Consider the following 56,048-nt stretch of genomic DNA (forward strand, 5'->3'; position numbering starts at 1 on the left):
CCTCCCGCGCGCACGAGCTCGAGGGTATTCAGGCGGGCCTCGCCGACTCGGTCCGACTGATCGCCGACGAGGTGCGCGGGAGCGTCCGCGAGGCGATGCGGAGCCTGCGCGCCGACCTCGCCGCCGCCGGTCGGGATCAGCAGACGCAGAAAGCGCCGAGCGCCCGCGACGACGACCCGCGCTCCCGCAGCCGGGAACAGGTGAGCCGGGCGGATGCCGCGGTGAACGAGTTCCGGGCGCGGGTGCGCAGCGACCTCCGGGCGCACGTGGCGCGCGGCGGAGACCTCGCCGCCGACGTCGTCGACGATCTCGCGGCTCAGCTCGACCGCATCGCGCGCGACATCTCGCGAACGCTGCGGGGCTGAGCGTCCTCAGGCAGGCCAGAGATCCTCGTCGTCCCGCAGCGGCTCACCGAGCGGGACGACGAGGATCGGTCGCTGCTGCCGGTGCGCGAGCCGGGCGGCGACCGAGCCGGTGAAGAACTCGCGGATCGATTCGCCGAGACCGCGGCGCCGCGTGCCGACGACGAGCATCCGCGCCTGGATCCGGTCCGCGAACTGGCGCATCGCCATCGCCGGGTCTCCGACGAGCTCGTGCGCCGACCAGCGGATGCCGGCTCCGGCGAGGATGTCGGCCGCGGCGGCCTCGATCCGCATCAGGTCGTCGCCGTCGCCGGTGATGTTCAGGTCGATGGGGGCGGAATGGACGTAGCCGTCGGGGTCTTCGTAGGTCACGAAGCGGGTCACGTCGACGTGCACCACGGCAAGCGGCGCCCCGTGCAGACGGGCGTATCTCGCCGCTTCCTTGAGCACCCGCGAAGGCTGATCGGGGATCACCCCGACGACCACCGCTCCGCGCAGCGCCTCGACATCCCGGGCCTCGTCCCGATCGACGGATGCCTCATCACTCATGCGTCATCGCCCCATTCCGGTATGGTGTGCCCAGCCGCGGGTGACCCCGGGGCTCCGTGATATCCTGAACGCTACTCTTACCGGTCCAATCCGGATTCGTGAATACCCGGGTCAGCGGCTCTTCAGCCCGCGCCCGCGACTCAGATCGTGAGGGGGTCTCGCATGGGGCGTGGCCGTCAGAAGGCGAAGCACACAAAGATCGCCCGTGAACTGAAGTACGACACCTACAGCGTGAACTACGCTGCGTTGGAGCGTGAACTCGGTCACCCGTCGGACGACGACGCGTACGTCGACAAGTGGGCCGATCAGTACGAAGACGAAGACGAAGACGAGCTCGAGAAAGCCTGATCTTCGCCAGAAGCCGCCGTCACCACCGGTGAGGGCGGCTTTTCTCGTGCCCACGTGACGTCCGGACGGCGGGTGCCGGTGTCAAGTGGTTGCCGACACCCCGCTCGAACCTGTTCGATGGAGTCTCGGGCGAGGGGAGAGCTGTGCAGGATCCTGACTTCACCATCGGCATCGAGGAGGAGTACCTCCTCGTGGACCGCGAGACGCGCGCTCTGGCGGAGGCCCCCGAGGGGTTCCTCGACGGGCTGGTCGCCGAGCTCGGCGACCAGGTGAGCCCCGAGTACAAGCAGTGTCAGGTCGAGATCGGCACGCGGGTGTCGGCGACCATCGGGGAAGCCCGAGACGATCTGCGACGCCTCCGCTCCGCGGTCTCGACCCACGCTGAGAAGCACGGGCTCTCGCCGATCGCGGCGGCCTGCCATCCGTTCGCGGATTGGAAGCACGCGCACCACACCGACAAGGAACGCTATCGAGGCCTGGAGCGCGACCTCGCCGGGGTCGCACGGCGACTGCTGATCTGCGGCAACCACGTGCACGTCGGGATCGGCGACAACGCGCTGCGCGCCGACCTGATGAATCAGATGGCGTACTTCCTGCCGCATCTGCTTGCGCTGTCGGCATCCTCGCCTTTCTGGCAGGGGCAGGACACCGGCCTCGCGTCGTATCGGCTCTCGGTCTTCGACAACCTGCCGCGCACCGGCTTGCCGCCCGAGTACGTCAGCTGGGTCGAGTACCAGCGATCGGTGGCGGTGCTCACCGATCTCGGTGTGATCGAGGACCCGACGAAGATCTGGTGGGACATCCGCCCCTCGCACCGGTACCCGACGCTCGAGACGCGGATCATGGACGTCTCTCCGCGGATGGAGGACGCGCTCGCGCTGGCGGCGGTGAATCAGTCCCTGTTGCGGATGCTGTGGCGGCTGCGCACGAGGAATCAGCGTTGGCGGGTCTACGACCGCTTCCTCGTCGGTGAGAATCGCTGGCGTGCGCAGCGCTACGGCGTGACCGAGGGGCTCATCGACTTCGGCGCGGGGGAGATCGTCCCGTTCTCGGAGCTCGCGACGCAGCTGATCGAGCTCGTCGAGGAGGATGCCGAGGCCCTCGGCTGCACCGAGGAGGTGCGTCGCATTCAGCAGATCGCCGACACCGGCACGTCGTCCACTCGGCAGCGCGCGGTCGCGGCGGGAGTGGAAACGGCGGGCTCCGACCCGGGCGGAGCGATGGCCGCGGTCGTCGACAGCCTCATCACCGAATTCCACGAAGACCTGTAGTGGCCGACTCGTCGCCCAGCGCCACGCACACGCTCAGCTTCCGACTCGGTGACGAGGAGGTCGTGATTCGGCGGATCTACGAAGTGGTCAGCATCGTCAACGACATCCTGGTGGCCGGCTGGTTCATCGCCGGCAGCATCCTCTTCTTTCGCGAGGCCACGACCACCGTCGGCACCTGGTTCTTCCTGATCGGCAGCATCCAGCTCATGATCCGCCCCGCCATCCGGCTCACGCGGCACGTCCATCTGAAGCGTCTCGGCAGCTCCGCCCCGGGCGGTTCGCCAGGAGAATTCTGAGCTCTGGCGGGACCGGTCCCGCGCGTTCCCCCTCGCGCCGACACGTCCGAAGTGGTGGACTGAGCCCACCACTTCACCGAGGAGGGCTCATGTCCGCGCGCTTCGTGTACTGGATGAATGTCTCGCTCGACTTGTTCATCGAGCACACGCACGATGAACAGGGCGGCGGGGATTGGATGAGCATCAGCGACGAGCTGCACGAGGACTTCAACGCGCGTGCCGAGGCCCTCACGATGATGGTGCAGGGCCGGCGAGTCTTCGAGACGATGGAGAGCTTCTGGCCCGCCGCACGCGATAACGCCGAGTTCCCTCAGGTGTACCGCGACTACGGGCGCATCTGGACCGAGAAGCCGAAGATCCTCGTCTCCCGCGGACGCATCGAAGCGCCGCACAACACGACGGTGTTCGGCAGGGACGACGCCGTCGCACGCCTCGGCGAATTGCGCGAGAGCGGGAGCGGCGACATCGGCGTCGGCGGCGCGGCGATCGCCACCCAGCTCCTCACCGCCGGCCTGCTCGACGAGGTGCTGATCTTCACGCATCCCGTCATCCTCGGCTCCGGGCGACCGCTCTTCGACGCCGTCACGGTGCCGGTTCGCCTGGACCTGTTGGAGCAGGCGGCCTGCTCCGGCGGCGTGACCATGCACCGCTACGCGGTCGTCGACTGAGCGGGTCCCGCCGTCCGAGCACCGTCAGGGGCAATACATCAAAGGTTTCGGACCCGAGCGGTCGAAGGTGTGCCCGCTGACGGGATGACCGCACAGGGGGCAGGCGCGCTCCGCCCGAACTTCCGCGGAGGGCGGCGGCGTGGTCTCGTACGGACCGACGGATGCCGGACCGGCGACCTGGATGAGCCGGGCGTTCACGTAGGCGTACCAGCCGCCGGCGGCCTTCACCCGCTCACGAAGGGGAGGCTGCTCGCCCTCCTGCTTCTCGTCTTTCCGCATATCGTTAGCGTACTAAACATCTACGGGCTATAGGATCGATCCATGAATCCCGCCCCCGCCGGCGCCGGTACCGACGACCTGCTGCGGTTGGAGAACCAGCTGTGCTTCGCCATCGTCACCGCCGCGCGCAACGTCGTCGCGATCTACCGGCCGATCCTCGAGCCGCTCGGCCTCACGCACCCGCAGTACCTGGTGATGCTGGCCCTCTGGGAGCAGTCGCCACGGTCGCTGGGAGACCTCGCCCTGGAACTGGCGATGGAACCGGCGACACTGTCACCGCTGGTGAAGCGGCTCGAAGCCCAGGGACTCGTCACCCGCACGCGCCGACCCGCCGACGAACGCGTGCTGGACATCTCGCTCACCTCCGAGGGGCGCGAGCTCCGCCGCCAGGCCGTGCGGGTTCCCGCCCAGGTACTCGAAGCCGTCGGGATGGATGCCGCAGACCTCGCCCCGCTGCGGGACGGACTGAGTGCGTTCGCCGGTCGCCGGCGGACCGGCGGCTGACCTGCCGATCCGCGACCTCCGCGGCTACCGCTCGGCGGAGGCGATTCCGAGCCATGTGTGTCGGTTCCCCCACCAGCACCAGCCGAGCTTCGGCGCACCGCGGCGGTCATTCCCGTCCCGACCGGTTCCCGACGCGTTCCACAGGGCGGGGGTTCGTGCGTCGTATGCGACACCGTCGCCGGCGCGCGCGAGCGGCTTCGCTTTCCTCGAACCGATCGTCATGAAGCAGTGGTTGGCTTCCACGATCTCCGGGTGGGTGATGGCCCAGCTCAGGCCCTCGTGAAGCGTGAGGCCGCGTCGCCCCGCCGCCGTGATCCGAGGAAGCGCCTCTTCCGGTGAAACGTTCCGCAGGTCATCTCCTCGCTCGACGTCGCGCACGAGGTACAGCGGGTTGTCGGGGAGGTCGAACCCCGAGGGCAGGAAGTCGTCGACATCCGTCATGTCCTCCACGACGAAGCCGGGCTTTCCCTCCCGGGTCATCAGTGGGGCGAGTCCGGATGCCGGGAACCACGCCGGATGGAGCCCGACGAGCGCCGTCTCGCCCCGCGCCGGCGCCGTTCGCAGGGCCGCGGCCGTCGCCGTGACCGCCGCGCGGTCGCTGTACGCCACGTCGAACAGTCCGAGGGACTCCAGAATGTCGAGCTGTTCGATCACCGTCTTCGTCACGTGCGCCATGATCCCCCTCGATCGCCGGAATGCGACCCGTCTCGCAACGCGCGCGTCGCACGCGCTATTTCCTTGCTAGGATGTTGTCACCACATCCCCCACGCCTCTCAACGATGCGCACTTGGGGGATTTTTTCTGCCCGGCGAGGAGGATGACTCAATGGCTCGCCCGCCCCGACCACGTGGATCGCTGCGGTACGAGAAACCGCCGCTGGGCGTCGAACAATTGGTCGATCGCCTTTCCGACCGTGGCCTCGAGATACCCGACCGCGACCGAGCCGCCAGATACCTGCGACACATCGGCTACTACCGGCTCTCGCCCTACACGATCCCGTTCCAGCACGGTGGAGCGGAGCACCAGATGCGGCAAGGGACCAGCTTCGACGACGTCCTCGACCTCTACGTGTTCGACCGATCGCTGAGGTTGCTGGTGATGGACGCACTCGAGCGCGTCGAAGTCGCGGTTCGTGCGGCCCTCACCGATCACATGTCCACGATCTACAACGATTCTCACTGGTACACGGACCCGGCTCACTTCCGAAATCACGGCGCCCACGCTGACTTCGAGAGAATGGTGCGGAAGACGGGCGAGGATCGCCTCCGCGGGACGCCAGACGCAGGCGATGACTCGCTCGTGCACCGGTCGGCGCTTGAGCACTACCTCACGACGTACGGCTCACCGGAACTGCCGCCCTCGTGGCTCATGGTCGAGACCCTGACCATCGGCCAGCTCACAAGCGTCTATCGCAATCTCCGACAGCGGTCGGACCGCACTGCCATCGCTGCGAGCATCGGCATGACCGCACCCGTCCTCGAGTCATGGATGCAGACCTACGTTCGCGTGCGAAACATCTGCGCCCATCATGGGCGGCTGTGGAACGTGGGGCTGGGCGTGTATCCGGCGATCCCGACGTCAGCAGCGATCTCGTGGCTGAATCCCGGCGCGCTCACCGAGCGGTCGCGGAAACGTCTGTACCCGGTCCTTGCGTCACTTCAGTCCGTACTCGACTCCATCTCGCCCCACAGCAGTTGGGCGCGTCGTCTGCACGAGCTCCTCATCACCCGCCCTCGCATGAATCTCGCCGGGATGGGGGTTCCCCCTGACTGGGAGTCAGATCCGTTCTGGAGTCGCCACCTCCAGTGAGGAATTGCGGGTTCACGATTAGCGTGGGCTGATGGCCATTCCGCTGCGGATCGTCGCCCTCCTGTTCCCTAACGTCACTCAGCTGGACCTGATGGGTCCGGTGCAGGTGTTCTCACGCCTGCCCGACGCGACCGTCGACCTGGTCTGGCATCGTCTCGAGCCGATCTCGACCGACGCAGGATTCTGCGTCCTGCCGACGACGACGTTCACCGATGCTCCCCAAGCAGACGTCTTGATGGTTCCCGGCGGCCAGGGTGCCTTCGATCTGCTGGACGACGCGCCCGCTATCGACTTCATCCGCCGACAGGCCCTCGGCGCACGGTACGTCACGAGCGTGTGCACGGGATCCTTCCCGCTGGGAGCCGCCGGCCTCATCGCAGGGAAGCGAGCGACGACGCACTGGGCATCTCACTCGATGCTGAGCGAGTTCGGCGCCATTCCCGAACAGCGTCGCGTCGTGCAGGACGGAAACGTCATCACTGCGGGCGGCGTGACGAGTGGCATCGACTTCGCACTATCCGTCGCCGCAGAACTCTGCGGGGCGGATACGGCACGGGCGGTGCAGCTCGCGCTGGAGTACGACCCTCACCCGCCATTCGACGCCGGCACGCCGACGAGACCCGAAGCGGATCCGGACCAGGTCGCGCGAACCATCGAAAGATCTCGCGCTGAGCGCGGACCGGTCGTCGCGCGCGCGGCCGCAAGACTCCGGACGATGGCGCCCCATTTCCGCGTCGTCGTCGACGGGCAGGTGTTCGACGTCACGCACGACGGTGGATCGAACCACCTCGCTTGGGTCAACACCCCGAACCCGGGGTACGGGTTCTCGGTCGGCCTCAACGGCGCCACACACACGAGAGACGAGGCCCGGATTCAGATCCAGGGGTTCCTGGCTTCGATCGACCCGGCCACCGGATACGTCGAGGAGTGACCCAGGTCCGGACTCCTGCGATCCCTCGACCCAGGCGAGGTACTCCTGGTAGACCACGTAGTCCTCCCCGAGATCCTCCGCGACCTCGGGGATCATCCGCCCGTGGGCGACGAGCTCGTGACGGGAGGGCATGTTGATTCCGTAGACGTGCGGGTACCGTACGAGAGGCGCCGCCGAGGCGACGTGACGGTGGAAGAGGGTCGGGATTCGCTCTGACGGCGTACGCATTCCGCAAGGATCGATACCCGGCGGGGTGCCTCGGGATGACACTTTCTGCGTGCCGAAGAGTCCACGCCTCGACAGTCCATTTCGCCGCGACGCATCAGGACAGATCGCACCCCATCGTGACTTCCGCTCGCAGCGGCGGGGGCACCGTGATCTTCGCCGTGGTCGTCCTCTTCTCGATCGGACTCCCACTCGAACTCGCGCTTCTCGCGCTGGCCGGCGTGTTCGTGATCGGCTGGGTGCTGATCTCCTCCCGGACGATCGCTCTTCGACGCCGGTCCGCCTCGGCGTGGGCTTGCGCGTCCGGACAGTGACCAGCGCCCCCGGATCCACGCGAGAACGGCAAGGTCGCGATGACCCCGGGATCCGATCCGAGGCCGCGGTAGCGACCCGGGTCAGGACTCCTGCGAGCCCTCGACCCAGGCGAGGTACTCGTCGCTGACGGTGCCGGTGATGTAGCGGCCGTCGAAGCAGCTCATGTCGAGGTCCTCGACGTCGGGCGAGCCCTCGAGGATGGCCGCCTTCAGGTCTTCGACCTCCTGGTAGACCATGTAGTCCGCGCCGAGCTCCTCGGCGATCTCGGGGATCGTGCGGCCGTGGGCGACGAGCTCGTGCCGGGAGGGCATGTTGATGCCGTACACGTGCGGGTAGCGCACGGGCGGCGCCGCCGAGGCGAACGTGACGGTGGCGGCACCGGCATCCCTCGCCATCTGGATGATCTCCTTCGACGTCGTGCCGCGCACGATCGAGTCGTCGATGAGGAGCACGTTCTTGCCCTTGAACTCGCTCGACATCGCGTTGAGCTTCTGACGCACGCTCTTCTTGCGCACGGCCTGCCCGGGCATGATGAACGTCCGGCCGACGTAGCGGTTCTTGTAGAAGCCCTCGCGGTACTCGATGCCGAGCTTCCGGGCGACCTGCATCGCGGCCGGACGCGCCGAGTCGGGGATCGGCATGACCACGTCGATCACTCCGGGAGGCGTGTACTTCGCGATCGTGTCGGCCAGGCGCTCCCCCATCCGCAGGCGCGCCTCGTAGACCGAGATGCCGTTCATGATCGAGTCGGGACGGGCGAGGTAGACGTACTCGAACGAGCACGGAACGAGCTTCGGGTCGGTCGCGCACTGCCGGGTGTGCAGGTTGCCCTCGAGGTCGATGAAGACGGCTTCGCCCGGCTCGACGTCGCGGACGACCTCGAACTCCCCGTTCTCCAGCACCAGCGACTCGCTGGTGACGACCCACTCGTACGAGCCGTCGGCGTTGCGCCGCGTGCCGAGGATCAGCGGACGGATGCCGAACGGATCACGGAACGCCAGCAGACCGTATCCCGCGATGAGCGCGATCGCCGCGTACGACCCCTCGGCGCGCTCGTGGACCCGCGTGACGGCCTGGAAGACCTGCTCCGGATCGAGGTCCGGACCCGAGATCACGGTCTGCAGCTCGTTCGCGAGGACGTTCACGAGCAGCTCGGTGTCGGAGCTGGTGTTGAGGTGCCGCCGGTCCTTGCGGAACAGCTCCTCGGTCAGCTCACGCGTGTTGGTGAGGTTGCCGTTGTGCACCAGAACGATGCCGTACGGGGCGTTGACGTAGAAGGGCTGCGCCTCTTCTTCGCTGGATGCCGTGCCCTTGGTCGCGTAGCGGACGTGGCCGAGGCCGAGGTTGCCGAGGAGGGCCCGCATGTCGCGGGTGCGGAAGCCCTCACGCACCTGACCCTTCGCCTTGTGGACGTGGAACACGCCGCTCGGCTCGGCCGTGGCGATCCCGGTGGAATCCTGGCCGCGATGCTGAAGGAGGAGCAGGGAGTCGTAGATCTCCTGGTTGACGGACCCGCGGCCCACCATCCCGACAATTCCGCACATGGGTGTTGCTTCGCTCCGATGGTTGGGTCAGCGGGTGGCGCCGGCGGCGCCGTCCGAATACGTTCCGACGAGGCGCACCGCTCCGCCGTCGACGCCCTTGGCGCCCTGCTCGAAGTCGCCGTCGGGGAGGGCCCCGTCGCGGACGACACCGACCTGCCAGGCATCGAGTCCGGAGGTGGCCAGCTGCGCGATCGCGGCATCCGCCCGATCCGCGTCGACGACGGCGAGGAAGCCGATGCCGAGGTTCCAGGTGCCTTCCGTCGCGGCGAGGTCGAGCCCGCCGAGGTCGGCGAGCACGCGGAAGACCGGCGACGGCGACCAGGTCGACCGATCGACGTCGACCCACGAGCCGCGGGGCAGCACGCGGGCGAGGTTGGCGGCGATGCCGCCTCCGGTGACGTGGCTGAGGGAGTGCACCGCGTCGCCGGTCTCCTCGAGGAGGCGCAGGAGCGGTGAGGTGTACAGACGGGTGGGCTCGAGGAGCGCCTCGCCCCACGTCATGCCGAAGTCGGCGGCGTTGTCGCCGTACTGGACGCCGGCGCCGGCGACGATGTGCCGCACGAGCGAGTAGCCGTTGGCGTGCAGACCGCTGGAGGAGATGGCGAGGACCGCATCGCCGGTGCGCACGCGCTCGGCGCCGAGGACCTTGTCGGCCTCGACGACGCCGGTCGCCGCGCCCGCGACGTCGTAGTCGTTCACCCCGAGGAGGCCCGGGTGCTCGGCCGTCTCGCCGCCGACGAGCGCGGTGCCGGTCTCGGCGCAGCCCTCGGCGATACCGCGGACGATGTCGGCGATGCGCTCCGGGAAGACCTTGCCGCACGCGATGTAGTCGGTCATGAAGAGGGGAGCGGCCCCCACCACGACGATGTCGTCGACGACCATGCCCACGAGGTCGCGCCCGATCGTGTCGTGCTTGTCGATCGCCTGGGCGATCGCGACCTTCGTGCCGACACCGTCCGTGCTGGTGGCCAGCAACGGCTTGGTGTAGCCGCGGAGCGCCGTCGCGTCGAACAGGCCGGCGAAGCCGCCGACGCCGCCGAGGACCTCGGGTCCGTGCGTCTGACGCACCGCGGACTTCATCAGTTCCACGGCGAGATCGCCCGCTGCCGTATCGACTCCGGCTCGGGCGTAAGGGTTTTCGGGGGTGTCTCGAGAGGGTGAGGCCACGGGCTACAGCCTAGCGGCGGCGCGGGACCCCTGCCGTCCCGCTACCGTCCGGGAGAGGGAGGCGGGCAATACACTGGTGCGCATGGGCGCGGCCGGGGCTCCGGAGTGGCTGATCCGCGAAGATGCCGGTCAGCCGGTGCTCCTCGCCCTCTACCTGCGTCAGGTGCTCGGCATCCGCTCTCCGGACGAGCTCCCGCATCTGCGCGGCATCCCTCCGCGGCCGGTGGAACGCGACGATGCGGCGCAGTCGATCCTCGAGCGTCAGTGGCGTGAGTACTGGGCCATGACGGTCGAGCCGCAGGCGCACCCCTCCCCCGTACCCCTGGATCTCGTCGACGAGTTCGACACCCTCCTCGCGCTGCCCGTCGAGGGCTTCGACGAGCTGCGCGCGGAGCTCAGCGGGCACGGATCCGAAGCCCTCGCGTTCGCGCAGTCGGCGCACGCGCGCTACCGGCGCGACGGCCACGTCGGCAGCGGAAGCGCGTACCGCGCCTACGCGAGCGCGATCGCCGAGTACGAGCGGCAGATCGGTCGCCGGGCGCACTCGTTCGAGCTGAACGTGCAGGTCCTGCCGCTCGCGCAGCGCGGGGTGTGGTGGATCGGGTCGCTCACGGTCGCGGTGACCGACTCGCTGCGCGGGGATGTCGTCGCGTTCGACGCGGCGATCCACCCGATCATCGCCGAGCTGGCCTGATCGGAGCGATCCGTCAGGCGCGATGGTCGTCAGGCGCGGTCGTCGTCGGGGGCGATCTGGATCGCGTCGTGCTCGACGGCGACCTGCCGTGCGCGGCGGCTGGAGGCGCGGTCGAAGAGCAGCGCGACGACGCCGGCGAGGGCGACGCCGATCGGGATGCAGATGAGGGCGATGAAGCCGAAGACCTGGCCCTGCGAGTACTCGAAGCCGGTGTTGCGGCTCACGGCCTCCGTGCCGTCGAACGCGAAGGTGAGGATGAGGGCGACGAGGATGCCGAGACCGGCGCCGGCGATGAGGAAGACCGAGATCTTCGGCGCGCGGCGGAGCTGAAGCGTCTCGGACCGCGCACGGTAGGGCTCGGGCACGGAATCGCGCGGGTGCGTCGGGTCGTCGGCCATGCCTCCATTATCCCTTCGGGGCGTCGGGGGCCGGGCCGCCGGCGGGAGGAGTGCCCGGGCGCGCGGGCCGAGGCGCACGTGGGGGACGCGGCGGGGGCGGCGCGAGGTCGGCGGCGTCGCGCGCCCAGCGCGGCGGGTCGTCGCCGACGGGCGAGGTGAGGTCGTCGTGCAGGGTGGTGGCGTGCTCGGCGATCACGGGAGAGGTGCGAAGGCCGACGAAACGGTCCAGCACGATCGCCAGGACGCTCATGACCAGCAGGCCGACGCCGATGCAGAGGGCCGCCAGGACGCCGAAGACGCGCAGGTACCCCGACGGGCCGTTCGACAGCGGTCCCCCGGGCGGGGCGGTGAACCCCGCGACGACCGTGAGGATGATCGCCATCGCGAGGCCCCCGAAGAGACCGATGAACAGGAACCGTCCGACCCGCGGCGCGCGCCTCACACCGAGCGAGACCCACTCCTCGTCGACGACGTGCTCGTGCCGGGAGCGGTCGTCATCGTCTGCTGCGCCTGTGCGCGCGCGTGCCATGAGTTCATTGTGGCACCGGGCGGGCCGGCGCGGGCCGGGCGCGCGGCATCCGTTCCGGCGGTGTTCACGGATGCCGCGCAGTCGGTCTCAGGCCGAGCGGCGGCGGGCGACGATGACCCACACCCCTGCCCCGGCGAGCGCGGCGAGCACCACGAACCCGCCGACCGCCCACGGCCAGACCGCGGGAGCCGCGTCGGAGGCCGCCGTCGTCGCGCTCTGCGCTTCCGGGCCCGCGGGGGTCGGCTCCGTCTCGTCCTCGACGACCGCCGCCGCGTCGCCCGCGGCGAGGTCGCAGTCGGCCGAGATGGGGAGGACGGCCGACACCGGGTCGAGCTGCTCACCGGCGGGGTACGTGCCGAAGGCGGTGGCCCCGGCATCCGTCAGCGTCGCGGGCAGCGCATCGAGGAGGAGCCCGTCGTCGGTGACCTCGAGGTCGGGGAGCGCGAACTCCGCCAGGCGCACGCCGGCCTGCGCGACGGGCGCCCCGTCCTGCGTGGTGCCGGAGACGTCGAACACGACGTATCCGCGATCGCCGGCCAGCTCGATGCGGGCATCGGTCAGGGTGGTGTCGAGAGCGCCGTCGTGACCGGTGAAGCGGATGCTGCCACCGAAGCCCACCAGGCCCGCGCGAGTCTCGGCGTCGACGGACCCGGTGCCGCCGGTCCAGGTGAAGTCCGGGTAGTCGTAGGCCACTCCGTCGAGCTCCCAGCCGCCCGCGGCGATGCCTTCGATGTAGGTGCGGAAGCTCTCCTTGAAGCCCCACGCGAGGGTCGCGGCGTCGACGACGCACGCGCCGAGCGCCGCGGTGCGGGCGAGGGTGGAGGCGATCCCGCGCTCGGTCGGGAGGACGCGGGCCTGCGGCTCGGGAGCCGCGGCGACCACGGTTCCCGTCGAGCCCGCGGGCGCGGGGGCGGGGACGCCCACGGTGAAGGTGACCGGGTCGAGCGTCGTGGAGAAGCCCTGCAGCACGCGCGCGACACCGTCGGCGGTGATCGTCGCGGGGACGCCGGAGTAGGTGACGGTGCCGCTCCCGGTCGAGCGGGTTCCGGCCGTGAGGTTCAGTGTCGCGAAGCGCACCTGAGACCCGCCGGAGGTCACGTAGAGGTCGGCCGAGGTCGACGATGTGATCCGCACCTGCGGAGCGGCGATCGTGACGTCCAGCACGCCGGAATGCCCGAGGACGCGCACCGCTCCGCTGTAGGACACCGTTCCGGTGCCGCTCGCGGTCGAGTAGGTGCTGCCCGCTGCCTGACCGAACTGGAAGGCGCCGTTCGCGCGGGTGGCTCCCCCGGTCGCCGCGACGCTGCCGCCCGCGATGGGTCCGGTCACGTAGCTGACGAAGCTCGAGGAGATCCCCCAGCGCAGCGACCCGGCGCCGACCGGCGACTCGGGACCCGTGGGGGTGAGGACGGGAGGCGTCGTGGGGGTGGGCTTCGGGGTTGGGGTGGGGGTCGGCTCGGGTGTCGGCTCGGGCTCGGGCTCGGGGTCGACACCGACCGAGATCGGAACGAAGAGCTCCTGCGCGGAGTTCGCCACGCCACCGGCACCGTAGGTGTAGACGCCGGTGCGTCCACCGGCGGGCCCGTCGACGATCTCCGACACGGTCAGGCGCGCCTCGAAGGTGCCGTCGTCGGCGAGGGGCACCCACTGGGCGCGCACGGCGCCCTGGTACATCGGCGGAACCTGGTTCAGCACGTCGTCGGCGAGGATCCAGCCCTGCGCGCCGACCTTGCGATTCGTCGAGGGAGCACCGGCCGAGGGCTGCCACGCCGGCGCGAAGGATCCGAACACGATGTACGACCCCTGCGGGAGGGTCGCGGGGATCGGGACGCCGCGCCCGCCGACGTTCGCGGCCGGGTCGAAGCCGGATCCGCGCACGACGACCTCCTCACCGGGGGCGACGAGGGACGCGCCGACCGGGGTCGTCCCGTCGGCGCGGAACACCTCGATCTCGGGTTCGAACACCGGGGCCGGCTCGACGAAGGTCAGGGGCGTGGAGGTCTCGAACGCCGCATAGGTCGCGCCGCTGCCGGGGTAGGTGTAGATCCCGTAGTTGCCGGCGCGGAGGTCATTCGCCTCGGATGCCGAGACCGTCAGCTCGATCTCGAACGACCCGTCGGCGGCGATGACGAAGCCGCCGTTCGCGGCGTTGACCGATCCGCCGAACTGGGCCTCGTTCACGCCCCACTTTTGGCCGATGACCGTGCGCGCCGACGACGGTGCGCCGGCGGAGGGACGCCAGTCATCGAGGAACTTCCCGAAGACCACGTACGCACCCGCGAACACACCGGCCAGCGGCGGCCGTGCGCCGTTCGTCGCGGGCGGGTCGGCGACGAAGCCCGACCCGGTGACGGTGACGGTCTGACCGTCGCGATCGAGTCCCTCGGTGACGGAGACGGTCACCATCGGGGCAGGCGCGGGAGTCGGGGTCGGCTCTTCGGTCGGCTCCGGCGCGGGGGTCGGGGTCGGCTCGGGCGTGGGCTCGTCGGTGGGTTCGGAGGTCGGTGCCGGGGTCGGGTCCGGCTCCGGCTCCGGCTCGGGTGCGGGCGGGAAGACCGCATCCCAGTCGGCGGTCGAGATGGCGACATCCGCGCGGGCGTAGATGGTGGTGGCGTTCGCGGGCGAATGGATCTGCCAGATCAGCACCTCGTACGTCTTCGTCCGGTCGAGACCGGCGGCCGCGGCGGTGAGCGCGAAGGTCGTGGCGCCGTCGGCGACGACCGGGAACGGCATCGCGAACGCGGCGTAGCCGCCGGCCCCGGTGAGATTCGCCTCGGTGCCCTTCTCGATGAGGGCGGCGTACGCGGAGGTGGCCGCGCCCAGCCCGCTCGCCTGCACCTGCACGGTGATCCCGTCGGCGGAGGCGGCGGTCACGGACGGGGCCACGACTGCGCCGTCGACGAGCGCGCGAGCCGTCGGCGCGGTGCGCGCACCGGCGAGGACGAGGAGCGCGGAGAGCAGGACGGCGAGCGCGATCTTGGCGCGCGCGGCGAGCGGGGGAACGGTTTCGGGTAGCACGAGGGTCTCCGGAGACGTCGGGCGCGAGGCGCCGCATTCGGTCGAACGGGTTTGATTACTTAGGGTTGCCTTACCTAAGCTGAGTGCACCGTACGGCAGATTCTCCGCCGCCGTCAACTCCGAGTGAAGGCCCACCCTCATGCCCCGCGTCCGCTCTCTCGCCCTGCTCCTGGCGCTCGCGCTCACCGTCTCCGGGTGTGCCGCGGCGGGGGCGTCCGCCGAACCGGGAGCCGCCTCCGGCGCGGGTTCGGCCGCCGGATCATCGGTCGATCCGTCGTGCCCGGCATCCGAGATCGCCCTGGCTGATCTCGCGCCGGAGAGCGACCCGCGCGCGGCGACCGGGCCCTCCACCGCCTGCCTCCCCTCACGTGGGGTCGAGCCCGTCGACGGCGGCGATCCCGTGCTTCCCGTCACGGTGACGGATGCCGAGGACCGCCGGGTCACGGTCACCGACGTCGATCGCATCCTGGCCGTCGACATCTCCGGCACGATCGCCGCCACCGTGTTCGGGCTCGGGCTTGGGGACCGGGTCGTCGGGCGCGACGCGTCGACGGAGTTCCCCGGCACCGAGAAGCTGCCCGTCGTCACCGACAGTGGGCACACCCTCAACGCCGAGGCGATCCTCGAGCTCGCCCCGACCGTCCTGCTCACCGACACCTCGATCGGGCCCAAGGAGGTGCGCCAGCAGCTGCGCGACGCGGGCATCGCCGTCGTGGTCATCAGCGGCGAGCACCGCCTCGACACCGCCGACGACCTCGTGCACGAGATCGCGGCCGCCCTCGGCGTCCCGGACCGCGGCGACGCCCTCGCCGCGCGGGTCCTCGCCGACCTCGCTGCCGCCGTCGCCGAGATCTCCGCGGTCGCGCCGGACGCGGCATCCGATCGCCCGCGGATGCTGTTCCTCTACGTCCGCGGCAACGCGAACATCTACTACATCTTCGGCCGCGACTCGGGCGCCGACTCGCTCATCGAAGCCGTCGGCGGCATCGACGTCGCCGGCGAGATCGGGTGGGAGGGCATGAAGCCGATGAACGCCGAGGCGCTCGTGGCCGCCCAGCCCGACGTCCTGGTCATGATGACGGACGGACTCGCGTCGGTCGGCGGCGTCGACGGGCTGCTCGAGCGCATCCCCGCCCTCCTCCAGACCCCGGCGGGTGAGCAGCGGCGCGTGATCGACATGGCGGATGCCGACATCCTGAGCTTCGGTCCGCGCTCCGCCGAGATCGTGCGCGCCCTCGCCCGGGCCCTGTACGCCCCGGCCGCATGACCGCCGAGGTCGTCACCCGCGTTCCGACGCGCGCACGGGGTACCCGGATCACCCTGACCGCCGCCGCGCTCGGCGCTACCCTCGTCGCGGTCTCGATCGTCTCCCTCGGACTCGGGCAGTACGCGCTCTCCCCGACCGAGGTCCTCGGCATCCTGCTCCGAGCCGTCGGGATCGACACCGGGTGGGCGCCGGACGCGCCGACGGCCGCGGGCGTCGTGCTCGACATCCGCCTTCCGCGCATCGTGCTCGGCATCCTCGTCGGCGCGGCGCTTGCGGTGTCGGGGGTGCTCATGCAGGCGATCTTCGGCAACCCCCTCGCGGATGCCGCGGTGGTGGGCGTCTCGTCCGGCGCCGCCCTCGGGGCCGCGGCGAGCCTGACGTACGGACTCACGGTCTTCGGGCTGTGGACGACCCCCGGCTTCGCCTTCGTCGGCGGGCTCGTCGCCGTGTTCTCGGTCTACCTCGTCAGCCGCTCCGGCGGGCGCACGGAGGTGGTGACGCTGCTGCTCACGGGCATCGCCGTCAACGCGATCGCCGGGGCCGGGCTCGCCTTCCTCACGTTCGCCGGGACCACGTCCACGCGCGAGCAGATCGTGTTCTGGCAACTCGGCAGCCTCAACGGGGCGCTGTGGCAGAACATCGCCCTCGTCGCTCCGCTCGTGGCGGTCGGGATCGCGGCATCCGTTCTTGTGGCGAAGCGCCTCGACCTCTTCGCTCTCGGGGAGCGCACCGCGCGGCACCTGGGACTGCACGTCGAGGCACTCCGGATCTCGGTGATCGTGCTCGTCGCGCTCCTCGTGTGCGCGGCGGTCGCGTTCGCGGGCATCATCGCCTTCGTGGGGTTGGTGATCCCGCACCTGATGCGGATGGCGATCGGTCCCGCGCACCTGCCGCTCATGATCACCAGCGCCCTCGGCGGCGCGACCCTGATCGCCGTCGCCGACCTCGTCGCCCGGACCGCGGTGCCCCTCGCCGACCTCCCGATCGGGATGATCACCTCCCTCGTCGGCGGCCCCTTCTTCCTCTGGCTGCTCGTACGCACGCGCCGCCGGGCGGGCGGCTGGGGATGAGCGGGCTGCGGGACGCCGTCCTCGAGGCGCGGGACGTCACGGTCGTCCCCGACGGCGGACGGCGGGAGATCCTCTCGGGCGCTTCGCTCGGCATCCGAGCCGGCGAGGTCCACGCGCTCGTCGGGCCGAACGGGGCCGGGAAGTCGACGCTGTTCGGCGTGATCGCCGGCGACGTCGTGCCATCGGCCGGATCGGTGCACCTGGACGGGGTCTTGCTCGCGGAGTTCCGTCCGCGCGATCTCGCCCGCCGCCGCGCGGTGCTGCTGCAGCAGAACGCGGTGAGCTTCCCGTTCACGGTCGCGCAGGTCGTCGCGATGGGCCGGGCCCCGTGGGCGCGCACCCCGCTCGCGGACGACGACGAGGCGGCGATCGCCGCGGCCCTGGAGGACACCGACATCGTCGACCTCGCCGACCGCACGGTGCCGTCGCTGTCGGGGGGCGAGCGGGCCCGCGCGGCGCTCGCGCGCGTGCTCGCCCAGCGGACCGACATCCTGCTGCTCGACGAGCCGACCGCGGCGCTCGACCTCAGGCATCAGGAGGACGTCCTGGCCCTCGCGGTGCGTCGCGCGCGGGAGGGTGCGGCGGTCGCCGTGGTGCTGCACGACCTCAACTCCGCGATGGCGCACGCCGATCGCGTCACGCTGCTCTCGCGCGGGCGGGTCGTCGCGGCCGGCATCCCTGCGGAGGTCCTCACCGCGGAGCGCATCGAAGAGGTCTACGGGCAGGCGGTGGACGTCTTCCCGCACCCCGCCACCGGGGTCCCGGTGGTGACCCCGCGGCGACGCGCCTCTGACCGACCCGCACCGTGGTGACTCGGTCAGGGCCGGAGCGGCAGGAGGGCGGAGAGGTCGGCGCGGACGCCGGACGCCGCGATGCGTCCGGACGCCGCGGCGTCCGCCCAGGATTCCGCGCCCGTGGCGAGGGCGACCCAGGTGTCGGCATCCGTCTCCACGACGTTCGGCGGCGTGCCGCGGGTGTGCCGCGGTCCCTCGAGCACCTGCACCGCGCCGAACGGCGGCACGCGCACCTCGACGCTGTTGCCGGGCGCCTTCTCGGCGAGCAGCTGCAGGAGATAGCGCACCGCGGTCGCGCGCGTGGGCCGGTCGGTCGACCCCGAGGCGAGGGCGGCGAGCGCGGCACGTCCGTCGTCGGTGGTGATCTTCCGTGGAGCCATCCCCTCACCGTACTCGCGCCCGACGACCCCCTCGCTAGGCTGGCGGGGTGAGAATCCTGGTCCTCGGTTCGGGCGCGCGCGAGCACGCCATCGTCCTCGCGCTGCGGGGGGAGGACGTCGCGCACGAGATCTTCGCCGCTCCGGGCAACGCGGGCATCGCCCGGGATGCCGAGATCGTCGCGCTCGACGCGAACGATCCGGTCGCGGTGACGGCCTTCGCGAACGAGCGTCACGTCGACATCGTCGTCATCGGCCCCGAGGCCCCCCTCGTCGCGGGCGTCGCCGACGCGCTGCGGGAGCGCGGGATCCCCGTGTTCGGTCCCGGGCGCGCCGCGGCGCAGCTCGAGGGGTCGAAGACCTTCGCCAAGCGCATCATGGATGCCGCGGGCGTGCCCACCGGCCGTGCCGTGCGCGCCGCCACCCTCGCCGAGGTCGAGAATGCCCTCGACGAGCTGGGGGCGCCGCACGTGGTGAAGGCCGACGGACTCGCCGCCGGCAAGGGCGTCATCGTCACCTCCGACCGTGAGGCCGCCCTCGCCCACGCCGCCGAGTACCTCCCGTCCGGCGCCGTGCTCGTGGAGGAGTTCCTCTCCGGCCCCGAGGTCTCGCTCTTCTTCCTCAGCGACGGCGACCGGGTCCTCCCCCTCAGCCCCGCGCAGGACTTCAAGCGTCTCGGCGACGGTGACACGGGCCCGAACACCGGGGGCATGGGCGCCTACTCGCCGCTCCCCTGGCTCGCCGAGCGCTTCGGCAGCGAAGAGGCGTTCGTCGACCTCGTCACGCGCGATGTCGCCGAGCCTGTCATCCGTCAGCTGGATGCCGAGGGCACGCCCTTCATCGGGCTGCTCTACGCGGGCCTCATCCTCACCGACGCGGGCGTGAAGGTCATCGAGTTCAACGCCCGTTTCGGAGACCCCGAGACCCAGGTCGTCCTCCCCCGCCTCGTCGATCCGCTGTCGCAGCTGCTCCTCTCCGCGGCATCCGGCCACCTCGAGGACGAGCGCCGTCCCGTCTTCTCCGACCGCGCCGCCGTCACGGTCGTCCTGGCGAGCGAGGGCTACCCTGCCACGCCGCAGACGGGTCGCGAGATCACCGGAGCGGATGCCGCGGCATCCGTCGACGGTGTGCACCTCGCCCACGCGGCCACGGCTGACGACGACGGCGCGCTCGTCGCGACCGGGGGCCGCGTGCTCAACGTCGTCGCCGTCGGCGACACCTTCCGCGAGGCGCGCCGGCGCGCGTATCAGGCGATCGACGCGATCGGTCTCGACGGCGGACAGCACCGCACCGACATCGCGGCGGCGGTCGACGAGGGCTGACGCCTCACGGCTGCACGACCCGAAGCCACGCCTGCTCGACATCGTCCGTGTCGGTGAACGAGAGCTGGACGGGTCCGGCATACGGGAGCGAGTAGTCGAACGAGCTCCTCATCGGCGCGCCGCAGTCGAGCGTTCCCTCGATGAGCGTGCGGCCCGCGTCGGCGGGATCCGCCGACCTCACCTCGTACGTGCTCCGCCCGCCGACGCAGTGCCCCTCCACGAAGAACGGACGGTCGACGACCAGCACTCCCGGCCCCGCGACGGACGAGTTCGACGGCGGTGACGATGTCCGATCCGACACGGCCGACGCCACCTCCCCCTCCACCGGCTCGGATGGAATCGCGAAGGTCGAGGAGGGGCTCGCAGTCGCCGTCGCCGTCGCCGTCGCTGAAGACGGTGTGGCGGAGGGCGGCTGGGTACCTCCGGTGTCGGCCGACGTGCAGCCGACGAGACCGAGCGCGCTCAGCGTAACGGCGACGGCTACGTGGGTGGGGGTCCGGCATCCTCTGCGGGCATCCATACCTCGACGCTAGGGCGGGGTCCGCGACGCACGACAGGGGGTCGAGATCGCGTGCGTCCCCCCGTACCCTCCGCCTCCGGACCGGATCCGGGTCGAGCCGGCAGGTCGGCTCACGCTCCGGTCAGCGCCCGATCGCGACGGCGATCACGACGCCGAGGGCGAGGAGGCCCGCGGCGACGACGAAGCCTGCGAGCGCGGCAGGCAGCGCCCCGCCGGGAAGAGCCGCACGGTCGCCCTGAGCGACCAGCACCCGAGCCGTGGCGCGGTAGCGCCGATCGGCGCGCCACCACAGCCACCCGGCGAACATCAGCCCCAGCACGGCGGGGATGAGCCACGCGAGGGACCCGAGAGCCTCCGGCAGGACGCGGAGGGCGATGAGCGATCCGACGCCGATCGCCAGCGCCGTCCGACGCCAGGCCAGCGCGGTGCGCTCGGGTTGCAGGCCCGGGTCGAACAGGGGCGCGCTCATCGCCACAGGATGCCGAGGAGCACGAGGAGCCCGACCACGACGACCACGACGGCAAGCGCGGCGCTGGTGTGCGCGCCGGGCAACGGCCGCCCGGTGCGGAGGGCTCGCTCGGTGCGCATCCACTCGACCCACGCCCAGATCGGGAGCGCGAGACCGGCGACGACGAGCACGAGGGAGGCGGCGAGCCGGAAGACGACCTGGAGGTCCAGCCCCAGCGCCTCGAGGGCGACGCCGCCGGCGATGAGGGCGAGGGCGGTGCGGGTCCAGGCGAGGAAGGTCCGCTCGTTGGCCAGGGTGAATCGCGCGTCGGGCTCGGAGCCGACCCGGAAGACCGAGCGGGGGAATCGGGTGCGGGTCACGGAAGACACGCTAGCGCGGGCGGCATGCCCGCAATGGGAGGATGGGCGGGTGAGTGAAACCCTCGACCTCCCCGGCTGGCGTCACGTGTACTCGGGGAAGGTCCGCGACCTCTACGTCCCCGAAGACGCCGCCCCCGACGCGACCACCGCCGAGCGGATGCTGGTCGTCGCGAGCGACCGGGTGAGCGCCTTCGACCACGTCCTCTCCCCCGGGATCCCCGAGAAGGGTGTTCTGCTGACGACGCTGAGCCTGTGGTGGTTCGATCGCCTCGCCGGCGGTGACGGCGGCCGCGACATCCCGAACCACCTCGCGGCGAGCCGGGTGCTCACCACCCCGTCGACGACGGAGGCCGACGCCGTGCGCGACCTCATCCCGCCCGCCGTCGCCGGCCGGTCGATGATCGTGAAGGGCCTCGACATGCAACCGGTCGAGTGCGTCGTCCGCGGCTACCTGACCGGGTCTGGCTGGGCGGAGTACCGCGCGAACGGCACCGTGTGCGGGATCCCCCTCCCCGAAGGCCTCTCCAACGGCGACCGCCTCCCGGAGCCGATCTACACCCCTGCGTACAAGGCCCCGCTCGGCGAGCACGACGAGAACATCTCGTACGAGCAGACCGTCGAGCTCGTCGGCGCCGATCTCGCCGCCCAGCTGCGCGACCTGTCGCTGGAGATCTACGACCGCGCCGCCCGCACCGCCGAGGAGCGCGGGCTGATCCTCGCCGACACGAAGTTCGAGTTCGGCCTGGACGACGCAGGCGTCCTGACGCTCGCCGACGAGGTGCTCACGAGCGACTCGTCGCGGTACTGGGACGCCGAAGCGTGGAAGACCGGCCACAGCGCCGCCGAACGGATGGCGAGCTTCGACAAGCAGATCGTCCGCGATTGGCTCGCCGCCACCTGGGACCGCACCGGCGAGCCGCCGGCGCTCCCCCTCGAGATCGTCGAGCGCACCGCCGACCGCTACCGGGAGCTCCTCCAACGCCTAACCGGCTGGTGAGGACGCGCTCGGCGACGACGGGCCCGGCGACGGTCGTCAGACCGAGTCGCGGGAGATGAGCTCGGTCTCGAGGATCGTCACGTGCGGCGCCTCGCGCCCGGCGAGGAGGTCGAGGAGGATCGAGGCCATCCGCTCCCCCTGCGCGAACGACGGCTGGCGCATCGTCGTCAGCGCCGGCGACACGGAGGTGGCGACCGGCGAGTCGTCGAATCCGACGATCGAGATGTCCTCCGGAACACGGATGCCGGCGGCGGTGAGCACGTTCATCGCGCCCCGCGCCATCAGGTCACTGGCGATGAAGATCGCGTCGGGGAGCTCGCCGCCGCGCTCGAGCATGCGACGCATCGCCGCGGTGCCCCCGTCGGAGGTGAAACGGCCGTCCTCGATCGGTCCTTCCAGGAGCCCTGCTTCCTGGAGCGCCTGGCGGTACCCGCGGAGACGGTCGACACCGGCGGGCATGTTGAGCGGCCCGGTGATGGTCGCGATGCGACGCCGCCCGTGGGCGATCAGGTGCGCCACAGCATCCCGTCCCCCGCGGACGTTGTCGACGTCGACGTAGTAGTCGCGCTCGCGCTCGCGCACGGGGCGGCCACCGTAGACGACGGGGACGACGGCCGCGATGCGGTCGATGAACGTGTCACTGGTGTGGTGCGAGACGACGATCGCGCCGTCGACGGCACCGCTGCGGACGTAGCTGGTGGTCTTGTCGCCCGGGTCGTCGTTGGCGATGAAGAGGTTCAGCACGTAGTCCGAGCGGCTGAGTCGGGCATTGATGCCCGATACGATCGCGGCGAAGAACGGGTCGCCGAAGAACCGCGTCGTGTCTTCGGGGACGATCAGCGCGATCGCGTGCGTCTGACGGCTCGCGAGCGAACGCGCCGCACGGTTCGGCACGTAGTTCAGATCGGCGATCGCACGGTTGACGGCATCGAGCGCTTCCGGGCTCACCGCCGTGGAGCCGTTCACCACGCGCGAGACCGTCGATCGGGAGACTCCGGCCGCCGCCGCGACCTCTTCGATCGTGACAGAGCCTCGAACGGTGTCTGCGCTCATGTGGAACCTCCCTCGTGCGATCGCCAGTCTGTCAGGATGCCGGGACCGCGTGCGGCGCGAGTGCCCGCGCCGCGATGATACGGCTGTACTCCCGCCCACTGTCCTTCACGGTGCGCACCTGCGTGTCGTAGTCGACCCGGACGATGCCGAAGCGCTTCTCGTAGCCCCACGCCCACTCGAAGTTGTCGAGCAGCGACCAGTAGAAGTAGCCGCGGACGTCGACGCCGGCATCCTGCGCATCCAGGATCGCCGCGAGATGGTCGCGGACGAACTCGACACGCTCGGCGTCGTGGACGCGCGGCTCCCCCGCCTCGACGACGAGCTCGTCGTCATACGCGGCGCCGTTCTCGGTGACGTAGAGCGTCACGTCGGCGGGCTGGGCGTACTCGCGCCACACGCGCGTGAGCAGGCGGGTCAGGCCCTCGGGCTGGACTTCCCAGTTCATGGGCGTGCGCGGCAGGCCCCGCTCGTGCCAGAAGATGCCGTCGGATGCCGGGAAGGGCGACCGGCCGGGACGATCGGTCGGCGCCTCGCCGACGGGCGGCGGGACGACCGGCGCGTGACCGCTGACGAGCTCGCCGTGATAGTAGTTCACCCCGAGCGTGTCGATGGGCGTGGAGATGGCCTCCAGGTCTCCGGGGAGGATCGCGGCCTGCAGCACGTCGGCGGCCGCGGCATCCACCCGGCGGAAGTCCGCCACGATGTCGGACGGGTACGCCCCGCGGAAGATCGGGTCGAGGAACCACCGGTTGAACTGTCCGTCGATGCGGCGCGCGGCGTCGATGTCGGCGGGGTCGTTCGCGTCGGCCGGGTCGGCGACGGTGAGGTTCAGCGTGATGCCGAGGTTCAGCGAGGCGTCGCGGGCACGGAGCTCGCGCACCGTCTGCCCGTGCCCGAGCAGCAGATGGTGGGCGGCCAGCATGCCCTCGGCGTCGCTGTAGTGCCCGGGCGCGTGGATGCCGGCGGCGTAGCTGAGGAACGACGAGCACCACGGCTCGTTCAGCGTCGTCCACACGTTCACGCGGTCGCCGAGGGCGTCGTGCATGTCGAGCGCGTATTCGGTGAAGCGGTCCGCTGTCTCGCGCACGGTCCAGCCCCCGCGCTCCTGGAGCGCCTGCGGGAGGTCCCAGTGGTAGAGCGTCAGCCACGGGAGGATGTCGGCCTCGAGCAGTTCGTCGACGAGACGGCTGTAGAAGTCGACGCCCTTCGGGTTCAGGTCCCCCCCGTCAGGACGCACGCGCGACCACGAGGTCGAGAAGCGGTACGTCTGCAGCCCCATGCGCTTCATCAGCGCCACGTCATCGCGGTACAGGTGGTAGTGATCGCACGCGACGTCGCCGTTGTCGGCGTGGATGACCGCGCCGGGCTCACGGCTGAACGCGTCCCAGATCGACGCTCGACGCCCGTCCTCGAAGGCGGCGCCCTCGATCTGGAAGGCGGCGGTGGCGGCACCGAAAAGGAAGTTCGCGGGGAAGGCGCGCTCGGAGTTCTCGCTCATGCGGGCGGCATCCTCTCTGGGTATGGGGGGGACGGACGAGGGGGGGTGCGGAGGACGGATGCCGGGGCTCAGCCCTTGACGGCGCCCGCCATGATGCCGCTCACCAGCTGCTTGCCGGCGAAGATGAACAGCAGCAGCAGCGGGATCGTGGCGAGGATGACGCCCGCGAGGACGATGGAGTAGTCGACGAAGTAGTTCGACTGCAGCAGCGACAGCGCGACCGGCAGGGTCGGGTTCTGGCGGTCCAGCACGATGAAGGGCCAGAAGAAGTTGTTCCAGGAGCCCACGAACGTGAACAGGAACAGCATGGCCGCGGCGGGGCGGGCGGCGGTGACGCCGACGGTCCAGAAGGTGCGGATCATGGATGCCCCGTCCATGCGGGCCGCCTCGATGAGTTCGTCGGGCACCGCCTGTCGGAGGTACTGCGTCATCCAGAACACCCCGAACGCGCTGGTGAGCGCGGGGATGATGATCGCCCCGATCTGCCCGGTCCAGCCGAGCTCGGAGAACAGGATGTACAGCGGCACGACGCCGAGCTGCTGCGGCACCGCCATCGTCGCCACGACGAAGACCAGCAGAGCAGGGCCTCCGAGGAACTTCAGCTTCGCGAACGCCCAGCCCGCGAGGGTGGAGGTGATGACGACCGCGGCGGCGATCAGGAACGAGCTGTAGATGGAGTTCCACAGCGCCGTCCAGAAGTTCACGGCGGGGTTGTTGACGACGGAGGCTGCGTTGTCGAAGAAGTTGCCGGCCGGGATCCACGGGAACGGTCCGCGCAGGGTCGAGGAGTCACCGGAGCCGATGATGAACGACCAGTACAGCGGGAAGATCGCGGAGAGGAAGATCACGATCAGCGTCGCGTAGGCCCAGAATCCGGGGCGCGATCCGCGGATGCGGGTCGTGCGGGCGCCGCGCTTGCGCGCCTTGCGGTTGGGGATGTTCTCCTCGACGACGGCGAGGGGAGTGGGGTATCCGATGCTCATCGCTTCGCCTCCACGTCCTTCTTGGCGGCACGGGCGAGTTCTTTCGCCTGCCGTTTGCTGATCTCGGATCTGAGGCCTTCGTCACGGACGAGACTTCGCGTGATGATCAGGTTGATCAACCCGATCCCGAGGATGATGATGAACAGGATCCAGGCCATCGCCGCAGCGCGACCGAAGTTCCACTGGCCCCAGCCGATCTCGTAGAGGTAGAGGGTGATCGTCAGCCACTGCTGGGCGGCACCGCCTCGGCCGAACTGGTCGAACACGCGCGGCTCGTCGAAGATCTGCAGTCCGCCGATCGTCGACGTGATGATGACGAAGATCAGCGTGGGCTTCAGCGACGGCAGGGTGATGCTGAAGAACTGGCGGACGGGGCCGGCGCCGTCGACGGTGGCGGCCTCGTAGTAGTCGCGATTCACGGCCTGCATGGCGGCCAGCAGGATGAGGGCGTTGTAGCCGGTCCAGCGGTAGTTGACCATCGTGGCGATGGCGACGTGGCTCCAGAAGGGCTCGACGTGCCAGGGGATCGCGGGGAGACCGAACGCCTGGATCCAGGCGTTGGCGAGACCCGACTGGTCCGCGAAGATCGCGTTGAAGATGAGGCCGACGGCGACCGGCGCGACCACGAAGGGCACCAGCACGCTCATGCGCCAGAAGGTCTTGGCGCGGAGGTTGCGGTCGAGGACCGAGGCGATGAAGACCGCGAGGATGATCTGCGGGATCGTCGACAGCAGGAAGATCGAGAAGGTGTTGCGCAGCGCGGTCCAGAACTGGGGCTGCGTGAGGATCCAGATGTACTGGTCGAAGCCGACGAAGGTGCCGGAGCCTCGGATGAGGTCCCAGTCCATGAACGAGATGATCGCCGTGTACACGATGGGGAAGAGTCCGACCACCGCGAAGGTGATGAAGAACGGCGAGATGTAGAGGTAGGGCGAGACCTTGAGGTCCCACTTGCTCAGCCGCTGCGAGAAAGACAGCACGCGGGGCTGGCGTGGGGATGGCGTCGGAGCGCCGGCGCGCGTCTTCGGGCGCGGTTCGGTGACAGTCACGATCGTCCTTCGAGAGTGGATGGCCCGATGCGGGCGGGCAGGGGCGCTGCCCGCCCGCATCGGAGAGGGTTCAGATCAGAAGCCCGAGACCTGGGTGACCCAGGTCTCCCAGCTGGTCTCCTGGTCCTCGAGACCGTCGAAGACACGGGTCACCGCATCCTGAAGGGCGTTGTGGTACTGGAAGTACTGCGGTCCCTTGAACGGCGTCACGGTGATCGCGTCCGCCCGGTCGGTGAGGATCTGACCGGTCGGGGCGTCGTTGAAGTACGCGTTGGTCGAGTCGAGCAGGACCGGGCTCTCGAGCGCCTCGCTCTGGCTCGGGAACGTGCCGGCGGCCTCGAAGGCCTTCAGCTGCTGCTCGGGAGCGGTCAGCCAGTCGGCGAGCTGCTGCGCGGCCTCGACGTTGGCACCGTTGGCGGGGACGACGAGGTACGAGCCGCCCCAGTTGCCGCCGCCGCCCGGGAAGGCGTTGGCGATGTTCCAGCCCTCGGTCTCGGGAGCGTTGCCCTCGATGATGCCGAGCATCCAGCCGGGGCAGAGCATCGTGGCGAACTCGCCACCGGCGAGGGAGGCGAACCAGTCGTCGCTCCACTGTCCGGCGTAGGCCGAGACCGGCACCGCGCGCTCGACGACCGTGTCGTACGACTCGCGGACGTCGGGGTTCTCGGTGGCGATGATCGCGCCGTCAGGCTCTTCGTAGGTGTACTCGATCTGGTTCATGATGCCCTGGAGCACCGCGTTGGCCGAGTCGACGAAGGGCTGGCCGGTGGCCTCGGTGTAGTCGTCCGCCACGTCGAAGAAGGCGTCCCAGGTCGGGAAGAGCGCCTCGACCGACTCGCGGTCGGTGGGCAGGCCCGCCGCCTCGTACAGGTCTTCGCGGTAGCAGATGCCCTGGGGGCCGATGTCGGTGCCGTAGGCGACGAGGTTGCCCTCGGCATCCGTCGCGGCGGCTTCCTTGAAGTCGATCCAACGGCCCTTGAGGTCGTCGGGCACCGGGGTGAGCAGGTCGGAGTACTGCATCATCTCGGCGAACCAGTCGATCTCGACAGCTTCGACATCGGCGAGGCCGGTGTTGCCGAGCTTCTGGAAGAAGTTCGCGCGGGCATCGTCGGAGGTGGCCGCCTTGTTGTGGACGACCTCGATGCCGGTCTCTGCGGTGAACTCCGCGAGCAGCTCGTCGGTGTACCCGAAGTCGTTGAAGGTGGCGAGGGTCAGGGTGTCGCTGCCCGCGTCGCCGCCCGCGTCGCCGCCTCCGGTGTCGCCGCCGCTCGTGCAGCCGGCGAGGACGATGGCGGTCGCCGAGAACGCGGCGATCGCGGCAGCGCTTCTGCGCATGGCTCGTGAGTTCACTGTCACTCCTTTGTGTGTTCAGGTCAATTGGTGTTGCAGGGTCTTCGGCCTCAGAATGGTGCGAGAGACCTCGGGTGCCGTGGGAGCGTTCCCACCGAACGTGATCACACGCTATGAGATCGCTCCCACGATGTCAAGAGAGCGCTCCCACGTTTTTGGTCACGGTGCGATCACAGCGTGGTCACGATCATGATCCGACTAGGCTCGTCGCACGATCGCGGTCGGGAGGGCCGCGGCCGTAGACTGGGCGCACCCCTGCCCGCGACATCCGGAGCCTTAATCATGCCCACCATCGTCGTCGACGTCATGCCCAAGGCCGAACTTCTGGACCCGCAGGGGAAGGCCGTCTCGGGCGCACTGTCGCGGCTCGGCAAGGACGCCTTCACCGACGTCCGCATCGGCAAGCGCTTCGAACTGACCGTCGAGGGCGAGGTCACCGACGAGATCCTCGCCGAGGCGCGGCGCATCGCCGACGACATCCTCTCCAACTCCGTCATCGAGGACGTGGTCGGCATCGAGGTCGTCGAATGACCGCGCGCATCGGCGTCATCACCTTCCCCGGCTCCCTCGACGACCGCGACGCGCAGCGCGCGATCCGCATCGCCGGCGCCGAGCCCGTCGCCCTGTGGCACGGATCGCACGACCTCGAGGGCGTCGACGCCCTCGTCCTCCCCGGGGGTTTCAGCTACGGCGACTACCTCCGCGCCGGGGCCATCGCCGCCCTCGCACCGATCATGGCCGAGGTGAAGGATGCCGCCGCGAAGGGGATGCCGATCCTCGGCATCTGCAACGGCTTCCAGATGCTCGTCGAGGCGCACCTCCTCCCCGGCGGCCTCATCCGCAACGCGCACCAGCAGTTCATCCGCCGCGACCAGCGTCTGCTGGTGGAGAACGCCGACACCGCGTGGACCTCGGACTTCACCGACGGTCAGGAGATCGTCATCCCGCTGAAGAACGCCGACGGCGGCTACATCGCGTCCGAGGACGAACTGGACCGCCTGGAGGGCGAAGGACGCGTCGCGTTCCGCTACCTCGGCGTGAACCCGAACGGGTCGCTCCGCGACATCGCAGGGATCGCCAACGACCGCGGCAACGTCGTCGGCCTCATGCCGCACCCCGAACACGCCGTCGAGGCGGGCTTCGGCCCGAACACCCCGGCGGCCATGCGCTCGGGCGTGGACGGCCTGCCGTTCTTCACCTCCGCGATCTCCGCCCTCGCCGCCGCGGCGGTCTGAGCCGGGCGGTCGCGACCTGCATCGCGGGGGACGGCCGCGGGTAGCGTGGGGCAGGTGACTTCCCGCCGCATCGTCGTGACCGTGCCCTCCGACCGCCTCGCCGCCGACCTGGGCGAGCTGCCCGACGACGTCGAGCTGCTGGTGTGGCCGATGGACGGGCCCGCCCCGCGCGAGGCGCTCGACATGGTCGTGCCCCCGTACATGTCGATGAAGACCGTACTGTCACGTCTCGAGGGCGTGGAGACGGGGCTCATCCAGAGCCAGTCGATCGGCTACGAGGGGGTCGAAGACCTCCTGCCCGCAGGCCACGTCTTCGCCAATGCCGCGAGCGTCCATGAGACCTCCACCGCCGAGCTCGCGGTCGGGCTCGCCATCGCCGCGCAGCGTCGTATCGACCGCTTCGCCGTCGACACCGCCGCGGGGCGCTGGGAGTCGGTCTTCACCGACAGCCTCGCCGACCGACGCGTGCTGCTTCTCGGCTGGGGCGGCGTCGGAAAGGCCGTCGCCGCGCGGCTCGCCGGGTTCGAGGTCGACCTCACCGTCGTCGCGTCGCGCGCCCGCGTCGAGGACGGGATGCCGGTGCACGGTGTGGACGAGCTGCCGGCGCTCCTCGGCGACGCCGAGATCGTCATCCTCACCCTCCCCGGTGGGGACAGCACCTACCGGCTCGTCGACGACGCCTTCCTCTCCGCTCTCCCCGACGGTGCGCTCATCGTCAACGTCGGGCGCGGATCGCTCGTCGACACCGATGCCCTCGTCGCTCACGTGGAGCGCGGTCGCGTGCGCGCGGCCCTCGACGTCACCGATCCCGAGCCGCTGCCGGAGGGGCATCCGCTCTGGTCGCTCGCGGGTGTGCTCGTCACCCCGCACGTCGGAGGCGCCTCGTCGGCGATGACTCCGCGGATCGCGCGCCTGGTGCGGAAGCAGATCGACCGGCTCCGCGCCGGCGAGGAGCCGCTCAACGTGGTGCTGCGCGGCTGAGCCGCCTTTGCCGGGGTCGCGTTGCGTCAGGAGCGGTGGTCGATGTCGGCGCCGTCCCATAGGTCGCCGCATTCGATCTCGATCGCCGCGTGCGCGCGGAGGTACGGGCCTGCGCCGCGGTCGCCGTGCGCGGTGCGGGCGAGCTCCTGCCAGTGCGCGCGGCCGAGCACGACCGGATGCCCGGGGCGGCCGGCGCAGACGGCGCGGGCGAGCGTCTGCGGGCCGGTGGCGACGGATGCCGTGACGACGCGTCGGACGGCGGCGATCGGGAGGTCGGGGGTGTCGACCGGGACGATGACGGCGCGGTCCGCCGGGCGATCCGTCGGTCGTTCGCCGAGCGCGCGCAGGGCCGCGCGGAGGGAGGCGGAGAGCCCTTCCGCCCAGTCCGCGGCGACGACGACGGTCGCCGTTTCGGGAACAAGAGGCCGCGCCTCGTCGGCGCGTGCGCCGAGGACGACGACGACCTCCCGGCATCCGCTCTCCGTGAGAGTCGCGACGGCGCGTGCGACCCACGGCTCGCCGTCGGGCGTCCGGGCGAGGGCTTTGGGCCCGCCGAAGCGCGTCCCCGCGCCCGCCGCGAGCACCACCCCCACCTGATCCACCCCTCGACGCTACCCCTCGCCCGCCGCCCTTCCCATTGGCCGCGAGACTGCATCCTCCGGTCGAGACTGCGTGCGCGGCGTGCAGTCTCGACCGGAGGATGCAGTCTCGGCGTCTGGGGAAGGGGGGCGGGACGTCAGGCGAGGTAGGTGGCGGCCCAGATGCGGATCGCGTCGCGGATCGTCGCGGCGTTCGCCTCTCCGCCGTAGACCGCGGCGAAGCGCTCGTCGGCGACGTACATCTCCGCCAAGCCGGTGTACGCCGCGCGGTTCGGAACCTTCCCACCCCACTGCTCGGTCACCCAGCCGTGGTGGGCGGCGATCAGCTCCGGGAATCGGGGGCTGTCAGGCGCCTCCCCGTCATCGGCGGCCGCGCGCAGAGCGGCGTTGATGTCGAGGCTCCGTTTGTCGTCCTCGGCGCGCTCCTCCTCGCTCATCTCGGCGCGGCGCTTCGCGGAGCGTTCCCACGCCGCGTCACCCCAACGGGTGCGCACCTCCTCCTCGTAGCGGCTGTCGTCGACTCCGGAGAACACGTCTTCGATGGGCATGATTCGTCCTTTCCTCACCGCGTCCCGCACGCGGCGGACATCGGCGATCTGTTCCATGATTCGTTCTCGCCGCGCCTCGAGGAGAGCGAGGTGGCCCTCGATCGCGTCGGGGAGGGTCGTCTGGTCATCGAGCGCACGCCGGATCGTCGGCAATGGGAGGTCCAGCGCACGAAGCGACAGGATCCGGTACAGCCGCGCGACCTCGGCATCGCCGTAGAAGCGATACCCGTTGCTCGCGACGCGCGACGGATGCAGCAGCCCGACGTGCTCGTAGTGCCGCAGCGCTCGGCTGGTGAGGCCGGTCGCCTTAGCGAGGTCCTTGATCGCCCACTCCGTCACGGTCTCCTCCTCAGCGCGCGTTCGATGCCTTCACTCTGCCGGTTGACGCTGCGGCAGAGTCAAGTCGTCGTGTACGCGTGCGCCGGGGGAATGGCTGGAACACGTCCGTAACACGACGGCGGTAGCGTCGGCATCCGCGCGTCCTATCAACCATGGCCGCCGGTCGGGACTCCCCCGGCGGGCAGGGCGGGGACTGCGACGATTCCGTCGTCTCAGACCCACAGGAGAAGCCATGGCCACCGTCGACAAATCCACCGCCGGCGTCAACACCCGCCAGTACCACGTCGCCCTCGCACCCGGAGAGGTCTCGTCCGTCGCACTGCTGCCGGGCGACCCGTTCCGAGTTCCGCTCGTCGCGGAGTTCCTCACCGACGTGAAGGAGGTCGCCCACAACCGCGAGCACCGCACGATGACCGGCTGGTACAAGGGCCGTCACATCACCGCGACCTCCACGGGAATGGGATGCCCCTCCACGGCGATCGCGGTCGAAGAGCTCGCGCGCGTGGGCGTGACCTCGTTCATCCGGGTCGGCAGCTCGGCCGCGGTGCAGCCAGGCATCGTCCCCGGCGATCTGCTGGTCAGCGAGGGCAGCTTCCGCAACGACGGCACCACCGACGCCTACCTCCCGAAGGGCTTCCCCGCCGTCCCCGACCTCGAGCTGACGACGGCACTCGCGCGTCACTCGGAACGGATCGCGACGGATGCCGGAACCACCTCGCACCGCGGCATCGGCGTGAGCGACGACGCGTTCTACGCAGAGACCCCGGAGTGGATCGAGCAGCTCAACCGCATGGGCATCCTGAACGTCGAGATGGAGGCCTCGGCCCTGTTCATCGTGGCGCGCCTGCGGGGCCTGCGCGCCGCGATGGTATGCGCATGCTCGAGCAACCTCATCGACGGCGCTTCGCTCTATTCGGGCGTCAAGTCGGCGCTGTCCGACGGCTGGATGCGGTCGATCGAGGCGGCGCTGGAGACCGCGGTCGAACTGGAGCTCTGAGCGCGAGCTGCCCCGTTGCGGTGACCTGAACAGGGACGATCAGGCCGCAGGCTCGACCTTGGCGAGCAACGTGGTTTCGGCGAGCTCCGCCAACCGGCGCGTGGCCGGCGACAGATACTCCCCCGCCCGCCATACGAGCGCGACGGTGTCGTACATGGGCTCCGCGAACGGCGTGACGTGGACGCCCTCGGGGAACGACGAGCCCTCGGCGATCGTGCGGCAGACCATCGTGTCGGCCGCACCGGTGGCGACGAGATTGAGCGCGGTCTCGACGTGCTCGACCTCGATGGCGGGGTCGAGCACGAGTCCGCGCAAGCGCGCACGCTCGAGCAGCTGGCGACGCGTCGGGTCGTCCCATCCGGCGTACGCGTCGTAGAGCACGAGTTTCGCACGCGCCACTTCCTCGATCGTCACCGGTCCGTCATCCGGATGCCGGTGCATGGAGGCGTAGACGACTTCGTCACGGAACAGCGGCTTGACCTCGAGACCCTCGTCGATCACGGGGAGGACGACGAGACCCGCCTCGATCTCGCCGGCAGCCACCGACTCGGCCACGAGTGACGAGTTGAGGCCGACCAGGCGCACCCTGACTCGGGGGTGGCGCTCGTGGAATCGCTGCACGAGGTCGGAGAGGTCGTAGTAGGCAGCGTTGCGCAGCACGCCGAATGTGCAGGTGCCCCCCTCCAGCGACGCGAGGGCGCGGATCGCATCGACACCGTTGGTGATGGCGGTGACCGCTTGAACGGCATGCTCGCGGAGCTCCAACGCAGCCGCCGTCGGGACCAGACGCCGACCGCCCCTCGTGAAAAGCTTCAGTCCAAGTTCTCGTTCCAGCCTCGCCACCAGCTCGGAGATCGAGGCCTGCGTCGAGTCCAGCTCCTTCGCCGCAGCGGTGAAGCTGCCTCGTTCGAGCGCTGCGAGAAACGCTTTCAGCTGCGTGAGGGTCATGGCATGCCCGCTTTCATCTGGATTTCTGCGTAGTATAGGGAAACCTTGTGATTTGCACCGTACTCAACGGGCTTGTGGGGGAGCATGACGCGTCCCTACTGTTTCTCGCATGCGCTTTTCCCCTCGACTGCTCGCTCAGCTGAACGGCTCTTTCCTCCACCTCAAGACCCCGGGTATCGATGCGCCCGCGGCCCAGCGAGAGCCGGAAGTCATCCGGACCGTCACGGAGATGCTTCGCACCATCGAGAAGGGTGGGATGGATGCCGTACGCGACTACGCCCGGTCGCTCGACGGTTACGACGGGGGCGACATCGAACTCTCGAGCGCCGAGATCGCGCGCAGCGGCGACCGGCTTGACCCCGACCTGCGGTCCGCGATCGAACTGGGATCCACCCGCACCCGGGCATTCGCCGACACGCAGCGGGCGAAGCTGATCGACTTCTCCACCGAACTCGAACCCGGGCTCACCACCGGTGTTCGCTACGTGCCGGTCTCCCGAGTCGGGGCGTACCTACCCGCGGGTCGCTTTCCGCTGACGGCATCCGCGTTCATGACGGTCGGTGTCGCGAAGGCCGCCGGGGTTCCCTCCGTGATCGCGTGCACGCCGCCGCAGCCCGGCGGGCGCGCCAACGACGCCGTCGTCTACGCGGCGCACGTCTCGGGGGTGGACCACGTCTTCGTGCTCGGCGGCGTGCAGGCTCTCGCCGCGATGGCGTTCGGTCTCCTCGAGGACTTCCCCGTCGACATGCTCGTCGGCGCGGGCAACGCCTACGTGGCCGAGGCCAAGCGTCAGCTGTTCGGAACCGCGGCGATCGACCTCCTCGCGGGGCCCTCCGAGGTTGCCGTCATCTCCGACGACACAGCAGACCCTGAGATCGTCGCGGCCGATTTGCTCGGCCAGGCGGAGCACGGCCCCAACTCGCCGGCGGCGCTCGTGACGACATCCGAACACCACGGCGCAGCGGTGCAGGCGGCCGTCGAGCGCCAGCTGCAGGTGCTGGCGACGGGGTCGATCGCCGGTCCGGCGTGGCGCGACTACGGCTCGATCACAGTCGCCGAGAACCGCGAGACCGCCGTCGCGCTCATGGACGACCTCGCGCCCGAGCACCTGGAGGTGATCACGGCCGATGATGAGTGGTACCACGAAAACCTGCGCAACTACGGTTCGATCTTCCTGGGCGAGTGGAGCACTGTCGCGTACTCCGACAAGGGCATGGCCGGAACCAACCATGTGCTCCCGACAGCCGGCGGCGCCAAGCACAGCGCCGGCCTCTCCGTATCGAGGTTCCTCAAACCGCTCACATGGCAGCGCATCTCGCGCGAAGCGACGCCGAGTCTTGCACACGCTGTGCAGGTGATCTCGGACTCGGAGGGCATGGCCGCACACAGCGCAACGGCGACGATGCGCCTGGCGACATATCGGGAGCCGGCACGCACGACGTGACGGAAGTACGCGGCCGCCGCCGCGTCAGGACGGAGGACAGACCATGGAGCACCCCGACGGCAGCAAGACCACGTCGCATCAGGTCCGCGCGGTCGCACTCAGCCCGACCATCCACTTCGGCGATACCGAGGGCAACCTGGCCCGCGTCGCAGACGCGATCGGCTCCGGTGCCGACGACGCTCCCCGACTTGTCGTCGCGCCTGAGCTCACCACGAGCGGCTACGTCTTCGCCGATCGCGCAGAGGCCTGGGGACTCGCGATGACACGAAGCGATGCACGGTTGGCCGCCTTGTCCCGCGCGATCGGTCCCAGAACCGTCGCCGTCGTGGGGTTCTGTGAACGTGACGGTGATGACCTCTTCAACAGCGCAGCAGTGATCACCCAGGCGGGAATCCAGGCGGTGTACGCGAAGTCGCACCTGTGGGGCGCCGAATCGGCCATCTTCCGCCCGGGGCCCTCGGCGGGCATCGTCGTCGAGACCGAGATCGGACGAATCGGCATGGCGATCTGCTACGACAACGAGTTCCCCGAAGTACCACGAAGACTCGCGCTCCGGGGTGCAGAAATGCTCGCGCTGCCGGTGAACTGGCCGCTCGTTCCTCGCCCGCGCGGAGAACGCCCACCTGAGACAGTGCAAGCGATGGCGGCCGCACGATCGTCGCGGCTGCCCACCGTCGTCGCCGACCGTCACGGAACGGAGCGCGGCGTCAGCTGGACCGGCGGTACCGCCGTGATCGACGGCGACGGCTGGGTCGTCGCCGAGGCCACCGACGGCCACGCTGAGGCCGTCCTCGACATCACGCCCGGCCACAAAGGGCTCGGCCCGTGGAACGACCTGTTCCGGGATCGCAGACCCGACATCTACTGAGCCATTCGCCCCACACCCGAGAAGGATCATGATGAACGACCCGCAACCCGAAATCAGACAGACGCAAGTGGCTCTGCCCACGACCTCGGGCATCGAGGTGAAGTCGATCGACTGGGTGCCGCTGTCCGAAAGGACCGGCAAGCCCACGAGCCTGTTCTCCCTATGGTTCATGTCGAACGCGAACCTCACGACGCTCGCGACCGGCATGGTCGGCGTGGCGATGGGCGCGAACCTTCTGGTCTCCCTCGTCGCGATCATCGCAGGCGTGTGCGTCGGAACGGTGTTCACCGCGTTCCACTCGGCGCAGGGCCCTCAGCTAGGCCTCCCTCAGATGATCCAGTCGCGGGCGCAGTTCGGCTATCGCGGCGTCGCTCTGGTGTGCCTGATCGTCATCGCCAGCATCGTGGGATTCAACATCTTCAATCAGCTGCTCGCCGGCGACGTGCTGACGATGACGACCGGAATCGACGCCGGCGCCGGGTGGTACATCCTCATCACGGCTCTCGCCTTGACCCTGGCGATCGTCGGCTATCACTGGATCCACCGCGTTCAGAAGTGGCTGACGTGGCTCTTCCTCGCCACCTTCGGAGTGTTCACGGTCGTCGCCGTCGTCGCCCTTCCGCTGCCCGCAGGGACGCTTGCGGTCGGGGACGTCAACTGGCCGGCCTTCCTCGTCCAGTTCGCCGCCGCCGCTGCGTACGCCCTCGGCTGGGCGCCCTACGTCTCCGACTACTCCCGCTACCTCCCGCCCCAGACGAGCCCGCGCAAGGCGCTTTTCTACACGTCCTCAGGAGTCATCGTCGGTGCCGGCTGGCTCATGGCGCTCGGGGCGTTCGTCGCTTCCCTCTTCAGCGACGCGGATCCTGTAGGGGCCATCGCTGCGACTGCCGACGCCCTGCTTCCCGGCCTCGGACTCGTCTTGCTGTGGAGCGCCCTTCCCGCGCTGATCACCGTCATCACGATCAACATCTACGCGGCCAGCATCGAATTGATCACCGTCGCTGACTCGTTCGCGAAGGTGCGGCCCACGCGCACGACGCGCGTCGTCGCGTGCACGATCGTCGGACTCGCGGGGCTCCTGGGAGCGGTGTTCTCGACCGGCGAATTCCTCGACTCGTTCGGCAGCTTCCTCGTCGTCCTGCTGTATGTGCTCGTCCCGTGGACGGCAGTGAATCTCGTCGACTACTACCTCGTACGTCGTGGCACGTATGCGATCGCCGAGATGTTCCGTCCGAACGGGATCTACGGTGCGTGGGGATGGAGGGGCATCGCGTCCTACCTCATCGGGATCCTCGCGATGGTGCCGTTCGTCGTCACAACCTGGTTCGTCGGACCGATTGCACAAGCGATCGGTGGCATCGACATCGCACTCTTCGTCGGGCTCGGGGCGTCGGCGCTCGCCTACGTCCTCCTCGCACGGGGTCTCGACCTGTCACGGGAACGCGATCTCGCCGCAGAGGAGGGGGCCGAGTTCGGCGTCCGTTCCGTGAGCTTCGGTCAGGCGGGACGTTGAGCCGTCGGGCCCTCGCCTCCGAGGCGAGGGCCCGTCAAACTGCTCTCTAGTGGCACTTTTCCACATAGATGAGATCTTCGTCTTTAATGTCGGAGGCTATCGCTAGTCTTCGAACATGGATACGAGCCGGTTGATCGAGTTCAGCGACGAAGACCTCGCCGAACTCGACGAGGTCGCGCACTACGCGGAGGCCATGACCCTGGCCCTCGGCGCCATGGAAGTCGGCAACGTCCGTAACCAGGCCCGTGCCGGGGCGATCGCGGAGCGGGTGTCGCGGCGTCAGTCGGCGTCGGTGCGGTCGCAGGAGATGGTCTACCGTTCCGTCGCCGCGGAACTTGCCGGGGTGACGTTCACCACGGACCGGTCGATGCAGGCGCAGATCAGCCAGGCGGTGGAATGGGTGGAGTGCTACCCCGTGACGTTGGCGGCGTGGGAGGCGGGGCGGATCACCCGCGGGCACGCCACCGCCGTGCTCCGGTGCGGGACCGTGCTGCCCCGGGATGCGCGGGCGGAGTTCGACGCCCAGGCCGCGGAGATGTGTGTGGGCCAGAGCGTCGGTCGGGTGAAGGATCGCCTCGATCACTTGGCGCAGGAGCTGCACCCCCGCACCCTGGCCGAACGGCACGTCGAGGCCCGGAAGGAACGACGGGTCGGGCGACAGTCGGTCGGGGATGCGATGTCTGCTCTCATCGCCGTCGTCCCCGAGATCCTTGCCGCAGCGATCGATGACCGGCTCAACGAACAAGCCTCCACGATCATCGACGCCGACCCCGACGGACGCACCCGCGACCAGATCCGGGCGGACATCCTCTGCGACATGCTCCTCACCGGCTCACCCCTGGCAGACCCCACCATCGACGGGGACGGCAACGGGACTTTGGGGATGATCCGCGCGAAAGTGCAGGTCGTCGTTCCCGCGTTGACTCTCCTCGGTCGGGATGACGACCCGGCGAACGACACCACCACTGCTGACCTCGTCGGCTCCGCTCCGATCGACCCGGCCACCGCCCGGGCTCTGGCTGGCGCCGTCCCCACGTGGGAACGCCTCGTCGTGCACCCCGTGACGGGGCAGGTGCTGTGCACCGACTCATACCGGCGCACCGCCTCCATGGCGCGATTCTTGAAGGCACGCGACCGGCACTGCCGGTTCCCGGGGTGCCGACGGCCCGCGATCCGCTGCGAGGTGGATCACACCTTCGACTACGCCCTCGGCGGCCCCACCGACGTCCGGAACCTCTGTCATCTCTGCCAGAGACACCATTCGATGAAGCAATTCACCTCCTGGGGCGTCCGACAACTCGGGGGCGGGGTTCTGGAATGGACCTCACCGACCGGGAGGGTCTACATCGACCATCCGCCGGCGCCACTGGTGAGATTCATGCCGTCCGGAGGTGGGGCACCACCGCCGGATGAGGGTGGCGGCGCACCGCCGCCCGACCCCGCACCCTTCTAAGTGGAGCGATCGCACCTGATCGACCAATCAACATCCGACCGGATGGCGCGAGCGTCTGCCCTGTTCACAGGAGCGTGGCCGTGACCGCCCAGGCGACGAGAGCGAGCGTCAGGGCGGACCCCGGAAGGTTCCACGTCTGCACCCACCCGGGAGGGCGGTCGCCGGCGCGCTCCATCATCGTGCGCAGCACTCCTCCGCCGCGCTTCTCATCGACATCGTGACCGGGCGCGAGCGTTTCCATCCGAACGGTGTTGACACCTCGGGTGACGCCCTTCCCCGCGCGAAGTGTGTCCATCGCGCCGCCCGGCGACACCAGCATCACCACCGGACGGATCGACCGTGAGCCGTGGCGAAATCGCGGAACACCGCTGCCCGATACCGTCACGGCACTCGAGGCGGTGAACCGCACGATCCGCAGCGGGTTACGAACGACGAACTCGCCATCGCGGTACGTCACCTCGGGGTAGGCCCACAGCACCCACACGACCCACAGCAGCAGCGCTGCGGGCGCAAGCACCACGTCCGCCCCCATTCGAGCGGGCAACAGAGGCGTCAGAACCGCGAAAACCCCGAACGCCACGGGCGCAAGAACCCAGACCGCTCGCGCCCCCGGCAGGTGCATCTCCCAGCGCATCCGCTCCATCCCTCCTCGCCGATAGCCGGAAAGCCCCGCCACTATTCCGGAGCGCTCCGGCGCGGCCGACCAGACCACCAGACGTACACGGCCGCGAGCACGAACGACCCAGCAAGGATCACGATCCACCACGGGAAGGTCGGGATATCCGGAAACTCACCGGCGCCGTCGAGGTCGCCCTGCGGTGTCGGAATGATGCGCTCCCCCGTGACGAGGATGCGATGACTGTTTACCCCGAGGGGCGTGCAGGTGACGAGCGTGACCAGATCCTCGCCGAGGACAGGAACGAGGGACTCGGTGTCCTCGGGCTCGACCACCTGCGTGTCGATCACGCGATACGAGATGACCTCGCCGAACACCTCGATGGTGAAGGTGTCCTCCACCTCTACCTGGTCGAGGTTCGTGAACAGCTCCGCCGTCGCAAGACCGCGGTGAGCGGTGAGAACCGAGTGCGTCGTCGCCCCGCCCACCGGCAGCGCCGTGCCCTCCAGGTGCCCGACGCCCTCGTAGAGGACCTGTTCGCTGGTCCCGTGATAGACCGGCAGATCGACGCGGATGGACGGGATCTTCAGACGCGCCATGATGCCGGTCGCGTCCGACCGAAGCTGTTCCGCGTACTCGCTCGACTGATCCGGAACGTTCGCGAGCGGCAGCCGCTCGTTCGACGCGATCTCGGCGCCCCCGTCGACGAGACCGGCGTTGTACTCGCGAGCCGCGTCGAGCTGCGCTTCGAGGCTGTCCGCCCCGAGATCGCGTACCTGATCGGAGTAGGTGCCGATCTCCTGGGACTGCACGTACTGCGCGAACCAGGCCGCGACCGTCGGATACATCAGCAGCCCCACGCCAAGGAGCGCTCCGAGCGCGAAGAAGAGAGCAAGACGGGGCAGCCGCCACCTCGCCCGTCGACGATCTCGTCGCAGCGGAAGCACGGAAGGGGTCGACGACACGGGAGAATCCCGCATCGTCGACCCCTTCTTCACTGTGCGACGGTAACTCAGACGGCAGCGGTCTCGGCACGCGCCGCCCGCGCGTTGCGACGCGCGACGAACAGCGCCGAACCGAGCATCACCGAGAGGAGCGCTGCGCCACCCGCGGCGAACCAGACACCCCCGTCACCACCGGTGATCGGCAGCACGAACGCCGGCACCTGGTTGTGCGCGAACTCGACGTAGTTGCGCACGGGCGCCACGGTCGAGGTCGGGCCCGGAACGACCGCGGTCAGCACGCGATCCGGCGACGGCAGCTGGAACCCTGCCGGCGGGGTGATCTCACGGACCCAGTAGTTGCCGGGAGTGACGATCGGGATGACGACGTTGCCGTCGGGCCCGGTGGTCCAGGTCGTCTCACCGTCGACCGAGATCGGGTTCGCGCCGTTGATCGCGTCCTGCTCGGTCAGGAAGACCTGGTACACGGCACCCGCCAGCGGCGTCCGCGCGCCATCGCTGGTGGCGTAGGCGTTGATGGTCAGCTGACCGATCGGCGTGCTGCCCGCGACCGTCTCGGTCGCGCCGTTGACGTTGGCCGTCGCGTTGTTGACGATGACACCCGAACCGGGGATCTCCGTCGCCCGCGTGAGCACCTCGAAGGTGACGGTTCCGCCCTGCAGGGACGTGAGCCGGACGAGACCGGCGGGGGTGAAGGAGACCGTGACCGTGCCGTCCAGCTCGGTGATCGTGTAATCGGTGCCCTCGGCGAAGGCCTGGCGGACGCCGGCGGCGTTCGTCACGTACACATCGGACGGCGTCACGCCCTGGGGCGTGGTCGTCGGGGTCAGGTACGTCAGCTCACTCGGCAGCTGGTCCGAGATGCTGAACGTCTCGATCGAGTCACCCGCGGCCAGCGTCGGGATCGACGAGGCGAGAGCCCACCGGATGAGGTCGGGGTTGCGGCGCTCGACCGAACCGGCCGGCGCGGGGATGCGGGTCTTCGTCAGCTGCGTCACCGCGTTCTTGGGGTAGACGTGCACGTCGTAGATCCACTGGTTCGCGGGTGAACCGGCAGCTCCGGTCGGGAGCGGAAGGGTGACGAGGAACGGCGCGGCCGGGTTGGTCGCTCCCGGAGGCAGCTGCGTCTCGGAGACGAGGTAGAGGCCGATGGGCAGGCCGTCGGGATACGTCCCGGGGTCGGCGGAGAAGGTCGCGATCCCGGAGCTGTCACTCACGGACGACGTGAAGCTCACCGTGTTGGGGCGCTGAGCCGCCTGCGCCGGCGTCAGCTGGGCGGCCGTCGTCCAGCCCTCGGGGGTCGACAGGTCGACACCCGCCACGAGCGTGGCCGTGAACTGCGCTCCCGGCAGCGGGTCCGCGGGCGGGGTGGCCAGCTCCTGGCCCGTGGAGAACGGGTTGAGCGGGGTCGAGGGCCCGAGTGCGTGCTTGTGGATCGTCAGCGAGCGGTCGACGGTGGTGTCGATGTTTCCGGGGAGCGTCTCAGCGGACGCCGGAGCGACAGCTCCGACGGCCGCGATGACCCCGAGCGCGAGCACGCTGACAGCAGCGGCTGCTTTTCTGCGGATGGACATGGATTTCCTTTCAGGGAGTGACACTGCGATGAGGAGGAGTGGAGCTAGGAGGAATGGTCGAAGGGGCGGAGGACGAACGCCGAACCGGAGCGGCCGCGTCGGGTGCTCCGCCTGGCGTTGAGCAGAACACCGGCGAGCATCACGGCCAGGAGGAGGCCTCCCGCGATCACGAATGCATCCGCGCCGAGACCGCCGGTCAATGGCAGCGTGGGGCCCATGACGGACGCATTGACGAAGCGATAGACGACGCTTCCGCCGGCGGGCGGCGCCGTGATCGTCCGGTCGGCAACGGGAACCCACTCCGCACCCTCGAGCCGCTCGAGCCGCAGCGTCTGGTATGCCAGTCGCGTACCGGGCACCGTGGGCGCCTCGGAGAGGGTGTACTCGTGGCCGGGACGCACCTCGAACGTGCTCGCCGGGTTGCCGGCGGCGTCGTACGTCGCCCCGACGCGATTCTGCACCGGAAGAGTCGCGCCGGGCAGGATCGCCGGCGTCGCCGTGATCGTCCACGTCGATGCCTGGAATCCCGGGCTCGGCGTGATGACGTCCTTCAGCAGCGTCATTCTCGCCGTGGCGTTCGTCACCGTGCAGGTCACTGCAGCTCCGGTACGCACGGTCACATCCCCCTCGGGGGTGACCGCGACCTCGGCGCCCGTGGATTCGGCGCACCGCCACGTGCCGACCTGGACGTACGTCGCCGACCCGCCCGATTCGCTGAGACGGTAAGGACGCCCCGGAGTGACCGGCACATTCGTCGTCGCCGCGACGCCGGTTGCTCCGGCGGGCCCCGCCAGCGCGCCCTGGGGCGCCTGCGCCGAGAGCCGCCAGCCCGTCGGTGCCGCGGTTCCGAACGAGACGGACTTCACCAGAGTGAGGGTCGTGATGGGCTGGTTCACCAGGGTGCAGGCCACCGTGGCGGAGGGGGCGATCCCCGGGAGGGACGCCGACACGAGACCGCCGGCCGCGGTGAAGGATGCCGGGACCGTCGCCCCGTTGACGGTGCACGCTCCGCTCACGAACGTGAACCCCGTCTGCTGCACCTCGGAGACGACCAGCGTCGCGCGGGAGGACGCGGAACCGAAGAGCACGGTCCAGACGGCGTTGCCCGACGCGTCGCTGTTCTGACGCGGAGCTTCGCTCGGCAGCACGGAGAAGGTACCGGTCGTCGCGGTGCCCGCGACACCAAGACTCCACCCGCGCGCCGCTGCGCTCTGACCCGTCGCCGGATCCAGGACGCGTTTGGTGATCGTGACGGTCGCGACAGGGCTCGGAGAGTTGAAGAAGGTGCACACGACGTTGGCGCCGAGACGATCGGGCATCGTGAAGCTCGCCGAAGTGGCCGTCGTGTCGACGATGCGCACCCCGTCCGTCCAGCATTCCAACCGAACGGTGTAGGCGCCGATCACGGACGCAGAACCCGCCGCCATCGCTTCCGACACGGTCAACGGCGTGTTGACACGCGCGGGGAAGGGACCCACCTGGGCGGCCTGTCGACCCGTCGCCGATCCGGTGGTCGTCGCCGTACCGACCGTGCCGCTGTCGCCGGAGAGCGTAAGAGTGAACTGGTCGGCGGCGGCGGCGCGCCCCACCACGTTCTTCAGCACGGTGACGGTGCCCGGCGAGGTGCAGGTGGCCAAGTCCGTGGAGGCGAAGTCCACGCGCGGGGAACCGGCGATCCGGGTCCATGTGGTGGGGTCGAACTCGTAGGTGCTGGTGTTGCTGGACACGTACGCCGTGCCGCGCGGCGAGAAGGCGAGCCCGTTGGCGTTACCGAAGGCCGGGGAGGCGTCGAGGCCCGTCAGGGCGCGCGGCGTGGAGGTGCTGACGGCAAGGGTTCCGCCGTTCGCGGTCGCGAGGGTCTGCGCGGACACCGTGAAGATCGCGACGCTGCTGGAGTTGTTGACTGTCGCCGCACCGAGGACGTAGAGATTCCCCCGGGAGTCGAAGGCGATGTCTCCGTTGCCGTTCGGCGCCGCACCGGCGTTGAACGACCCGACGTAGGCGAAGCGACTCGCAGCAGGGTTGGATTCCGTGAAGCTCCACAGGTGGAACGACCCGGCATTGAACTTGCCGAACAGGTAGCGGCCCGTAGAGAGGTCGACCGCGCCGGCCACGAGACTGCCCGGGACGGCGGCGCCGCCGGCGCCGACCGTGGTGTACGTGGAGCTCGGAATCGTCTCGAACCCGCCGGCGGAGGACCATTTGAGGATCGACAGCACGTTGGCGGCATCCCCCGAACGGTTCAGAGCGTAGGCGAACGCTCCCCCGGCCCCCACGCCGAGGGAGTTCGCCCCCGTGACGTTCGACCACGACCCGACCGTCGCCTGCCCCCCGCCGACGGCGTCGCCCTGGATCAGGGCTCCGTTCGTCGTCACGCCGTAGAACAATCCGCTGTCGCACGCGAGCTGCGGCTGCTGGAGGGTGTTGCGGAACGTGCAGACGATCTCCGCGCCCTCGTCCTCCGGAATGGTGATCGAACCCGACCGCGACGCACCCGCCGCGACGACCGTGCCGTCCAGCGCGCACTCGTAGGAGCTGGCGTAGCCGAGGGCAGGCCCGGAGGCCGGTGTCTCATTGATCGTGTAGGTCTGACCGGCGGTGACGATCAGTCGCGAGACCTGTGCGGGCTGCACGCCGGTCGCCGATCCGGTCGTGGTGGCGGACGCGAGCACCGTCGAGCCGCTCCGCACCGAGAGGGTGAACTGATCCGTCGAGGACGCCCGAGCCGGGAGATCCTTGCGCACGGTGAGTCGGCTGGCGGGGGTCGACGTGAGCGAGGCCGCCTGGGGCGGGTTCAGAACGGTGACGACGTCGTCCGGGGTGTTGGTGAAGGAGCCCTCCGCCGTCGCGACGACGTCGACCGTCACCGTGCAGGAGGCCGTTCCCGAGCCCAGGTCCCCTCCCGCGACGGCGACGGTCCCCGCCCCCGCACTCGCGGTGACGGTGAAGGCGGTCCCTGCGACCTGCGTGCAGCTCCCACCCACGGCGGGAGTCGGAGCGACGACGACGCCCGTCGGAAGGGTGTTCGTGAACGACCAGTCGGTCTTCGCGATGAGATCGTCCGTGTTGGTCACGGTGTAGGTGAGCGTCGACGGCGTGCCCTCGGGGACGCTGTCGGGGCTGAAGGACCAGTCCAGCGTGGGGGTGACATCCAGCACACGCAGGTTGTCGATGCCGAATCCGCTGCCGGTACCGGTGACGGTGTTGGTCAGGCGGATGCGCGCGGCCTCGATCTGCGTCGGTGACAGCAGGGCGGCGGACGAGCCCGTGAAGGTGGCCGCGCGGGCGGACGCACTGAGAACGGGATCCGTCCCGCCGCCGGAACGCTCCAGTGCCGGCGTCGACGTGTAGAACACCGGCCCCGTCGTCGTGCAAGGGTTCACGGCTGTCGGGAACGCGCTCAGAAGCGTCGTCGATCCGGCGAACAGACTGAGGGACAGCGCGGGGTTGTTCGCTCCGCACGGAGCGCCCGCCGCGTCGAAGCGGAGTGTGTAGTAGCGACCGCCGTCGGCCGAGATCCCGAGGGGTGATCCGCTCTCCAGCACCGTCGTCTGTCCGGTCGTCACCGCAGTGTAGGGGCGCGCGACGAGAGCGTGATTCGCACGCGTCTGCGCGCTCGAACTGGTCGTCGGCGCCGTGGAGGCGGTACCCCCGACCGCGCCGGCGTTCAGCTGGCCCAGCACATCGGCGAGGCGCCGGACTTCGCGGGCGGACACGGTGCTCGCACCCTGGCTGGGGCAGAACTGCACATTCGGGTAAGCCGCCGTGTAGTTCACGAGAACGCCCGTGCAGTTCGCTCCCGACCGCCATCCGACGGACGCGGTGTAGCGCCCGCCCGCATACGTCGCGATCCCCGAGGCCGCCGTCGTGCCGAGTCCCTGCTCGAAGGTTTCGGTCCACACCTCGACCGGGTCGGCGGGGATGCCGGCGGCGAAGATCGACACGGCCGATCGGCTCTCGGGATCGGGGAGCGAGACCTCGTCCGGGGCCGCGTTCACGCTCTTCGTCCGTGGCGCAACCGGCGCGGTGGACTCGGGAGCCGACGGCGCCGACGACACCGTCGGGGATGTCGTCGGACTCTCGGCCGGCGCGGGGGTCTCGGCGGCCTCCCCGGGCGCGGGCGTCTCGGTCGGCGACGGCGCCGATGGTTCACCCGCGGTGGGTGAGGGCACCGGCGATTCGGTCGGACCCGGTGACGGAGCCTCCTGCGGTGAGGATACGGCGCCTGCTCCGACGACCGTGCCTGCTTCCGCCGCGGTCGCGATCCCCGTGCCGAAGCCGCTCAACAACCCGAGGACCAGAGCGACGAGGGCGATCGAGGCGATCCACGAACGGCGCCACCCGGACCGGGGGCGAGCAGGGGGGAGTTTTTGCGCAATCATGTGAGTCCAGGACAGGGACGAACCAAAGGCTCTCTCCCTAGGCGGGCGCCATGTGCGCACGTTCTCAGCATGTACACATGTGATCGTTTCGGCTCAAAGTAAATGAATCCAAAGTCCAAAAGCAACCCCGAGTCGAAAGTGGCAGACCCTGTCGGAAGCCCGCGCGCTTAACACCCGCGAAATCCGGGCCTGATTCACTCGGGGAGTCCCCGATCCGGCATCCGTGGAAGGAAGGCGCATGGACATCACCTCCGTCACCTCCTACCGCTTCGCGCGCACCCGGGACGACCTCGCCCTCGCCCCCGGCGAGCGCATCCTCGCAGGCGGGACGTGGCTCATGAGCGAGCCCCAACCCGACGTCACGGGATTCGTCGACATCACCCGCATGGACTGGCCCGACCTCGAAGTGCACCCCGGTGGCCTGCGCATCGCCGCGACCTGCACCATCCGCCGATTCGTCGACTTCTCCCGCGAATCGCTCGAGCGCCGCGACCCGACCTGGCCCGCCCTCGCCGCGGTGACGGATGCCGCGCACGCGCTCCTGATGTCGTTCAAGGTGTGGAACACCGCCACCGTCGGCGGCAACGTCTGCCAGTCGTTCACCGCCGCCGCGATGGTCTCCCTCCTCACCGCCCTCGACGCCGACGCGATCATCTGGACCCCCGACGGCGGGGAACGCCGGCAGCCCGTCGCGGACTTCGTCACCGGCCAGATGACGAACACCCTCGCACCCGGGGAAGTCCTCCGCGCCATCGACGTCCCGGCATCCGCCCTGGAAGCGACGGTGTCGTTCCACAAGATGGCCCTCGCCGAACTCGGCCGATCCGGCATCGTCGTCGTCGGCCGCCGCGACACCGACGGCGCCACGACCGTCGCCGTGACGGCATCCACCCTCACGCCGCACGTCTTCGCGTACGACACCCTCCCCGACCCGGTGCTGCTCGCCACCGACGTCCGGAGCCCCGCCGACTTCTTCACCGACGCCCTCGGCGACGCCGACTGGCGGCGCGAGATCACCGCCGTCCTCGCCGAACGCGTCCGCCGCGACCTGAAGGAACGCCGATGAGACTCACCGTCGACGGCCGCGAATGGGAGGGCGACGCCGCACCCGGCCAGTGCCTCCGCACCCTCCTCCGCTCCACCGGGACCATCTCGGTCAAGAAGGGCTGCGACGCCGGGGACTGCGGCGCGTGCGCGGTCATCCTCGACGGCGAACCCGTGCACTCCTGCATCATCCCCGCGGCGCGCGTCGACGGATCCGTCGTCACCACCGCCGCCGGCCTCGCCCCCGCTGATGAGCTGCATCCGGTGCAAGAGGAGCTCGTGGCCCGCTTCGGCTTCCAGTGCGGTTTCTGCACCCCCGGTATGGCCGTCACCGCCTCCACCCTGACGCCCGACGATCTCCCCGACCTCGACCGCCGCATGAAGGGGAGCCTCTGCCGCTGCACGGGCTACCGCCCCATCCGCGACGCGATCGAGGCCTCCGTCGGGGGCTGCGCGTCGACGCTCGGCGCCGTTCGCGAGACCGGGAGTGCCGTCCCCGAGACCGGGAGCGCGACCGGGGGGATCGGCACCTCGGTCATCCCGGAGGCGGCCCGCCGCATCGTCCAGGGCCTCGAGCCCTTCACCCTCGACACCGGCACCCACGACGCCGGCGGCCACGACAGCGGCCTCGCCCAGCCACCCGTCGACACCCTCGTCCTCCGCGTCGTCGGATCCCCGCACGCCCACGCCCGCATCGTCTCGATCGACACCCGCGCGGCCCTCGCCGTTCCGGGCGTCGTCGCCGTCCTCACCCACGAGGACGCCCCCGCCACGCGCTTCTCCACAGGCCGCCACGAGCACCGCGAAGACGACCCCGACGACACCCGCGTCCTCGACGACGTCGTCCGCCACATCGGACAGCGCGTCGCCGCGGTCGTCGCCGAGACCGCCGCGGCGGCGGATGCCGCGGCCCGCCTCGTCCGCATCGAGTACGACGTACTCCCGGCGGTGTTCGATCCCGAACAGGCGCGCACCCCCGGTGCCCCGCTCCTCCACCCCGACCGCACCACCGAGGACCGCGTCTTCGAGGCCGGTCGCAACGTCATCGCGTCCATGCACGACACCACCGGGGACGTCGATGCCGCTCTGGCCGCGAGCTCCGCCGTCGTCTCCGGCGAGTGGCAGAACTCCCGTGTCATCCACGCGCAGCTGGAGACCCACGCGAGCGTCGGCTGGCTCGACGACGACGGACGGGTCGTGATCCGCTCCTCCACCCAGGTGCCCTTCCTCACGCGGGACGAACTCGCCCACGTCTTCGACATGCCGCGGGAGCGCGTGCGCGTGTTCGCCGCGCGCGTCGGCGGCGGTTTCGGCGGCAAGCAGGAGATCTTCACCGAAGACCTCGTGATGCTCGCCGTCCTCCGCGCCGGCCGGCCCGTGACCTACGAGTTCTCGCGCACCGAGCAGTTCACGCGCTCCGCGCTCCGGCATCCGATGCGCGTGCGGGTCACCCTCGGCGCGGACGCCGACGGCACGCTCACCGCGATGAGCCTCGACGTCCTGAGCGACACCGGCGCCTACGGCAACCACGCGATCGGCGTCATGTTCCACGGCGTCGCCGAGTCGACGACCGTGTACCGCGTTCCGCACCGCCGCATCGACGCCGAAGTGGTGTACACGAACAACGTCCCCTCCGGCGCGTTCCGCGGCTACGGGCTCGGCCAGGTGATGCTCGGCGTCGAATCGGCGATGGACATGCTCGCCGAACGCCTCGACATCGACCCGTTCGAGCTCCGCCGCCGCAACGTCATCCGCGCCGACGACCGCCTCCACCCCGACGACGATCCCTACGAAGAAGACCTGGTCATCGGAAGTTACGGACTCGACCAGTGCCTCGACCTCGCGCAGAACGCCCTGCGGCGCGGTGACGGCGCCACCGCCCCCGACGGCTGGCTCGTCGGGGAGGGCATGGCGCTGGCGATGATCGCGACGATGGCCCCGCGCGGGCACGTCTCCCGCGCCCGCGTCTCGCTCCGCCCCGACGGCGACTACGTCCTGCGCGTCGGCACCGCCGAGTTCGGCAACGGCACGACGACCGTCCTCCGCCAGATCGCGGCATCCGTCCTCCACGCCCCGTTCTCGCGGCTGCGTCTGTGGAACGCCGACACGGATGCCGTCGAGCACGACACCGGCGCCTTCGCCTCGACCGGCATCACCGTCGCCGGAAAGGCCCTCACGGCCGCCTGCCACGCCCTCGCCGAACGGATGCGCACCCTCGCCGCGGAGATCGCGGGCGTCGAGGTCGCCGACGCGACCCTCACCGACGCGGGCGTCTCGACCCCGGCGGGCGTCGTGTCGTTCGCCGACGTCGTCGCCCGCGCCGGAGACGACGAGCGCGACGAGAACGGCCTGTTCGCGCTCGGCGGCGAGGACGGCGACCTCCGGTCGGTCGCGTTCAACGTCCACGCGGTGCGCGTCGCGGTCGAGCCGGAGACCGGTTCGGTGCGGATCCTCCAGTCCGTGCAGTCAGCGGATGCCGGCACCGTCATCAACCCCGCCCAGCTCCGCGGTCAGATCGAGGGCGGTGTCGCGCAGGGCGTGGGCAGCGCGCTCTACGAAGAGGTCCTCGTCGAGGACGGGCGCGTGCAGAACCCGATGTTCCGGCTGTACCGCGTGCCGCAGTTCGCCGACGTCCCCGAGACCGAGATCCTCCTCGCCGACACCTCCGACCGGGTCGGTCCGTTCGGGGCGAAGTCGATGAGCGAGTCGCCCTACAACCCCGTCGCCCCCGCGATCGGCAACGCCATCTCGCGCGCGCTCGGCGCCCGGGTCTTCCACCAGCCCTTCACCCGGCAGCGCGTCTGGCGCGCCGCGCAGGGCGCCCCGACCCCCACCCCCTCGGAGTAGCCATGTCGCTTGCCACCACCTTCACCATGAGCCTTCCCGACTGGCTCGTCGCCGAGATCGACGATCTGCCCGAGACCCTCCCGACCCTCGAGGACCGGATGGCGCTGGTCAACCGTCTCGCCGACCGGAACTGGCGCGAAGGCAACGGCGGACCGTTCGCCGCGATCGTCGTCGACGAGGCGACCGGTGCCCTCGTCTCCGTCGGGGTCAACGTCGTGCTCTCCACCGGGGTCACCTCCGGCCACGCCGAGGTGATGGCGCTCGGGCTCGCTCAGGCCGCCCTCGGCCGCTGGGACCTCGGCGCCGGCGCCGAGCTGTCGCTCGTGGTCAACTGGCGCCCCTGCGTGCAGTGCTACGGCGCGACGATGTGGAGCGGCATCCGTCATCTGGTCGTCGCCGGATCCGGACCCGAGCTCGAAGAGCTGAGCGGCTTCGACGAGGGCCCCATGGTCGCCGACTGGGCCGACCAGTTCGCCGCGCGCGGGATCCGCGTGACGGAGGACATCCTCCGCGACGACGCGCTCGAGGTGTATCGCGCGTACGGCGCAAGCGACGCCGTGGTCTACAACGCCCGCGGCGAGAGCTGAGGCCCGGGGCCCGTGTCGTCGGTCCCGTCGAACCGAGAGCTCACCACGCCTGCTTGACCACGAGCAGCCGGAAGGGCGCGCCGTCCGCCGACCACCACCGGTGCGACGTCCCCCCGGGTGAGGAGACCGACGCCCCGGGCTCGAGATCGTGCACGTGCCCGTCGAGCTCGATGCGCACGCGACCGGCGAGGACGTAGACGAACTCGTCCTCCGCGTGCACGAAGTGCTCGCCCGGTTCGACCGCGTCGCCGGAGATCTCCATCGGCCGGAATGTGCCAGGGCGATGCGCGAGCATCCGCGCGGTGCCGGAGGCGAACCCCTCGGGCACCGCGCCGGAATCCGGACCCACCACCTGCACGGCGGGCGTCGTGTCGGCATCCTCGTCCGCGGCGGCGATGATCTCGATCGGACTGGTCTCGAGCGCGATCGCGAGGCGCCGAAGCGACCCGAGGCTCGGCTGCGCGAGCCCGCGCTCGAGCTGGCTCAGGAACGGATGCGACAGCTCGATCCGCTCCGCCAGCTGCACGAGCGTGAGCCCGCGCGCGTGCCGCAGCCGCCGCACGTGCGCGCCGAGCCGTCGCGCGGCGGCGGCATCGTCGGTGATCGTGGAATCGCTCATCGACGCGCGTCCCCGCCTCAGCCGGGAAGCGGCACGTCGTGGGCGGCGGCGTACTCCTCGACCGCCGCGACATAGGCCGCCCGACGGGCCGGCGTGATCCACGACACCTCGAACGAGTTGATCGCCAGCTGCACGAGGTCGGTGTGCGAGAGCCCCGCCTGCTCGGCGAGCGCGACGTAGTTGTCGCCGACGTACGCCCCGAAGTAGGCGGGATCGTCGGAGTTGATCGTGACGCGCACCCCCTCGCGGAGGAGCCCCACGATCTCGTCGGACTTCATCTGCTCGGTCACGAACGAGTTCGACACCGGGCACGTCGTGAAGCCGAGACCGCGTTCCTTCGCGATCGCGACCAGCGCGGGGTCCTCGACGATGTTGGTGCCGTGGTCGATGCGGTCGACGCCCACCTCGTCGATGACGGCGCGGATGTTGTCGATCGATCCGACCTGATCGATGTCGCAGTGCATCGTGAGGAAGAACCCCTCGGCCTTGGCGCGCGCGAAGACCGCCGCGAACTTCCCGGGCGGGTTGTCGCGCTCGTCCGAATCGAGACCGACGCCGACGATCCACCGGCGGTAGGGCAGCGCCTCCATGAGCGTGGCCATGGCGTATTCGGCGGAGAAGTCCCGCAGGAAGCAGAGGATGAGCTCCGCGGTGATGCCCAGCTCGTCCGCCGCGCGGACGGCCGCTCGACGGTAGCCGCCGATGACGTTCTCGAACGGCACGCCGCGGCTCGTGTGCGCCTGCGGGTCGAAGAACATCTCGGCGTGCACGACACCCTGCGCCTTCGCCCGGACGAGGTACTCCCACGCGAGGTCGTGGAAGTCGTCCGCGGTCTGCAGCACCTCCATCGCGGGGTAGTAGATCGCGAGGAAGCTCGTGAGGTCGGTGAAGTCGTAGCTCGCTCGGATCTCCTCCACGCTCGTGTGCGGCAACGTGATGCCGTTCCGCTCGGCGAGGGCGAACTTCAGCTCGGGCTCGAGCGTGCCCTCGAGGTGCAGGTGGAGTTCGGCCTTGGGGAGGCCGAGGGCGAAGTCGCGGAGCGCAACGGTCATGAGGGAGTCCTTTCGTGAGGTCTCGGGCGGCGTGGGTGCGTCGACCATCACGCCCGGTCGGCCATGCCCATGCGGGCGAGGGCGACCGACTCGACGATCTGCACGAGGTTGTAGAGGATCAGAGCGGATGCCGTCACGAGGACCACCGCGGTCCAGACGGCGGAGAACTGGGCCTGCGCGACATAGCCTCCCACAGCGCCCCCGATCCCGCCGCCGACGGCGAGCCACTCCGCGAGCAGCGCACCGGTGATCGCACCGGGAACGGAGATGCGGACCGCCGCGAAGAACTCCGGGAGGGAGCTCGGCAGCGCGATCTTGTGCAGGCGCGTCCAGGAGGTCCCGCCGTAAACGGTGACGAGGTCGTTCATCTGGGGGGATGCCGACTTCAGGCCGAAGACGATCGTCACAAGCGCCGGGAAGAAGACCACGATGCCGCCGATGACGGCGATCGAGGCGAAGTCCCGCCCGAAGATGAGGATGATCACCGGCGCCATCGCGACCAGCGGCACCGACCGCAGCAGCATCGCCAGCGGCATGAGGGCGTGCTCGATGCCCTTGCTGAGCTGGAAGAGGATCGCCACGACGAGGGCCGCGAGGAGACCGGCGGCGAATCCGACGGTGGCGTGACCGAGGGTCACGGCGAGCTGGCCGAACAGGCGCTCCCGATTGTCTGCAGCGGCGGGGACGGTGAAGAGGAACTCGAACACCTCCACCGGCCCCTTGCCGACGTAGGGCGAGATCCCGAAGACCCAGAGCGACCCGACCCAGAGCACGACGACCGCGACGATGGTCAGGACGAAGGTGAGGACGCTCCGGCCGAGCGCCCGCAGCGTCGAGCGCCGCACCTCCCGGCGGACCTCCGCGTTGAGAGCGGCGGTCCGGTCGGTGTCGACGGATGCCGGAGCGGACAGGGTGGCGGTCATCGCGCACCTCCTCGAGACCAGGGCGCGACCGTGCGCGCGACGAGACCGAGCAGGGCGTATCCGGCGAGCGCGACCGCACCGGAGACCAGGGCGATGTCCCACACCCGGGGCGCGTTCAGCGCCTGCTGGGCCGCGATCATCGCCGGGCCGACCCCGACGGTGATCTTTCCGAAGAACTCTCCCAGCACCGCGCCGAGGAAGGCGGCGGGCACCGCGATCTGCAGGGCGTTGAGCGTCGCGGGGAGGGCGGCGATGAGCCGCACCTTCCGCAGCTGAGTGAGTTTCGATCCGCCGTACACGGTGATGACGTCGAGGCTCGCCTTGTCGGCGGCCTTGAGCCCGAGGAGCGCCCCGACCACCGTGGTGAAGAAGCAGCTGAGCGCGGCGAGGAAGATCGCGGTGACCGACGGCTCGCCGGCGCCCGGGATCGGGGCGATGACGACGAGGAGGAGACCGAGGGCGACGATCGGCACGCAGTAGGTGATGATCGCGATCTGCATCACCACGCCCTCCAGGCGCGGGACGACCAGGACGAGCGCGGCGAGGACGAGGGCGAGCCCGTTGCCCCACAGATACCCGATGCCGGCCTCGGTGAGGGTGACGGAGAAGTTCCGGAGGTAGAACTCCCACCCCGTGGCGAAGAACTCCGCGATCACCTGCGGCGGCGTGGGGATCGCCTGCACACCCCCGGGCCCCACGTTCGAGAACACGGTGGCGGCGAGGATCCACCACAGCGCGATGATCCCGACGCCACCGATGAGCCCGGTGACCCAGGCGGGAAGACGCACGTCCTCCCACTGGATCACCCGGGAGCGGGTCGGGGTCTCAGTGGTCATCCGCCGCAGCCCCTCCGACGCCGAAGAGGAGCTCCTGCGCCTCGTCGACGTACGCGTGGAACTCGGGGCTCCGCATGAGATCGGGCGTCCGCGGACGCGGCAGGTCGATCGTCATGACGTGCTTCACGCGACCCGGGCGCGGACTCATCACCGCGACCTGATCGGAGAGGAAGATCGCCTCGCTGATGCCGTGGGTGACCAGCAGCGTCGTCGCGGGTTTCTCGGTCCAGATCCGCAGGAGCTCGAGGTTGAGCTTCTGCCGGGTCATGTCGTCGAGCGCACCGAAGGGCTCGTCGAAGAGCAGGACCGAGGGCTTCATGATGAGCGAGCGGGCGATCGACACGCGCTGGCGCATCCCGCCCGACAGCTGCGCGGGCTTGGCCTTCTCGAAGCCCTTCAGCCCCACCAGCGCGATCATCTCGGAGACGTACTCCTTGTCGACCGACTTTCCCGCCACCTCGAACGGCAGCTGGATGTTGGACTGCACGCTCCGCCACGGAAGGAGCGCAGCATCCTGGAAGGCGATCCCCAGCTCATTGCCGCGGCGGAGCTCCTTCGGGCTCTTGCCGTCGACACGGGTGGTGCCGCTGGTGGGATCTTCGAGCCCGGCGAGGATGCGGAGGATCGTGGACTTGCCGCATCCGGACGGCCCCAGCAGCGCCAGGAACGTGCCCTGGTCGGTGTGGAGGTTCGCGTCCTGCAGCGCCACGACACTCTTGCGTCCGACGGTGAAGACCTTGTTCAGCTCGGTGATCTGCAGGCCGGTGCCCAGGGTCGTCCCCTGGGCACCGGTCTGGGTGGCCGTTTCGGTCACGGTATCGACTCCAGAATGGATCTCTTGGTACGAGGGCTCAGCCCGCGTAGTCGAGGAGGTCCGGGTTCTCTTCGTAGACCTCGGCCAGGAGGCTGAGATCGAACAGGTCGGCGGCCTCGAGCTCGATGCCGGCGCCGGCGAGGCTCTCGATCGTGAGGGCCTGCAGCTCCTCCGAGATCGTGAACAGGCCGTTGGCCTCGGTCTCCTCGGAGACGACCAGTTCGTTCTGCGCGAGCGAGCCCGCGAGCGTCTTCTCGGGGTCGAGGTCGAGGTCGGTGCCGTACACCTCGAGGGCGAGGTCCGCACCGCCCTGCGGGTCGGCGAGCGCGTCGGTCCAGCCGCGGAGCTCGGCGACGAGGAAGGCCTTCAGCATCTCGCGGTTGCTCGCGATCTGCTCGTCGTTGACGGTGAAGGTCTCGGCGACGAACGGCAGTCCGTTCTGGGCGAAGGGGAGGTTGGTGGTCTCCAGGCCCATCATCGCCACGGTGATCGCCTCGTTGGTGATGTACGAGACGAAGCCGTCGACCTCGCCGTTCACCAGCGGCGCCGGGTCGTACTGGACCGGGACGACGGTGAGCTCGGACGGGTCGATGTCGTTCGCGGCCAGCAGCGCGTTGAAGAGCGACGTGTTGGAGTCCTGGACGCCGATCCGCTTGCCGATGAGGTCTTCGGGGGTGGCGATGTCACCGCCGTCCGCGAGGGACAGGATCGTGAAGGGGTTCGCCTGGAACGTCGCGCCGATGATCTTCAGCGGGGCGCCCTCGCTGGCGACGGCCGAGCCGATGGAGACCGAGTCGCTGAGGGCGATGTCGGCGGTTCCGCCGAGGAGCTCGGCGACACCGGTCGAGGGGC

General features: G+C 69.9%; 56 protein-coding genes (2 of these 56 only partly in view). 26 read left to right on the top strand and 30 right to left on the bottom strand.

Going from position 1 to position 56,048, the window contains the following annotated elements; genetic code table 11:
• On the top strand, positions 1-365 hold the 3' portion of the coding sequence (locus AB0O93_RS13220; protein ID WP_363344072.1) for a PadR family transcriptional regulator. 244 nt of this gene lie to the left of the window's left edge; 365 of the gene's 609 nt are visible here — the last part of the coding sequence; its start codon lies off the left edge, out of view; the stop codon is at positions 363-365.
• 6 nt (positions 366-371) lie between these two features.
• Here AB0O93_RS13220 and AB0O93_RS13225 read toward each other — a convergent pair whose 3' ends face one another.
• Positions 372-911 carry a universal stress protein gene (locus tag AB0O93_RS13225; protein WP_363344074.1) on the bottom strand — a complete coding sequence of 180 codons (540 nt, stop codon included), beginning with the start codon at positions 909-911 and terminating at the stop codon, positions 372-374.
• Positions 912-1,073: 162 nt separating this feature from the next.
• Here AB0O93_RS13225 and AB0O93_RS13230 point away from each other — a divergent pair, with 162 nt between their 5' ends.
• The 4 genes from AB0O93_RS13230 (at position 1,074) to AB0O93_RS13245 (ending at position 3,494) form a co-directional block, all read left to right on the top strand.
• Positions 1,074-1,259, top strand: coding sequence for a DUF3073 family protein (locus AB0O93_RS13230; RefSeq protein ID WP_053546579.1), 186 nt, complete (start codon positions 1,074-1,076; stop codon positions 1,257-1,259).
• A 143-nt stretch (positions 1,260-1,402) separates the two neighbouring features.
• Entirely contained in the window at positions 1,403-2,530 is a 1,128-nt protein-coding gene (locus AB0O93_RS13235; RefSeq protein WP_363344076.1) for a carboxylate-amine ligase, read from the top strand.
• A complete protein-coding gene (locus AB0O93_RS13240; protein WP_363344078.1) occupies positions 2,530-2,826 on the top strand; it encodes a YrhK family protein in 297 nt (98 codons plus the stop codon). The genes AB0O93_RS13235 and AB0O93_RS13240 overlap by 1 nt, the downstream gene beginning before the upstream one ends.
• 89 nt (positions 2,827-2,915) lie before the next feature.
• Positions 2,916-3,494 (top strand): dihydrofolate reductase family protein, encoded by a 579-nt coding sequence (locus tag AB0O93_RS13245; protein ID WP_363344080.1) that lies wholly within the window; start codon positions 2,916-2,918, stop codon positions 3,492-3,494.
• A 24-nt stretch (positions 3,495-3,518) separates the two neighbouring features.
• Here AB0O93_RS13245 and AB0O93_RS13250 read toward each other — a convergent pair whose 3' ends face one another.
• Complete coding sequence (locus AB0O93_RS13250) at positions 3,519-3,773, bottom strand: hypothetical protein (RefSeq protein ID WP_363344082.1); 255 nt, start codon at positions 3,771-3,773, stop codon at positions 3,519-3,521.
• Positions 3,774-3,815: 42 nt separating this feature from the next.
• Between AB0O93_RS13250 and AB0O93_RS13255 the strand changes: the two genes are divergently transcribed.
• Positions 3,816-4,277 carry a MarR family transcriptional regulator gene (locus AB0O93_RS13255; protein WP_363344084.1) on the top strand — a complete coding sequence of 154 codons (462 nt, stop codon included), beginning with the start codon at positions 3,816-3,818 and terminating at the stop codon, positions 4,275-4,277.
• A 24-nt stretch (positions 4,278-4,301) separates the two neighbouring features.
• Here the strand turns inward: AB0O93_RS13255 and AB0O93_RS13260 are convergent, their stop codons facing one another.
• Entirely contained in the window at positions 4,302-4,943 is a 642-nt protein-coding gene (locus AB0O93_RS13260) for a DUF5701 family protein (RefSeq protein WP_363344086.1), read from the bottom strand.
• 159 nt (positions 4,944-5,102) lie between these two features.
• On the opposite strand from AB0O93_RS13260, the gene AB0O93_RS13265 reads away from it, so the two are divergent.
• The 3 genes from AB0O93_RS13265 (at position 5,103) to AB0O93_RS13275 (ending at position 7,556) form a co-directional block, all read left to right on the top strand.
• The gene (locus AB0O93_RS13265) at positions 5,103-6,086 is read left to right on the top strand and encodes an Abi family protein (RefSeq protein ID WP_363344088.1); all 984 of its coding nucleotides are present in this window, start codon (positions 5,103-5,105) and stop codon (positions 6,084-6,086) included.
• A 31-nt stretch (positions 6,087-6,117) separates the two neighbouring features.
• Positions 6,118-7,017: a DJ-1/PfpI family protein gene (locus AB0O93_RS13270; RefSeq protein ID WP_363344090.1), complete on the top strand. Its 900-nt coding sequence runs from the start codon at positions 6,118-6,120 to the stop codon at positions 7,015-7,017.
• A gap of 344 nt (positions 7,018-7,361) precedes the next feature.
• Positions 7,362-7,556, top strand: a complete 195-nt coding sequence (locus AB0O93_RS13275; RefSeq protein ID WP_363344092.1) for a hypothetical protein — start codon at positions 7,362-7,364, stop codon at positions 7,554-7,556.
• An 81-nt stretch (positions 7,557-7,637) separates the two neighbouring features.
• On the opposite strand, the gene purF is transcribed toward AB0O93_RS13275, so the two are convergent.
• Positions 7,638-9,101: an amidophosphoribosyltransferase gene (purF, locus tag AB0O93_RS13280; RefSeq protein WP_301131888.1), complete on the bottom strand. Its 1,464-nt coding sequence runs from the start codon at positions 9,099-9,101 to the stop codon at positions 7,638-7,640.
• A 27-nt stretch (positions 9,102-9,128) separates the two neighbouring features.
• Positions 9,129-10,268: a phosphoribosylformylglycinamidine cyclo-ligase gene (gene purM, locus AB0O93_RS13285; protein WP_363344094.1), complete on the bottom strand. Its 1,140-nt coding sequence runs from the start codon at positions 10,266-10,268 to the stop codon at positions 9,129-9,131.
• A gap of 82 nt (positions 10,269-10,350) precedes the next feature.
• Here purM and AB0O93_RS13290 point away from each other — a divergent pair, with 82 nt between their 5' ends.
• Positions 10,351-10,962 carry a zinc-binding alcohol dehydrogenase gene (locus AB0O93_RS13290; protein ID WP_363344096.1) on the top strand — a complete coding sequence of 204 codons (612 nt, stop codon included), beginning with the start codon at positions 10,351-10,353 and terminating at the stop codon, positions 10,960-10,962.
• Between the two features lie 29 nt (positions 10,963-10,991).
• Here the strand turns inward: AB0O93_RS13290 and AB0O93_RS13295 are convergent, their stop codons facing one another.
• From AB0O93_RS13295 to AB0O93_RS13305, 3 genes are all read right to left on the bottom strand, one after another.
• The gene (locus tag AB0O93_RS13295; RefSeq protein WP_363344098.1) at positions 10,992-11,360 is read right to left on the bottom strand and encodes a potassium transporter Trk; all 369 of its coding nucleotides are present in this window, start codon (positions 11,358-11,360) and stop codon (positions 10,992-10,994) included.
• Between the two features lie 7 nt (positions 11,361-11,367).
• A complete protein-coding gene (locus AB0O93_RS13300) occupies positions 11,368-11,889 on the bottom strand; it encodes a hypothetical protein (protein WP_363344100.1) in 522 nt (173 codons plus the stop codon).
• Between the two features lie 87 nt (positions 11,890-11,976).
• Positions 11,977-14,907, bottom strand: a complete 2,931-nt coding sequence (locus tag AB0O93_RS13305; RefSeq protein ID WP_363344102.1) for an HtaA domain-containing protein — start codon at positions 14,905-14,907, stop codon at positions 11,977-11,979.
• A gap of 139 nt (positions 14,908-15,046) precedes the next feature.
• On the opposite strand from AB0O93_RS13305, the gene AB0O93_RS13310 reads away from it, so the two are divergent.
• Genes AB0O93_RS13310 through AB0O93_RS13320 form a run of 3 tightly spaced genes read left to right on the top strand, consistent with a single transcriptional unit; the run spans position 15,047 to position 18,056 of the window.
• The gene (locus tag AB0O93_RS13310) at positions 15,047-16,174 is read left to right on the top strand and encodes an ABC transporter substrate-binding protein (RefSeq protein WP_363344104.1); all 1,128 of its coding nucleotides are present in this window, start codon (positions 15,047-15,049) and stop codon (positions 16,172-16,174) included.
• The gene (locus AB0O93_RS13315) at positions 16,171-17,244 is read left to right on the top strand and encodes an iron ABC transporter permease (RefSeq protein ID WP_363344106.1); all 1,074 of its coding nucleotides are present in this window, start codon (positions 16,171-16,173) and stop codon (positions 17,242-17,244) included. The genes AB0O93_RS13310 and AB0O93_RS13315 overlap by 4 nt, the downstream gene beginning before the upstream one ends.
• Positions 17,241-18,056, top strand: coding sequence for a heme ABC transporter ATP-binding protein (locus AB0O93_RS13320; protein WP_363344108.1), 816 nt, complete (start codon positions 17,241-17,243; stop codon positions 18,054-18,056). Before AB0O93_RS13315 ends, AB0O93_RS13320 begins: the two co-directional genes overlap by 4 nt.
• A gap of 5 nt (positions 18,057-18,061) precedes the next feature.
• Here AB0O93_RS13320 and AB0O93_RS13325 read toward each other — a convergent pair whose 3' ends face one another.
• Positions 18,062-18,418: a sterol carrier family protein gene (locus AB0O93_RS13325; RefSeq protein WP_363344110.1), complete on the bottom strand. Its 357-nt coding sequence runs from the start codon at positions 18,416-18,418 to the stop codon at positions 18,062-18,064.
• 47 nt (positions 18,419-18,465) lie between these two features.
• On the opposite strand from AB0O93_RS13325, the gene purD reads away from it, so the two are divergent.
• Positions 18,466-19,737: a phosphoribosylamine--glycine ligase gene (gene purD, locus AB0O93_RS13330; protein ID WP_363344112.1), complete on the top strand. Its 1,272-nt coding sequence runs from the start codon at positions 18,466-18,468 to the stop codon at positions 19,735-19,737.
• Positions 19,738-19,741: 4 nt separating this feature from the next.
• Here purD and AB0O93_RS13335 read toward each other — a convergent pair whose 3' ends face one another.
• The 3 genes from AB0O93_RS13335 to AB0O93_RS13345 form a co-directional block, all read right to left on the bottom strand.
• Positions 19,742-20,257: a hypothetical protein gene (locus AB0O93_RS13335; protein ID WP_363344114.1), complete on the bottom strand. Its 516-nt coding sequence runs from the start codon at positions 20,255-20,257 to the stop codon at positions 19,742-19,744.
• A 121-nt stretch (positions 20,258-20,378) separates the two neighbouring features.
• Positions 20,379-20,726, bottom strand: a complete 348-nt coding sequence (locus AB0O93_RS13340) for a DUF202 domain-containing protein (RefSeq protein ID WP_363344116.1) — start codon at positions 20,724-20,726, stop codon at positions 20,379-20,381.
• Positions 20,723-21,085: a DUF202 domain-containing protein gene (locus tag AB0O93_RS13345; protein ID WP_363344117.1), complete on the bottom strand. Its 363-nt coding sequence runs from the start codon at positions 21,083-21,085 to the stop codon at positions 20,723-20,725. Before AB0O93_RS13345 ends, AB0O93_RS13340 begins: the two co-directional genes overlap by 4 nt.
• A 49-nt stretch (positions 21,086-21,134) precedes the next feature.
• Here AB0O93_RS13345 and AB0O93_RS13350 point away from each other — a divergent pair, with 49 nt between their 5' ends.
• A complete protein-coding gene (locus AB0O93_RS13350) occupies positions 21,135-22,082 on the top strand; it encodes a phosphoribosylaminoimidazolesuccinocarboxamide synthase (RefSeq protein ID WP_363344119.1) in 948 nt (315 codons plus the stop codon).
• A 36-nt stretch (positions 22,083-22,118) separates the two neighbouring features.
• Here the strand turns inward: AB0O93_RS13350 and AB0O93_RS13355 are convergent, their stop codons facing one another.
• The 5 genes from AB0O93_RS13355 to AB0O93_RS13375 all read right to left on the bottom strand — a co-directional run bounded on the left by AB0O93_RS13355 (position 22,119) and on the right by AB0O93_RS13375 (position 28,000).
• Positions 22,119-23,135 carry a LacI family DNA-binding transcriptional regulator gene (locus tag AB0O93_RS13355; RefSeq protein WP_363344121.1) on the bottom strand — a complete coding sequence of 339 codons (1,017 nt, stop codon included), beginning with the start codon at positions 23,133-23,135 and terminating at the stop codon, positions 22,119-22,121.
• A 31-nt stretch (positions 23,136-23,166) separates the two neighbouring features.
• Positions 23,167-24,633: a family 1 glycosylhydrolase gene (locus AB0O93_RS13360; RefSeq protein ID WP_363344123.1), complete on the bottom strand. Its 1,467-nt coding sequence runs from the start codon at positions 24,631-24,633 to the stop codon at positions 23,167-23,169.
• Between the two features lie 68 nt (positions 24,634-24,701).
• A complete protein-coding gene (locus AB0O93_RS13365) occupies positions 24,702-25,616 on the bottom strand; it encodes a carbohydrate ABC transporter permease (protein ID WP_363344125.1) in 915 nt (304 codons plus the stop codon).
• The gene (locus tag AB0O93_RS13370) at positions 25,613-26,596 is read right to left on the bottom strand and encodes a sugar ABC transporter permease (protein ID WP_363344127.1); all 984 of its coding nucleotides are present in this window, start codon (positions 26,594-26,596) and stop codon (positions 25,613-25,615) included. The genes AB0O93_RS13365 and AB0O93_RS13370 overlap by 4 nt, the downstream gene beginning before the upstream one ends.
• Positions 26,597-26,740: 144 nt before the next feature.
• Positions 26,741-28,000 (bottom strand): extracellular solute-binding protein, encoded by a 1,260-nt coding sequence (locus tag AB0O93_RS13375; RefSeq protein ID WP_363344128.1) that lies wholly within the window; start codon positions 27,998-28,000, stop codon positions 26,741-26,743.
• Positions 28,001-28,297: 297 nt separating this feature from the next.
• Here AB0O93_RS13375 and purS point away from each other — a divergent pair, with 297 nt between their 5' ends.
• Genes purS through AB0O93_RS13390 form a run of 3 tightly spaced genes read left to right on the top strand, consistent with a single transcriptional unit; the run spans position 28,298 to position 30,231 of the window.
• Positions 28,298-28,546 (top strand): phosphoribosylformylglycinamidine synthase subunit PurS, encoded by a 249-nt coding sequence (purS, locus tag AB0O93_RS13380; protein WP_236967772.1) that lies wholly within the window; start codon positions 28,298-28,300, stop codon positions 28,544-28,546.
• On the top strand, positions 28,543-29,250 hold the full coding sequence (purQ, locus tag AB0O93_RS13385; protein WP_363344131.1) for a phosphoribosylformylglycinamidine synthase subunit PurQ: 708 nt from the start codon (positions 28,543-28,545) through the stop codon (positions 29,248-29,250). The genes purS and purQ overlap by 4 nt, the downstream gene beginning before the upstream one ends.
• A 54-nt stretch (positions 29,251-29,304) precedes the next feature.
• Positions 29,305-30,231, top strand: coding sequence for a 2-hydroxyacid dehydrogenase (locus tag AB0O93_RS13390; protein ID WP_363344133.1), 927 nt, complete (start codon positions 29,305-29,307; stop codon positions 30,229-30,231).
• Between the two features lie 26 nt (positions 30,232-30,257).
• Here AB0O93_RS13390 and AB0O93_RS13395 read toward each other — a convergent pair whose 3' ends face one another.
• Both AB0O93_RS13395 and AB0O93_RS13400 read right to left on the bottom strand, forming a co-directional pair.
• Positions 30,258-30,833 carry a nucleotidyltransferase family protein gene (locus AB0O93_RS13395; protein WP_363344135.1) on the bottom strand — a complete coding sequence of 192 codons (576 nt, stop codon included), beginning with the start codon at positions 30,831-30,833 and terminating at the stop codon, positions 30,258-30,260.
• Positions 30,834-30,967: 134 nt separating this feature from the next.
• Positions 30,968-31,717 (bottom strand): MerR family transcriptional regulator, encoded by a 750-nt coding sequence (locus AB0O93_RS13400; protein ID WP_363344137.1) that lies wholly within the window; start codon positions 31,715-31,717, stop codon positions 30,968-30,970.
• 232 nt (positions 31,718-31,949) lie between these two features.
• Here AB0O93_RS13400 and AB0O93_RS13405 point away from each other — a divergent pair, with 232 nt between their 5' ends.
• Positions 31,950-32,714, top strand: coding sequence for a nucleoside phosphorylase (locus AB0O93_RS13405; protein WP_363344139.1), 765 nt, complete (start codon positions 31,950-31,952; stop codon positions 32,712-32,714).
• Between the two features lie 39 nt (positions 32,715-32,753).
• Here the strand turns inward: AB0O93_RS13405 and AB0O93_RS13410 are convergent, their stop codons facing one another.
• Positions 32,754-33,662, bottom strand: coding sequence for a LysR family transcriptional regulator (locus AB0O93_RS13410; protein ID WP_363344141.1), 909 nt, complete (start codon positions 33,660-33,662; stop codon positions 32,754-32,756).
• 109 nt (positions 33,663-33,771) lie between these two features.
• On the opposite strand from AB0O93_RS13410, the gene hisD reads away from it, so the two are divergent.
• The 4 genes from hisD to AB0O93_RS13430 all read left to right on the top strand — a co-directional run bounded on the left by hisD (position 33,772) and on the right by AB0O93_RS13430 (position 38,940).
• Positions 33,772-35,106 (top strand): histidinol dehydrogenase, encoded by a 1,335-nt coding sequence (hisD, locus tag AB0O93_RS13415; RefSeq protein WP_363344143.1) that lies wholly within the window; start codon positions 33,772-33,774, stop codon positions 35,104-35,106.
• Positions 35,107-35,149: 43 nt separating this feature from the next.
• Positions 35,150-35,974, top strand: a complete 825-nt coding sequence (locus AB0O93_RS13420; RefSeq protein WP_363344145.1) for a nitrilase-related carbon-nitrogen hydrolase — start codon at positions 35,150-35,152, stop codon at positions 35,972-35,974.
• A gap of 67 nt (positions 35,975-36,041) precedes the next feature.
• A complete protein-coding gene (locus AB0O93_RS13425) occupies positions 36,042-37,487 on the top strand; it encodes a cytosine permease (RefSeq protein ID WP_363344147.1) in 1,446 nt (481 codons plus the stop codon).
• Between the two features lie 115 nt (positions 37,488-37,602).
• Positions 37,603-38,940, top strand: a complete 1,338-nt coding sequence (locus AB0O93_RS13430; protein WP_363344149.1) for a DUF222 domain-containing protein — start codon at positions 37,603-37,605, stop codon at positions 38,938-38,940.
• Positions 38,941-39,004: 64 nt separating this feature from the next.
• On the opposite strand, the gene AB0O93_RS13435 is transcribed toward AB0O93_RS13430, so the two are convergent.
• From AB0O93_RS13435 to AB0O93_RS13450, 4 genes are all read right to left on the bottom strand, one after another.
• Positions 39,005-39,460 (bottom strand): hypothetical protein, encoded by a 456-nt coding sequence (locus AB0O93_RS13435; RefSeq protein ID WP_363344151.1) that lies wholly within the window; start codon positions 39,458-39,460, stop codon positions 39,005-39,007.
• Between the two features lie 155 nt (positions 39,461-39,615).
• A complete protein-coding gene (locus AB0O93_RS13440) occupies positions 39,616-40,536 on the bottom strand; it encodes a class C sortase (protein WP_363344153.1) in 921 nt (306 codons plus the stop codon).
• Positions 40,537-40,568: 32 nt separating this feature from the next.
• Positions 40,569-42,092: a SpaH/EbpB family LPXTG-anchored major pilin gene (locus AB0O93_RS13445; protein ID WP_363344155.1), complete on the bottom strand. Its 1,524-nt coding sequence runs from the start codon at positions 42,090-42,092 to the stop codon at positions 40,569-40,571.
• A gap of 44 nt (positions 42,093-42,136) precedes the next feature.
• Complete coding sequence (locus AB0O93_RS13450; RefSeq protein ID WP_363344157.1) at positions 42,137-46,090, bottom strand: hypothetical protein; 3,954 nt, start codon at positions 46,088-46,090, stop codon at positions 42,137-42,139.
• A gap of 622 nt (positions 46,091-46,712) precedes the next feature.
• Between AB0O93_RS13450 and AB0O93_RS13455 the strand changes: the two genes are divergently transcribed.
• From AB0O93_RS13455 to AB0O93_RS13465, 3 genes are read left to right on the top strand one after another with little or no spacing between them, the layout of a single operon-like run.
• Complete coding sequence (locus AB0O93_RS13455; RefSeq protein WP_363344159.1) at positions 46,713-47,540, top strand: FAD binding domain-containing protein; 828 nt, start codon at positions 46,713-46,715, stop codon at positions 47,538-47,540.
• Complete coding sequence (locus AB0O93_RS13460; RefSeq protein ID WP_363344161.1) at positions 47,537-50,365, top strand: molybdopterin cofactor-binding domain-containing protein; 2,829 nt, start codon at positions 47,537-47,539, stop codon at positions 50,363-50,365. Before AB0O93_RS13455 ends, AB0O93_RS13460 begins: the two co-directional genes overlap by 4 nt.
• Before the next feature lie 2 nt (positions 50,366-50,367).
• Positions 50,368-50,952: a nucleoside deaminase gene (locus AB0O93_RS13465; RefSeq protein WP_363344163.1), complete on the top strand. Its 585-nt coding sequence runs from the start codon at positions 50,368-50,370 to the stop codon at positions 50,950-50,952.
• A 40-nt stretch (positions 50,953-50,992) separates the two neighbouring features.
• Here the strand turns inward: AB0O93_RS13465 and AB0O93_RS13470 are convergent, their stop codons facing one another.
• The 6 genes in view from AB0O93_RS13470 to AB0O93_RS13495 are tightly spaced (at most 47 nt apart) and all read right to left on the bottom strand, a layout consistent with a single transcriptional unit that may run on beyond the window.
• The gene (locus AB0O93_RS13470; RefSeq protein WP_363344165.1) at positions 50,993-51,571 is read right to left on the bottom strand and encodes a helix-turn-helix transcriptional regulator; all 579 of its coding nucleotides are present in this window, start codon (positions 51,569-51,571) and stop codon (positions 50,993-50,995) included.
• 17 nt (positions 51,572-51,588) lie between these two features.
• Positions 51,589-52,623 carry an adenosine deaminase gene (gene add / locus AB0O93_RS13475; RefSeq protein ID WP_363344167.1) on the bottom strand — a complete coding sequence of 345 codons (1,035 nt, stop codon included), beginning with the start codon at positions 52,621-52,623 and terminating at the stop codon, positions 51,589-51,591.
• Positions 52,624-52,670: 47 nt separating this feature from the next.
• Positions 52,671-53,546 (bottom strand): ABC transporter permease subunit, encoded by an 876-nt coding sequence (locus tag AB0O93_RS13480; protein ID WP_363344169.1) that lies wholly within the window; start codon positions 53,544-53,546, stop codon positions 52,671-52,673.
• Positions 53,543-54,382 (bottom strand): ABC transporter permease subunit, encoded by an 840-nt coding sequence (locus AB0O93_RS13485; protein ID WP_363344171.1) that lies wholly within the window; start codon positions 54,380-54,382, stop codon positions 53,543-53,545. Before AB0O93_RS13485 ends, AB0O93_RS13480 begins: the two co-directional genes overlap by 4 nt.
• Positions 54,372-55,196: an ABC transporter ATP-binding protein gene (locus tag AB0O93_RS13490; RefSeq protein ID WP_363344173.1), complete on the bottom strand. Its 825-nt coding sequence runs from the start codon at positions 55,194-55,196 to the stop codon at positions 54,372-54,374. Before AB0O93_RS13490 ends, AB0O93_RS13485 begins: the two co-directional genes overlap by 11 nt.
• A gap of 37 nt (positions 55,197-55,233) precedes the next feature.
• Positions 55,234-56,048, bottom strand: the 3' portion of a protein-coding gene (locus AB0O93_RS13495; protein WP_363344175.1) for an ABC transporter substrate-binding protein. Its footprint extends 268 nt past the window's final position; 815 of the gene's 1,083 nt are visible here — the last part of the coding sequence; its start codon lies beyond the right edge, outside the window; its stop codon occupies positions 55,234-55,236.

Source organism: Microbacterium sp. NPDC077184 (assembly GCF_040687055.1).
Taxonomy (GTDB): Bacteria; Actinomycetota; Actinomycetes; order Actinomycetales; family Microbacteriaceae; genus Microbacterium.

Coding starts and splice junctions, on each gene's coding strand:
- AB0O93_RS13225 (WP_363344074.1), bottom strand. CDS start 911: ATGAGTGATGAGGCATCCGTCGATCGGGACGAGGCCCGGGATGTCGAG.
- AB0O93_RS13230 (WP_053546579.1), top strand. CDS start 1,074: ATGGGGCGTGGCCGTCAGAAGGCGAAGCACACAAAGATCGCCCGTGAA.
- AB0O93_RS13245 (WP_363344080.1), top strand. CDS start 2,916: ATGTCCGCGCGCTTCGTGTACTGGATGAATGTCTCGCTCGACTTGTTC.
- AB0O93_RS13250 (WP_363344082.1), bottom strand. CDS start 3,773: ATGCGGAAAGACGAGAAGCAGGAGGGCGAGCAGCCTCCCCTTCGTGAG.
- AB0O93_RS13255 (WP_363344084.1), top strand. CDS start 3,816: ATGAATCCCGCCCCCGCCGGCGCCGGTACCGACGACCTGCTGCGGTTG.
- AB0O93_RS13265 (WP_363344088.1), top strand. CDS start 5,103: ATGGCTCGCCCGCCCCGACCACGTGGATCGCTGCGGTACGAGAAACCG.
- AB0O93_RS13270 (WP_363344090.1), top strand. CDS start 6,118: ATGGCCATTCCGCTGCGGATCGTCGCCCTCCTGTTCCCTAACGTCACT.
- purF (WP_301131888.1), bottom strand. CDS start 9,101: ATGTGCGGAATTGTCGGGATGGTGGGCCGCGGGTCCGTCAACCAGGAG.
- AB0O93_RS13290 (WP_363344096.1), top strand. CDS start 10,351: ATGGGCGCGGCCGGGGCTCCGGAGTGGCTGATCCGCGAAGATGCCGGT.
- AB0O93_RS13295 (WP_363344098.1), bottom strand. CDS start 11,360: ATGGCCGACGACCCGACGCACCCGCGCGATTCCGTGCCCGAGCCCTAC.
- AB0O93_RS13300 (WP_363344100.1), bottom strand. CDS start 11,889: ATGGCACGCGCGCGCACAGGCGCAGCAGACGATGACGACCGCTCCCGG.
- AB0O93_RS13310 (WP_363344104.1), top strand. CDS start 15,047: ATGCCCCGCGTCCGCTCTCTCGCCCTGCTCCTGGCGCTCGCGCTCACC.
- AB0O93_RS13315 (WP_363344106.1), top strand. CDS start 16,171: ATGACCGCCGAGGTCGTCACCCGCGTTCCGACGCGCGCACGGGGTACC.
- AB0O93_RS13320 (WP_363344108.1), top strand. CDS start 17,241: ATGAGCGGGCTGCGGGACGCCGTCCTCGAGGCGCGGGACGTCACGGTC.
- AB0O93_RS13325 (WP_363344110.1), bottom strand. CDS start 18,418: ATGGCTCCACGGAAGATCACCACCGACGACGGACGTGCCGCGCTCGCC.
- AB0O93_RS13335 (WP_363344114.1), bottom strand. CDS start 20,257: ATGGATGCCCGCAGAGGATGCCGGACCCCCACCCACGTAGCCGTCGCC.
- AB0O93_RS13340 (WP_363344116.1), bottom strand. CDS start 20,726: ATGAGCGCGCCCCTGTTCGACCCGGGCCTGCAACCCGAGCGCACCGCG.
- AB0O93_RS13355 (WP_363344121.1), bottom strand. CDS start 23,135: ATGAGCGCAGACACCGTTCGAGGCTCTGTCACGATCGAAGAGGTCGCG.
- AB0O93_RS13360 (WP_363344123.1), bottom strand. CDS start 24,633: ATGAGCGAGAACTCCGAGCGCGCCTTCCCCGCGAACTTCCTTTTCGGT.
- AB0O93_RS13365 (WP_363344125.1), bottom strand. CDS start 25,616: ATGAGCATCGGATACCCCACTCCCCTCGCCGTCGTCGAGGAGAACATC.
- AB0O93_RS13375 (WP_363344128.1), bottom strand. CDS start 28,000: ATGCGCAGAAGCGCTGCCGCGATCGCCGCGTTCTCGGCGACCGCCATC.
- purS (WP_236967772.1), top strand. CDS start 28,298: ATGCCCACCATCGTCGTCGACGTCATGCCCAAGGCCGAACTTCTGGAC.
- purQ (WP_363344131.1), top strand. CDS start 28,543: ATGACCGCGCGCATCGGCGTCATCACCTTCCCCGGCTCCCTCGACGAC.
- AB0O93_RS13405 (WP_363344139.1), top strand. CDS start 31,950: ATGGCCACCGTCGACAAATCCACCGCCGGCGTCAACACCCGCCAGTAC.
- AB0O93_RS13410 (WP_363344141.1), bottom strand. CDS start 33,662: ATGACCCTCACGCAGCTGAAAGCGTTTCTCGCAGCGCTCGAACGAGGC.
- hisD (WP_363344143.1), top strand. CDS start 33,772: ATGCGCTTTTCCCCTCGACTGCTCGCTCAGCTGAACGGCTCTTTCCTC.
- AB0O93_RS13420 (WP_363344145.1), top strand. CDS start 35,150: ATGGAGCACCCCGACGGCAGCAAGACCACGTCGCATCAGGTCCGCGCG.
- AB0O93_RS13430 (WP_363344149.1), top strand. CDS start 37,603: ATGGATACGAGCCGGTTGATCGAGTTCAGCGACGAAGACCTCGCCGAA.
- AB0O93_RS13440 (WP_363344153.1), bottom strand. CDS start 40,536: ATGCGGGATTCTCCCGTGTCGTCGACCCCTTCCGTGCTTCCGCTGCGA.
- AB0O93_RS13445 (WP_363344155.1), bottom strand. CDS start 42,092: ATGTCCATCCGCAGAAAAGCAGCCGCTGCTGTCAGCGTGCTCGCGCTC.
- AB0O93_RS13455 (WP_363344159.1), top strand. CDS start 46,713: ATGGACATCACCTCCGTCACCTCCTACCGCTTCGCGCGCACCCGGGAC.
- AB0O93_RS13460 (WP_363344161.1), top strand. CDS start 47,537: ATGAGACTCACCGTCGACGGCCGCGAATGGGAGGGCGACGCCGCACCC.
- AB0O93_RS13465 (WP_363344163.1), top strand. CDS start 50,368: ATGTCGCTTGCCACCACCTTCACCATGAGCCTTCCCGACTGGCTCGTC.
- AB0O93_RS13470 (WP_363344165.1), bottom strand. CDS start 51,571: ATGAGCGATTCCACGATCACCGACGATGCCGCCGCCGCGCGACGGCTC.
- add (WP_363344167.1), bottom strand. CDS start 52,623: ATGACCGTTGCGCTCCGCGACTTCGCCCTCGGCCTCCCCAAGGCCGAA.
- AB0O93_RS13480 (WP_363344169.1), bottom strand. CDS start 53,546: ATGACCGCCACCCTGTCCGCTCCGGCATCCGTCGACACCGACCGGACC.
- AB0O93_RS13485 (WP_363344171.1), bottom strand. CDS start 54,382: ATGACCACTGAGACCCCGACCCGCTCCCGGGTGATCCAGTGGGAGGAC.